The following is a 55,465-nucleotide window of genomic DNA, read 5'->3' on the forward strand; positions in this document are numbered from 1 at the left end:
CCTACCTCCAGCGCCGCAACGAGTCCCTCCATCCGGAGGTTTTCAAATGAGGCAACGAATCACTCTTCCCGGAGGTATTGCAATGAGGCAACAGGGGGCCCGTGCCCCGCCGGGTCACGAAACAGCGCCAGTTTCCCCGCCACGGTTCTTATTAGTTCAACAACACGCGATGATGACCGCATGGATAAGGCGATGGTCTGCGTCGTTGTAATTGCTGCCGCGCTGCTAGGCGGATGCGCCAGCCCGGTGCCACCGTCGATCGAACCGACAACATCCTCTCAACCCACCATGCTCCCGGACGAGCTAACCGGCCGGGCCACGGTCTTACAAAATGGGGACAATTCACCTGTGCTCTGTCTGGGGGCCACTACGACCTCCTATCCGCCCAGGAGCTGCGGAGGTCCGGTCATCCGGAACTGGGACTGGTCCAAGGTGACCGGGTACCAAACCCTAAACGGCGTCACCTGGGGGGCCTACGAAGTAACCGGAACATGGGACAACGGTGAACTTGTCCGGACCCGGGAGGCCGTTCCCCTGTCGTCCACTGACGCTGCTGTCCCCGAGGCCGCAGCGCCCGTCTCCGGGAAACCCGGGAGGGGAAGCGAGTCACAGCTCAGGCAGCTCCGGCAAGAGCTTACGCAGGCGGGTGGGCAGCCTATCCTTATGTCGTGGGTCGAGAACGGCTACCTCGTGGTACTTGTCGCCCACGACAACGGCGCCATCCAGCGAGAATTGGACCGCAAGTACGGCGCCAATGTGGTTCTCGTGCGGTCCGCACTCAAGCGCAGCACCTAGCCGGTCCGCACGCCGGCGGAAACAAAAAGGACCCCGGGGCTAGGCCCTCGGGGTCTTTCTGTAGCGGTGGGGAGGCTCGATCTCCCGACCTCACGATTATGAGTCGTGCGCTCTAACCAACTGAGCTACACCGCCATAAATGAGGAAAACCTGCGCTCAGCCGGTCAAAAACCGCCTTGACACAGGCCCTCATTCAGAGCCCCCCACCGGAATCGATCCGGTGACCTCGTTCTTACCAAGAACGCGCTCTACCACTGAGCTAGGGGGGCAACGAGTAAATACTCTACCGGAAGATTCGCCCACCAACAAATCGGTGGGCGGACGACGGCGGGGCCGCCGAAAACAGCGGAAATACGGGCTTCCGGGGCGGTCCAGGAGCCCGGATCAGGCGCCGCGAGCCGGCTGTTCTACGCGGTGTGACGAAGCGAACACAGCACCCGACCGCTTGAGTTCTTAAACAAGAACGGGCCGGCTCACTCAGGAGCCGGCCCGTTTTCAGATGGAGCTATTGGTTACCACTTGTTGCGCGGCTTGAAGCCGCCTTCGTGGCGGGGCTTGCGGGCGTCGCCGCCGAAGCTCCGCTCGGAACGCTCGCTGTAGGAGCGGCCACCGCGGTCCGCGGACGACCGCTCGCCGTCGTTCTTGCGGAATTCGCGCTTGAAGCCGCCGTTGCCCTTGAAGTTGCCGCTGCCGCCGGAGTAGCCGCCGCGGTCCCCCCGGTCCCCGCCACGGTTGCCCTGGTAGGCGCCGCGGTCCCCGGAAGGCTTGCGGCCGTTGTCGAGCTCGAGGTGGATCAGCTCACCGCCGATCCGGGTGCGCGACAGGGCGCGCAACTGCTCGGGGCTCAGGTCGGCCGGGAGCTCCACGAGGGAGTGGTCCGAGCGGATGTCGATGCCGCCGATCTGGGCCGAGGAGATGCCGCCCTCGTTGGCGATGGCGCCCACGATGGAACCGGGCATGACGCGCTGGCGGCGTCCCACGGCGATCCGGTAGGTGGCGTTGCCCTCGGTGAGCTGGCGGGTCGGGCCGCGGGAGCCGAAGCCGTCCTTGGAGCGCTCGCGCTTCTGGAACTCGGGCGCGGCCGGGAGTTCCTTGACCAGCAGCGGCTGCCCGCCCTGGGCCATGACCGCCAGTGCGGCGGCGATCTCGGCGGCAGGCACCTTGTGCTCTTCCTCGTAGGAGGCGATGAGGTCGCGGAAGGCGGCAACGTCCTCGGACTCGAGCGTCTCCGTGATCTTCTCAGCGAACTTGCCCAGGCGCAGGGTGTTGACGGTTTCGGCGGTGGGCAGGTGCATCTGTTCCACCGGCTGGCGCGTGGCCTTCTCGATGGAACGCAGCAGGTACTTCTCGCGCGGCGTCATGAACAGGATCGCGTCACCGGAACGCCCCGCGCGGCCGGTGCGGCCGATGCGGTGCACGTAGGACTCGGTGTCATGCGGGATGTCGTAGTTGATCACGTGGCTGATCCGCTCGACGTCGAGGCCGCGGGCGGCGACGTCGGTGGCCACCAGGATGTCGATGCGGCCTTCCTTGAGCGCGTCAACAGTGCGTTCGCGCTGCTGCTGCGGGATGTCGCCGTTGATGGCGGCAGCCTGGAATCCGCGGGCCTTCAGCTTGTCGGCGAGGTCCTCGGTGGCCATCTTGGTGCGCACGAACGCGATGACGCCGTCGAATTCTTCAACCTCAAGGATGCGGGTCATGGCATCAAGCTTGTGCGGGCCCATGACCTGCAGGTAACGCTGCTTGGTATTGGCGCCCGTGGTGGTCTTGGACTTGACCTGGACCTCGGCCGGGTTGTTCAGGTACTGCTTGGACATCCGGCGGATCTGGCTCGGCATGGTGGCCGAGAACAGGGCCACCTGGCGGGATTCCGGAGTCTGCTGGAAGATCTGCTCGACATCTTCAGCGAAGCCCATGCGCAGCATCTCGTCGGCCTCGTCCAGCACAAGGTACTGGAGTTCGGACAGGTCCAGGGACCCCTTGGCGATGTGGTCGATGACGCGGCCGGGGGTACCGACAACAACCTGGGCGCCGCGGCGCAGGCCCGCGAGCTGGGGTCCGTAGGCGGAGCCGCCGTAAACCGGGAGGACGGTGAAGTCATCGATGTGCTTGGCGTAGGAGGTGAAGGCCTCGGCAACCTGGAGCGCGAGCTCGCGGGTGGGGGCCAGGACCAGGGCCTGGGTCTTGCGGGACGGGCCGTTGAGGTCGTGGAGCTCGGCCAGGCGGGACAGCGCCGGTACTGCGAATGCTGCAGTCTTACCGGTACCGGTCTGGGCCAGGCCCACGACGTCGCGGCCTTCGAGCAGCAGCGGGATGGTCGCTGCCTGGATCGGGGACGGCTTCTCGTAGCCGACATCCTGCAGGGCAGCCAGGACGCGGCCGTCAATGCCGAGGTCAACGAACTTGACGCCCTCGTCCTCGGCGTCCCCGGCCTTGGAGTCCTCGTTCGTGGACTGGGCCGGCTTCGTGTCAGCCTTGGGGTCGGTGCCAGCGGCCTCGGCGGCAGCCGGAGCCTCGGTGGCGGCGGGAGCCTCGGTGAATTCCGGGGCGGAGCCGGCTGCGGGGGCAGCCGCTTCAGAAGTCTCGACGACGGCGGTGGGCTCGGTCGTTTCGGAGCTGTTCTGGTTTTCGGGCATAGGGGATTTCTTCCTCATCCATAGGGGCCAAGCGGCACAACCCGAGGTGAGCGGAGCCGCAGTACGCGTGACGTGAGTTGCCGGGCGTACGTTGACCGGCGGGTCACATAGAAGTCCGGCGCTTTCGCAATCCCATGGCAGGACTTCCCGCTGCATCTCTTGGCTGCTATCCCAGCAGTCTGTACAGCGTTTTCTTTTGCCGGCTCTCCCTATGAAAATGCCCGCATCACAATTTGCGGGCCCCAACACTTGCCAGTCCTGCCTCAAGAATTGGGCAGGAATAAGGGATTTCCGGAGTGGGGGATGTATCCATCATAAGCCATGGACCAGAATGGCGGTAACTGAGGGCCCGACATCGGCCGGTGAGATTGCGCACACCGGCGTCGTGATCCTCGACCCAACCTAGGCGCCTAGCTGGCGCTGCAGCTTCTCGAAGCGCTGGTGATACTCGGGCTGGAGGCGGATCTCACCGTCGGCGTCGGCGTCACGCAGGGCCTCGATGTCCGCCAACGTGGGGTCGCTGAACCACTTGGCGATGGTCACGCCGTGGGCGGGGACGAAAATCCTGTGAATGTGGTTGCCGGCCTCAATGCTGCCCGTGCGGACCACGCGGAGGTATGTGCCCACCTTCCCGGCCTCGGTGAACCTGCGGACCCAGTGCGGCTCCCCCATCCGCCGCTGGAACGTGGCGCAGGGGACGCGGGGAGACGTTACTTCAACCTCGACATCCAATCCGAGCTTCCAGCGTTCGCCGATCACGGCCTCGGAGGCGTTGATCCCGGTGATCCGCAGGTTTTCGCCGAAGATGCCCGGCGGCAGATCCCGGCCGAGCTCGGCACTCCAGTAATCGGCGTCGTCCTGCGAATACGCGTAGAGAGCCTGGTGCTCGCCGCCGTGGTGGATCCTGCTCGCCTGGATGTCGCCGTGCAGGCCGAGTTTGTGGACCCGCACCGGACCGTCCACGGCACGCTTGTCGATCGCGGTGACCCCGACGCTGCCAGGATCCGCGAGCAGCTGGTGAACCCGGCAGACTGCAAGCACAGATGCGCTTTTCATGGCACCAGTCTAGGCCTGCCGCAGCGCGGCCTGTCTGCCTGGCGCGGGACTCCTCCCGAAGGCCCCCACCGCCGCGCTCCTCCCCGGTTGCTTTGTCGATCAACCCGGAAAACCCTGGCGACGCCTGCGAGTCCTGCCGGATCTGGCAGGCCCACGAGAAGCAACTGGGAGGGACAGCCGCGGCCGGCCTGCCGTGGACGAATAGGATGCTGGCATGAGCAACGCCGCTGCAGCTTCCGATGTTTCCGATGTCCTCGCGATCGATTCGCTCCTGAGCGCCGAGGAACTGGCCGTGCGGGAGCGGGTCCGGGACTTCACGGACCAGCGCATCCGACCGGGGATCGCCAGCTGGTTCGAGGACGCCGTGTTCCCGCTCGAGCTCGCCCCGGAACTGGGTGAACTCGGCGTGCTGGGCATGCATCTGGAGGGCTACGGCTGCCCCGGCCGCTCCGCCGTCGAATACGGCCTCGCGGCAATGGAGCTCGAGGCCGGCGATTCCGGCATCCGCACGTTTGTCTCCGTGCAAGGCTCCCTCGCCATGACGGCCATCCACAAGTGGGGCTCCGAGGACCAGAAGCAGGAGTGGCTCCCCCGGATGGCCGCCGGCGAGCTGATCGGGGCTTTTGCCCTGACCGAACCCACGGCCGGCTCGGACCCTGCCTCGATGCAGACCTTCGCCCGCCGCGACGGCTCCGGCGAGGACGCCGGTTGGGTCCTGGACGGCGCCAAGCGCTGGATCGGGCTGGCGTCGGTGGCAGGAGTCCTGGTGGTCTGGGCCAGAACCGACGACGGCGTGCGCGGCTTCCTTGTCCCCGCCGGCACCCCGGGCGTCACCGCGACGCCGATCGGGCGGAAGCTCTCCATGCGCGCCTCCATCCAGTGCGATATCACGTTCGACGGCGTGCGCCTCGGCCCGGAGGCGCTGCTGCCCGCGGCGCAGGGGCTGCGGGGCCCCTTCACCTGCCTCAATGAGGCCCGGTACGGCATCGCGTGGGGTGCCATGGGCGCGGCCCGGGATTCCTACGAGGCCGCCCTGGCCTATGCCCAGGGCCGGCTGCAGTTCGGCAAGCCGCTGGCCGGATACCAGCTGACGCAGGAGAAACTGGTGAACATGCTCCTGGAAATCCAGAAGGGCACCCTGCTGGCCCTGCACCTGGGCCGGCTCAAGGACGCCGGCACGCTGCGCCCGGAGCAGATCTCGCTCGGCAAACTCAATAACGTGCGGCAGGCGCTCGCCATTGCCCGGGAGGCCCGCACGATCCTTGGCGGCAACGGCATCACCCTGGACTATTCCCCGCTGCGGCACGCGGCCAACCTCGAATCCGTCCGCACCTACGAGGGCACCGACGAGGTCCACACCCTCGTCCTGGGCCAGCACATCACCGGGCTCCCTGCGTTCCGCTAGGCGGGTTCCCGGCCGGCCCTGGGCTCAGGCGGAGAAGCCGCCGTCGGCCTTGACCAGCTGCCCGGAGATCCAGCGGCCCTCGGGCGAAAGCAGGAACGCCGCCGTGCCGGCCACATCCGCCGGTGTGCCCAGCCGCCCGCCGGGCTGCCGCCGGGCCAGGTCCGCCCGGACCGTGTCATCCATCCAGCCCGTGTCCACCGGTCCCGGGTTGAGGACGTTGGAGCTGATGCCCAGCGGGCCGAGCTCCCGCGCCGCCGCGATCACGATCCGGTCCAGGGCGCCCTTCGAAGCCCCGTAGGGCACGTTGTAGGCGGTGTGGTCACTGGTCAGGGCCACGATGGCGCCGCCGTCGGGACCTGCCTGGCGGGCGAAGGCGGCAATCAGCTGCCAGCTGGCGCGGGTGTTGACCGCGAAGTGCCGGTCGAAGCTCTCCAGGGAGGTGTCCAGGATGCCGGAGTCCACGGATTCGGCATGGCTGAGAACCAGGCCCTGCAGCGTTCCGGCCTCCGCCGCGGCCGCGGCAATCAGCCGGTCCACTGCGTTTGGGTCTTCGAAGTCCGCGGTCAGGGCCACGACGGCGGCACCGATCGCCTGCAGCTCGGCGGTGAGGCGTTCGACGTCGTCCGGCTGGACTCCCCACGGCATCCGGGCGTCGTAGTCCTGCCAGTAGGTCAGTACGAGGTCCCAGCCGTCCGCGGCGAGGCGGCGTGCGATGCCGGCACCGATTCCGGCGAGGCGGCCGACGCCGGTAACCAGGGCAGTCTTTCGGGGCGAAGCGGAGCTCATGCCGAACAGCCTAGCCGCGGCGGCGGGGTCAGGCGGGTGACCGGACGTCCCGTTCAGCGGCTGGCCCGTCGGCAAGCTCAAGTTCCGGGGCCACGGAGTTGCGCCGCAGGGCGACGAGCCAGCACCCGAGGAGTGCCACGGCGCAGAAGACCCCGGCGCTGGAGGCCATGATCCACAGCCCGGGCGTCTGGATATCGAGGTTTTCCGCGCCCAGGGCTTTGCCGATGGTCTTCGGCGAGAACAGGAACACCAGAAGTGAAATGCCAAGCGCCCCGCCCATGGTCCAGCGCATCCGGGCGAATCGGCGCGGAGTTTCCCGCAGGGTCCAGGCGAAGGCCGGAAAAACGGCGGCGACCCACACCCAGTGGTGGGACCACGAGACAGGGCTGACCAGCAGCATGGTGAGCGCGGTAGCCGACACCGCGACGACGCGGGCACCCTGGTCGCTGGCGGCCTTGATCACGGCGGCTCCCAAGGCCACGACGAGTAGGCTCAGCACCAGCCACGGCACAGTGACGGAGGCTTCCGGGACGCCGAAATGCAGCAGCGCGCCCTTGAGGGAGAGGTTGTCCACATAGCCCGCTCCGCCCATCCGGGACGTGTCCGGCAGCATCTCGAACCAGAACTGCACGGACTCGACGGGACGCAGCAACCAGCCGAGCACCACCGTGGCGGTGAAGCCTGCGGCCATGTTGAGCAGCCCGCGCCAGTCCTTGCGGACCAGGTAGTACAGGCCGAAAACCAGGGGCGTGAGCTTGATGCCTGCGGCGACGCCCACCAGGAAGCCGCTGCCCGGGAAGCCGCGTGTCCAACGCGGGTTGCGGGCCAGCAGGTCCGCGGCCATGAGGCCCATGAGCAGGGCGTTGATCTGGCCGAACATCAGGGTCTCCCGCCACGGGCCGAGATTCAGCACCGCCAAAACCAGCACGGCGGCGGCCCAGCAGTTGCCCGGGGAACGGAAGGTGGCGCGCCAGTTCCCCTTTCCATTCCAGTAGCGGACCGTGCGGACGGCGGCCAGGACCGCCACGAGCGCGCCAGTGGCGTTGAACAAGGCCAGGGCGGCCGCTTGGGGCAGCCGGGCCAGCTGGCTGAACAGCACGGCGGCGAACGGCGGATAGGTGAACTTCAGTGCCGGGCCGCCGGCCCAGTCCACATTTCCCGCGTACAGGTCCGACGGCGCCGTGCCGGCGTCGTTCAGGATTTTCCCGCCGTACCAGTAGACGCTGAAGTCCAGGCCCTCTTTCGCCCAGACGCCCAGCGACATCCAGATGAAGTAGCCGACGGCAACGACGACCGCCGCGACGGAGAGCCAGGCAAGCGTGCCTGTGGCCAGCCCCGGGACGGGGATCTTCGGATCGGGCTGTTGCGGGACGGGGACGGCCACGGCGGCGTTCGGCCGCGCGTAGCTGTGTTCGGAATCGAGCACTGACATGAATTCCCCGATCGGGCTGCTGGTGTAGACGCTGGCCGGTGGTCGGTTCCGTCCGGGCGGCGGAAACGCGCCCTCGCTGTCGGTCAGTCTACAGAACAGCTAGGCCGGAACCGGGACCGTGTCCGTTTCCCGGGCGTGCTTGCGGATGGTGGCGCTGATGACGGCGGCGATCGTGCACATGGCGGCGGCGGCAAACCAGGCGTAGGTGTACTGCCCGGTGGCGTCCCGGATGGCGCCGGCCGCCAGGGCCGCGGCGGCCGCCCCGAGCTGGTGGGCCGCGAACACCCAGCCGAACACGACGCTGCCGTCGGCGCCGAACACCTGCCGGCAGATGGCGGCGGTCGGCGGCACCGTGGCAACCCAGTCCAGGCCGTAGATGACCACGAACACGATCATGCTGGGCTGGACCGTGGCGCTGAGCAGCAGCGGCAGGACCAGCAGCCCGATTCCGCGGAACTGGTAGTACACGGCCAGCAGGATCCGGGGGTTGAAGCGGTCCGTGAGCCACCCGGAGGCGATGGTTCCGACGATGTCGAAGATGCCGACGACGGCGAGCAGGCCTGCCGCGGTGGTCTCCGGCATGCCGTGGTCATGGGCGGAAGGGATGAAGTGGGTGCCGATCAGCCCGTTGGTGGTTGCGCCGCAGATCGCGAATCCGGCCACGAGGGCCCAGAAGGTACGGACCTTGCTGGCCCGCTTGAGCACCTGCAGGGCGCGGACCGCCGCGTTGCGGCGCGGCCCGGCCGAGTCGCGATCCGCCGGGGCCGCCTCCGCGGTTCCGTCGTCGGCGGCCGGCGTGGCCCCGTAGGGCAACACGCCGACGGCGGCCGGGGAGTTTTTCAGAAACATCAGCACGAGCGGCACCACGGCGAACGCGCCGGCGGCGATGAGGAGCGAGGCCTGCCGCCAGCCCGAGTCCTGGGCCAGAACCGCGATGAAGGGCAGGAACACGAGCTGGCCGGCGGCACTGCCAGCGGTGAGGATGCCGATTACCAGGCCGCGGCTCTTGGCGAACCACGTGTTGGCGATGGTGGCGGCGAAGACCAGGGCCATGGATCCGGTGCCCAGGCCGATCAGCAGCCCCCATGTCAGCAGGATCTGCCAGGACTGGTTCACCAGGACCGTCAGCGCGCTGCCGGCACCGATCAGCACCAGGGCCACGGCCGTGACCGCGCGGACGCCGAAGCGTTCCATGAGGGCCGCCGCGAACGGTGCCGTGAGGCCGAACAGCACGAGGTTGATGCTGACCGCGGCCGAGAGCACGGTGGTGGACCAGCCGAACTCGTTCTGCAGCGGCACCAGCAGCACGCCGGGAGCGGCCCGGAAGCCGGCAGCCCCGACGAGCGCGAGGAAGGCCACGGCGGCCACAATCCACGCGGGGTGGATCCGCCGGCGGAACGGCGTGGGGGTCTGCGTTGTTTCGGGGGCGCTCATGCGGCGGTTCCGTTCTGGTGTGGCCGGGTGGTCTGCTGTGGCTGGGTCCGTTCAGGGGGTGCCGTGCCGGCAGAGGCCAAGGGCACGGGGTCCGCGGTGCGGGTGAGACTGTGCCAGCTCGTGTTCCCGGCAGTCAGCGGCTCGCCGCAGGCCAAGCAGGTGTCAGCGGAAGAGGTCCGCTGCCCGCAGCCGGTGTGAAGGACGAACATGTGCGCCTGCTCGGAAGGAGCGGGGAGGTGCTTTTCGGCCCAGAGAACGACGGCGTTGAGCACCGGCAGGGCGTCCTCGCCCTTGGCGGTGAGTACGTACTCCTGGCGGGTGCGGCCGCCGTCGTCGTAGGGCCTCCGGGCGAGGAGCCCGGCGTCCACCAGCCCGGCGAGCCGCCGGGTGAGCACGGAATCGGCCGCGCCCAGCCGCTGCTTCATGGCCTCGAAGCGGCCGTTGCCGAAGAACACCTCCCGCAGCACAAGCATGCTCCAGGGGTCGCCGAGGATGTCGAGGCCGCGGGCCATGCTGCAGGTCCGCTCGGACCAGTCGGATCGAAGTGCCATGCAGGCAACGCTAGCTGACTCTCTTGAAGAAAGCTAGGGTGGACGGGCCGGACTCGCGGGGGCGGAATCGCGGAGGCGCTGCCTAAGCCAGGGCGGAGAGCGCGGCGTCGAGGTCGGCGATGAGGTCCTCGGCGTCCTCGATGCCGCACGAGAGCCGGATCAGGTTGACCGGCACGGCCAGTTCGGTGCCCTTGACCGAGGCATGCGTCATTTCCGAGGGGTAGTTCATGAGCGATTCGATCCCGCCCAGGGACTCGGCGAGCGTGAACACGGAGGTCGACTCGGCCACCTTGCGCGCGGCGGCCTCGCCGCCCTTGAACTGCACGGAGACCATGCCGCCAAACTTCCTCATCTGCTTTTTGGCCAGCTCGTGGCCGGGGTGGGAGGGCAGGCCCGGGTACAGCACGGCCTCCACTTCGGGCCGCTCCAGCAGCCACTCGGCCACGGCCTGGGCGTTGTCGCTGTGCCGGTCCATGCGCACACCGAGGGTTTTCAGCCCGCGGGTGGTCAGGAACGCGTCCATCGGCCCGGACACGGCGCCGACGGCGAACTGCACGAAGCCGATCTTCTCGGCCAGTTCGGGGTCGTTGACCACAATCGCACCGCCCACGACGTCGGAATGCCCGCCGATGTATTTCGTGGTGGAGTGCACCACGACGTCGGCGCCGAGGGCCAGCGGGGTCTGCAGGTACGGGGACGCGAAGGTGTTGTCCACGACGAGGAGAGCACCGGCGTCGTGCGCCACCTTCGCGAGGGCCTCAATGTCGGTGATCTTCATCATCGGGTTGGACGGGGTTTCCACCCACACGAGGCGGGTCTTGCCGCCGCCTGCGACTCCGGACGCGCCTCCGGCGGCGACTGCCCTGGCGACGGCGTCGAGGTCGGACATGTCCACCGGGGTGTTCCCGATGCCCCACTCCCCCAGGACCCGGCTGATGAGCCGGTACGTTCCGCCATAGGCATCGTTGCCCAGCACGATGTGGTCGCCGGGCCGGGTGAGCGCGCGGATCATCGAGTCCTCGGCGGCCAGGCCGGAGCTGAAGGAGAACGCTGCGGCGCCGCCCTCCAAGGCGGCGAGCTGCTCCTGCAGCGAATCACGCGTGGGGTTGGTGCCCCGGCCGTACTCGTACCCGGCGCGCAGGCCGCCGATGCCGTCCTGGGCGTAGGTTGACGAGAAATGCACGGGCGGCACCACGGCACCGGTGCGCGGCTCGAAGGCCTGGCCGGCGTGCACGGCGCGGGTGTTGAAGCCGGCGTTCTTCTCAGATGAGCTTTCTGGCTGGATCATGGGACTCCTTGAACTGGTCAGTTGCTGAGGTAGGCGAGGAGGTCATGGCGGGTCAGGATGCCCACCGGGGCGCCGACGAACGTCACCATGAGGGTGTCGGCGTCGGAGAGGAGTTCGCGGGCGGTCGAGATCGATTCGAGCGAGCCGATCACGGGCAGCCGGGCCCCCATGTGTTCGGAGATCTTGTCCGAGAGTTTAGCCTCGCCCCGGAAGAGCTTGGCCGTGAGCGTGCGTTCGTCCACGGCGCCCAGCACCTCGCCCATGACGACGGGCGGCTCCTGGGACAGGACGGGGATGTGCGAGACGCCGAACTCGTTCATGATGTTGATGACATCCCGGACGCTCTCGTTCGGGTGGATGTGGACAAGGTCCGGCAGTTCACCGGTCTTGGCCTTGAGGATCTCGCCCACCGAGGCCTCGTCCCCGCTGGCCAGGAAGCCGTAGGAGCGCATCCACTGGTCGCTGAAGATTTTCGCCAGGTAGCCGCGGCCGGAGTCCGGAAGGATGACCACGACGACGGCGTCCGCGGGGAGGTCCTGGGCGACCTGCAGCGCGGCCACCACGGCCATGCCCGAGGAGCCGCCCACCAGCAGGCCTTCCTCGCGGGCCAGCCGGCGGGTCATCGCGAAGGAATCGGCGTCACTGACGGCAATGACGTCATCCGGGACCGACTTGTCGTAGTTGGCCGGCCACATGTCCTCGCCAACGCCCTCGACGAAATAGGGCCGGCCCGTTCCGCCGGAGTACACGGAGCCGGCGGGATCCGCACCGATGATCTTGACGACGCCGCCCTCGGCCGCGGGACGTCCGGCGGAGACCTCTTTGAGGTACCGGCCGGTGCCGGTGATGGTGCCGCCGGTACCGGCGCCGATCACGCAGTGCGTGACCCGGCCGTCGGTGTCGTGCCAGATCTCGGGGCCGGTGGTTTCGTAGTGGCTCGCCGGGGCGGCCGGGTTGGAGAACTGGTCCGGCTTGAACGCGCCGGGGATTTCGGTCACAAGCCGGTCGGAGACGCCGTAGTAGCTTTGCGGGCTGTCAGGCGGGACGGCGGTGGGCGTGACCACCACTTCGGCACCGTAGGCCTCGAGGACGGCGCGCTTGTCTTCGCCGACCTTGTCCGGCACCACGAAGATGCAGCGGTAGCCCTTCTGCTGGGCCACGAGCGCCAGGCCAACGCCGGTGTTCCCCGACGTCGGCTCCACGATGGTGCCGCCGGGCTGCAGTTTGCCCGTGCGTTCGGCCTCGTCGATCATCTTGGCCGCGATGCGGTCTTTGATCGAACCGCCGGGGTTCAGGTATTCCAGTTTCACCAGGACGGTGGCTGCGATGCCGTCGGTCACGTGGTTGAGCTTGACTAGCGGCGTGCGGCCGATGAGGTCCAGAACGGACTGGGCGTACTTCATAGGTACAAAGCTACCGTCTCCGGCGGCCATGCTGCTGGCAGGATGCGTGGCACCGGAGTCCGGCCTCCCCGGGGTGCGACGATGAGGCGGTGAAGAAGATCCCCCGGCTGAAGACCCTCAAGAGCTATGCCCTGCCGGCTGGCATGCTGCTGGCCGGGTGCGCGGCGCTGGCGTCCGGGCTCCTGCCGGTCCCCGCCTTCCAGGAGCTCGCGGCACGTACCGTGCCCGTGCTCACGTTCGTGGTGGCGATGTCCCTGGTCACCGAGCTGGTGGACGGCGCAGGCCTCTTCCGGGTGGTCACCGAACGGCTGGCGGCCCTGGGCCGCGGCCGGATCCTGCTGTTGTGGTTCCTCGTCATCGCCCTCGCCACCGTCTCCACGGTGTTCTTGTCACTGGATACGACGGCGGTGCTCGTGACCCCCGTCGTCGTGCTGCTCGCCGTCCACGCCCGCATTCCGCCGCTGCCATTCGCCCTGACCACGGTCTGGCTGGCGAACACGGCCTCGCTGCTGCTGCCGGTATCCAACCTGACCAACCTGCTGGCGCAGGACCGGCTCCAGCTCAGTCCGGCTGCGTTCGCCGCACTAGTGTGGGCGCCGGCCGTGGTCGGCATCGCTGTACCGCTGCTGCTCCTGTGGCTGGCGTTCCGCAAGGATCTCCGCGGCAGCTACGGGCCGCAGCCGCTGCACAAGGTCCGGGACCGGGTGCTTCTGTACGCGGCGTCCGGTGTGATGGCGGTGCTACTGCCGGCCCTGGTTTCCGGCGTTCCGGTGCAGTACCCGGCGATGGCCGCGGCCGCCGCCCTGCTCCTGCTTTTCCTGTGGCGGCGTCCCTCCGCTTTGCGCTGGTCCATGATCCCGTGGCGCCCGCTCATGCTCACCTCCGGTCTGTTCATGGTGGTGGAGACCCTGCACGCCAACGGGTTGACCCGGTTCCTGTCCGGGATCGCCGGTACCGGCGACGGCCTGCCGGCTCTCCTGCAGCTCGCCGGGCTCGGCGCAGGGGCGGCAAACGCGGTGAACAACCTCCCCGCCTATTTGGCCCTGGAACCGGCGGGCAACTCCTCTGCCCGGCTGGCGGCCCTGCTGATCGGCGTGAACCTCGGACCGCTGGTGACCCCGTGGGCCTCCCTGGCGACACTGCTCTGGCACGAGCGGCTCCGTTCACTGAACGTGGAGATCCGCTGGGGCGGCTTCGCCCTGGCCGGGGTCGTCGCCGTCGTACTCACCGTCCCCTTGGCGGTCCTGGCGCTGTGGCTCACCACGGGGAGGCACTGACCCAGGCGTTGGCGGCCCGCCTTTAGGCGCCGATGTCGTTGGCGGGGTCCGCCGCAGCGGTGCCGCCCTCCGGCACCGCGTTTTGCCACAGCCCCACGATGTTGCCCTCGGTGTCGCGGAAGTAGGCGGCCCACCCCATGGTGCCCACCTCCTGCCGGGCACTGACTGTGGCGCCGCCGAGGGCCTCAATCTTCTCCAGCGCCGCATCGATGTCATCAACGTCGATGGTGATGACAGGGGAGGTGACAGTCCCTTCCCGGCGGAACATCCCGCCGTTAATCGCGCCCGGCACCGAGGGCATGCCAGATTCGTCGGTCTGGGTGGTGGTGATCATGGTGTAGCTCAGCTCCGGCACCGGATTCACCGTCCAGCCGAACGCCGAGCTGTAAAACTTCCCGGCGCGGACCTCGTCGTCGGCGGGGATTTCGAAGTGCACAACTCCTCGGGCCATTACGCTCACCTGTCATTTCCGGGTTGTGGGACCACTGTGCGATCAAAGGGCCGGGCGCGGGCGGTCCACGCTCCAACCGGATTGTAGTCCCGCCGCGGGCTGCGGGTTAAGGGGCGCCGGGCCCGGTCTTGGTGCCGGTCTTTTGAGCTGCAATGCAGCGGCGGTCGCAGGGGCGTGGGAACATGTTCGGGTGACCATCGCAGACGTCCCCGCCGGCCTTGCCGCCGCGGCGGACGCCTCGTTGCGGTGGCATCCCGGCGGCCCCTTCGACCTTCTCCAGACCATAGGCCCGCTGCGGCGGGGCCAAGGGGACCCCGCCATCCGGACAGCCCCCGACGCCGTGTGGCTGGCGTTCACGACGCCCGCCGGTCCCGCGACGCTGCGCTTGGCAACCACGGGACCCAGGGCGGACCCGGCGGTTGACGCGCAGGCCTGGGGCCCCGGAGCCGCCGACGCCGCGGGCTCTGTCCCGCGCCTACTGGGCCGCGATGACGACTGGACGGCTTTCGATGAGCCCGTCTTCCACGCCACGCTGCCCCGGATGGTCATCGAAGCCCGGCGACGGAACCTGGCGGTGCGGCTGCCCGCAACCGGCCGGATGGTCGACGCGCTCGTGCCGACCATCCTGGAGCAGAAGGTCACCGTGATTGAAGCCCGCCGCGGCTACCGCTACCTGGTGTACCGCTTCGGAACGGCCGCCCCCGGCGCCGGGTCGGTGGCTCCGGCCAACCTCATGATCCAGCCCACCCCGGCGCAATGGCTCCGCATCCCGTCCTGGGAATGGCACAAGGCCGGAGTCGGGCCCCAGCGCTCGGCGACCGTCATGCGCGCGCTGCGCTCCGCCGTCGGCCTCGAACGGCTCGCCGTCCTGCCAGCCGCCGAAGCCGGGGCGAAGCTGCAGACCATCCCGGGGATCGGCGTGTGGACGGCCGCCGAGGTGGTGCAGCGCACGCACGGCTGCCCCGACTCGATCGCGGTGGGCGACTACCACCTGGCGGCCTATGTCGGCGCGGCGCTGACAGGCCGCCGCACGGACGACGCCGGCATGCTCAGGCTGCTCGCCCCCTGGGCGGGGCACCGGCAGCGGGTGGTCCGGATGCTCGGCCTCAGCGGTTTCCGCAAACCCACCTTCGGCCCCCGGATGACCATCCAGGACCACCGCGGCCACTGACCACCACCCACACTGCAACGCGGGGTCACTTACGGCCCATTCGAGGCCAACGATTGGGCGCCAAGTGACCCCGCGTTGGAGGGGTGCATCAGGAGTCGGCGGGTCAGGAATCCGCGGGTCAGGCGCGGCGGAGGACCGACTTCATGCGGGCGATCACACCTTCGAAGCCCTCGGCAAGGTCATCGGCATTGAGCTTGAAGTAAGCCCAGCCGGCGCCGCGGAAGGCTTCGTCGCGACGATTGTCCCGGGACTGCTGTTCCCGCGTGAGGTGATGGGCGCCGTCGTACTGAACAGCAATCCGAAATCGCCGGTATCCCAGGTCGGCTGCGGGCGACCGGTCATCATCCGGATCGAGCCTCAGCTGTAGCTCCGGTTCGGGCAGGCGCGCGTCCATCAGCGCGAGCCGCAGGAACGTTTCCGGGAACGAATCCGATCCCACCCGCATCTCGTCGAGGGCCAGCCGGGCCCTCTCCACTCCTTTCATATTGGGGTGCTGGCGGATGAGCAGCCGCAGGCCCTCCTTATGGGCGTAGGGCTCGGACCTGTTCTCAAGTCCCGGCCGCGGGATGCGGATCAATTGGTCGCCCATAGCGATGAGATAGTTGAGCGGCAGCACGGCCGCCAGATCCAGCCAGGTCCGCGGCGGCACCGTCACAGGGATGCCGCCGACGTCGGTCAGCTCGCCCGGGATCAGACGCACGCGGTGGCCGGTGACGCCGGAGCGTCGGACCCGGGGCAGTTCGTGCGGCTTGCTGAGATGGATCGTGAGGCACTCGCCCATCCACGGCGGCAGCCCAAGCGGTGTCAGGACGGCAGCGGTTTCGTGGGACACCCACGCGCCCGGGGTCGCGGCCGCCAAAACCCGGGCCCGCTCGAGGACCTCGAGCTGGCGGCCGGCGGGCAGATAGATGAGCCGGCCGCCGTCGGACAGGTCCTTGGCCCGCAGCCGCTTCGGCGGGACACCGAGCGCACGGGACTCGTAGACGGTGAACGGCGCCCGGCCAAGGCTTTCCGGGAGCGGTGTGATGCGGCCCATGGGCACCATTGTGTCCCTGCGCCTCGGGCCGTGCAGGAGTTACCCACAGGCGCCGGGAATTCCCCCAACGCGGGGTCACTTACAGCCCATTGGAGGGTCATTCTTGGGCGCTAAATGACCCCGCGTTGCTGTCAGGGGGCGATGCTGAGCTCCAAAGCGCTAGAGGCCCAGCCTGGCCGCGGCCTCCCGCCGCATGTCGACTTTGCGGATCTTGCCGGAGACGGTCATCGGAAAACTCTCCCGGACGTCCACGTAGCGCGGAATCTTGTAGTGCGCCAGCTTGCCGCGGCAGAACTCGGCCAGGGTCACGGCATCCAGCGGCCCCGCGCCGGGTTTCAGTATGATGCAGGCCATCAGCTCCTCGCCGTACTTCGCGTCCGGGACGCCGATCACCTGCACGTCCTGGATATCGGGGTGCGTGTACAGGAACTCCTCGATTTCGCGCGGGTAGACGTTCTCGCCGCCACGGATCACCATGTCCTTGATCCGGCCCTCGATCACCAGATACCCGTCCTCGTCCATCCGGGCGAGGTCCCCGGTGTGCATCCAGCCGTCAGCGTCGATCGCCTCGGCGGTCTTGTCCGGCTGGTCCCAGTACCCCCGCATGACGGCGTAGCCGCGGGTGCACAGCTCGCCGATCGCGCCGCGCTCCAGCACCTCTTCCGTGGCCGGGTCCACCACCCTGCTCTCCAGGTTCGGCATGGTCCGGCCAACGGTCTCGGTCCGCTGGACCATGGTGTCCACGCTGCGCGTCATCGTGGAGACCGGGGAGGTCTCGGTCATGCCGTAGCAAATTGCGACGTCGGACATGTTCATTTCGTTGATGACGCGGTTCATCACCTCGATCGGGCACAGAGATCCGGCCATCACGCCCGTGCGCAGTGTCGAGAGGTCATAGGAGGCAAAGTCGGGCAGTGCGAGCTCGGCGATGAACATGGTCGGCACCCCGTACAGCGAGGTTCCGCCAAAGTCCTGCACGGCCTCCAGCGCCGCGGCCGGCGCGAACGTCCGGCCCGGGATGATTGTCGCGGCGCCGTGGCTGAGCGCTGCCAGGTTCCCGATCACCATGCCGAAGCAGTGATAGAAGGGCACCGGGATCACCACCCGGTCGTGTTCCGTGTAGTCCAGCAGCTCGCCGATCGAGTAGCCGTTGTTAAGGATGTTGTGGTGCGTCAGCGTGGCGCCCTTCGGGAAGCCAGTAGTGCCGGAGGTGTACTGCAGGTTGATGGGATCGTGGGCGTCCAGTTCCGCCACGCGCGCCTGCAGGGCGGAATGTCCGACGTCGTCGGCTCGCTTGAGCAGCTCGGCGTAGGTTCGCTCCGCCTCACTTTCCGGCTCTCCGGCGGTCAGCCCGTCCGCGCCGGCGTCCGGGAGGAAGACCAGCTCGCGCAGTGCCGGACAGGACGCCAGGGCCTGCCGGGCCATCCCGGTGTAGTCGCTGTTGCGGTCGGACGGCGCAGTGACCAGCATGCGCATGCCGTTCTGCTTCACCACGAACTCAAGCTCGTGGCTGCGGTAGGCGGGGTTGACGTTGACCAGGATCGCCCCGGCCTTCGCGGTGGCGTACTGCAGAATGGTCCATTCGGCGCAGTTGGGGCTCCAGATGCCCACCCGATCGCCCTTCGCGACGCCCAGGGCGAGGAGCGCACGCGCCAGGCGGTCGACGTCGTCGTTCAACTTGGAGTAGCTCCAGCGCCGCGCCTCATCGCCGGGCACCGCCGCCGCCTCGATCAGGGCATCGTGGTACGGGAACCGGGCCGCGATCCGTTCGAAGTTCGCGCCAATGGTTTCCTTGAGCAGCGGAACGTCAGTGTCCCCGGCTGTGTAAGCAAGCATGATGTGACGCTACCAACTGACCGGAGGCAAAAGAAGGGCAAAGATTGGAGGTCCTACGAAACGTTCCGGTCATCTTCCGGCGCCGGCCCGGACGCCCGGTAGGGTAATTGCCATGAGCGAACCCATTGACCTGCTGGCCACCTTCATCCCCAATGACGGCGAATTCTTCCGCGTGAAGCTCGCCTTGGAGATCGCGATTGACGAGGTGGTCAACGAACCCGGTTGCCTCCGCTACGAACTCACGGAAGCCAGTGAGGACAAGCTGGTGCTGACCGAACGGTGGGCAAGCCAGGAGGATCTGGATAAGCACTCCAAGGGCACCGCCCTCCAGGATCTGAACGAATCCCTCAGCGCGCTGCTGGCCGAGCCGGTTAAGGTCGAAAAGCTCTAGGTGGGAGTTGGCACAGGTCAGGCTTCCGGGATCTGGGTGCCGTCCTGCTTGCCGGCCGCAGCGGCAGCCTCGGCCTGGGAGCGGGCCACGTGGGCGTGGACCTCGTCCATGTCCAGGGCCTTGACGGCGTCGACCACCTGCTCGAGCTGCTGGGCGTTCAGGGCGCCCGGCTGCGAGAACACCAGGACCTTTTCGCGGAAGGCCATCAGCGTGGGGATCGAGGTGATGCCGGCTTCGGCTGCGAGCTGCTGCTCAGCTTCGGTATCCACCTTGGAGAAGACAACGTCCGGGTGCTTCTCTGAGACTGCTGAGTACGTGGGGCCGAACTGCTTGCACGGGCCGCACCATTCAGCCCAGAAATCGACAAGGACGATGTCGTTATCCTCGACGGTCGATGCGAACTGTTCACCTGTGATGTCTACGGTAGCCATGAGTCAACGGTACGGGAGCAGGCGTGGAATGTCTGCGGCATTTCGCTGTTGGCACATCCTGGCGGGCGGGCCCGATCCTCAGGTCCAGGCATGCGGCGCCGGGCGCCGCGCACCGGGCAGGGCGTTGGATTCGCGCCATGCGTGGATCCATTCGGGCAGCTCCAGGTCCGCCGGTGGGGTGCCGAACTCGCGGAGGATTTCCGCCTGGCTGACAGGCTGGCCCTTGCTGAGGAGCCGGGTGGCGATGTGGGCACGCGCGTAAACCTCGCCGTCCACCACCATCCGCTGCTCGAAGTAGATGGCTTTTGAATCCAGGCCGATGATCCTGGATTCGATGGTGTACCGCTGCCAGAGCTGCAGCGAACGGCGGAAGGCGATGGTCTCCCCCGCCGCCACCGGGGTCCAGCCCCGACGGCGCATCTTCCGCCAGGCTCCGCTGCGGGCCATGAGGTCGAAGCGGCCGAGGTCCATGAGCGAGAAGTACATTCCGTTGTTCACGTGCATGGCGATGTCGATATCCGTGGGCAGCACGCGCAGGGGAAGCGAGGAGCTATCCCAGATACTCAGCGGCGGCCGGCGCGAGGACGTGAACAGCAGCAGGAGGGTCCGGAACAGAAGATGCATGAGGCAATGTTACCCACGAGTAACAATCGTGCCAAGTACCAGCCGAGCCAAGGGGCAATGGCCCGGGTGGTGAGCGCGCCGGGTGCCTATCGGTGCGCGGACAGAACCGAAACGGTGGCTTTGGGCCCTGCGCCGCGAACCGTCCAGCAATGCCCCGCGCCGATTACCTCCAGTTCGTCCAGGTCCGTGTGGCGCAGGACCAGGGCGGTGTTCTCATCGACGGCGGCCGCCCGGTCCAGGAGGCCTTGCGCCACTGCCCCGACGACCCTGCTGAGCGTTCCTGCCTGCGCGGTGTGGACGTCGACGGCGAAGGGCACCAGGCCCAGCCCGTCGCGGATCTCGAGTTCGTCGAGGCCCTCCGAACATTCTTCAGAGCACACTTCGGTGCCCTTGATCCGGTACCCGCCCACGATCGCCCGTGCCGGCGCCACCATCGCGCCGGCGGAGAACCCCATGTAGGGCACGCCTTTGGAGACCGCGCGGCGGATGGCTACCGCGGACGCCAGCAGCCCTGCGAGGTAGCCCGGCGTCGGGCCGCCGCCGACGACGATCCCGTCGACGCCCTCGAACGCGTCAGGATCCGCGTCTTTGTAGGGACGGAGCAGGACCGGGAGCACCTCGCAGGCGATGCGGGATTCCAGCGGCCGCACATAGGCTGGCAGGAACAACTCCGAGCTGCCCTCCTGGTCAACGAGAACCACGGCGACGCGGGGAGCCCTGCCGCCCGCCCGTGTCCGGAGCTCCCTGACAAACCGGTCGAAGACAACGGGAGTGGTCACGGTGTCCGGGCCGCCGCCGACAAGGATGATGGTCATGGCTTCAACGTACCGGACCCGGGGCATTCGCAGTGGGCCAGGTGTGGCCACAGCCTGGGTCCGACGCCCAATATACTCGCGGCTGGGGCCGCCCAGCTGGGATATTGACCGCCCCGGAGGGGGAGGAACATAATCGGAATCGGTACTAGCTTCTGACACGACTGCGCCGACCATGAGGCCGACGGCAGAGCATCTAAACGGAAAGCGGTCGGCATTATGAGTACTGTCCATCATCATCCTGTCGCTTCGACTGGCTGGACCGGTTGGGTCCGTTTCGCCGGAGTCATTCTGATCATCAACGGCGTCTTCACTGGTCTTCAGGGTCTCGTGGCGCTCACCGGCCCCGATACCTACTACTTGTCGACGCCGGGAACGCTGTTCCTCTTCGATGCGAAGGGGTGGGGCTGGTGGAACGTGGTGATCGGGGTGATGTTGATCATGACCGGCGTCGGGCTCTTCTCGGGCTTAACGTGGGCCCGGGTCGCTGGTGTCATCGTGGCCGGCGTCAGCGCGGTGGTGCAGCTGATGCTCATCCCCGAGCAGCCGTGGTGGTCCTTCATTGTGATCGCCATGAACGTGCTGATCATCTACGCGATCATCGCCCACGGCGAGGAACTAAAGGCTGAACAGGCGCCGCCGGCAAGCACCCCTTAGAGCGCTAGTACAGCGTCCTTCAGTCCGAAACCTTCCGTCAGTACAGGATCCGCTGAAACAGGATGTGGTCCTGCCATGATCCCGCGATCTTGAGGTAGGCCGCGGCCCGGCCGATTTCCTCAAACCCGGCCCGCTTGAGGATCCGCTGTGACGCGGCGTTGTGCGGCAGGGTGCCAGCCTGGAGCCGGTGCAACCCCAACTCCGTCCGGGCGGCTTCGACGGCGAACCCGACTGCAGCCGAGCCGATCCCCCGCCCCGTCATGTCCTTGTCCACCCAATAGCCCAGGTGCCCGCTCAGGAACGGGCCCCGGACAATCCCGCTAAGGTTCATCACGCCGACCACCCGGGCCCCTTCGACGAGGACCCACGGCACGTCCGATCCCGCGACGAATAAACCGAGCTTGGATTCGATGCTGGCTGCCTGCCCGTCGACGGTGAAGAATTCATCGGACCGCAGAGGCTCCCAGGGCGCCAGGTGCTCGCGGTTCCGCACGTAGGCATCGGCGAGGCGGCCGGCGTCGGACCTGCGCAGCACCCGCACCCGCACGGCACCGGTCAAAGTGACGCTGTTCTCGGTCATCCGCAAATTCTATGCGCCAATGCGGACCTGGCAGCCTTGAGCGTCCTTCTCAGCCGACGACGTCATCGTCGTCCTCGTTCGGGTCCGCGCCGACGAGCGTGACGCTTGTCACCCCCGGCACTTCCAGCAGGGACGGAACAAGTTCCCGCAGCGGGACAGATCCGTGAAAGCGGATGTCCATGAGGACGATCGGCCTTTTTTCATCGCCCGATTTCTTCGTGCTGAGGATTGAGGAGCTGAAACCCATGTTCGTGGCCAGTTCCAGCACCTGGCGCAGCACGCCTTGATTGTCGGCATAGTTCAGATGCAGGACGCGGTGGGTGTCCGGCGTCGGTATCTTCCGGACCGCGGGAGACACCACATACAACGTGATCAAGTGGAAGACGGTCAGGGAGATCGCCAGGGAAAGCATTCCCGCCCCGCACGCCATGCCGACGGCCGCAGACACCCAAATGCTGGCGGCCGTGGTGAGTCCCCTGACAACGTTCCGCCCCTTGAAAATCACCCCGGCGCCGAGAAACCCGATGCCGCTGACGATCTGGGCTGCAATACGGGTCGGGTCCACCGTGCTGCCCGGCACCAGGACGTACTCAAAGCCGTACGCGGAAATCAGGGTGAAAGTGCACGATCCCAGGCCAACCAGGACGTGGGTCCGGTATCCAGCGCTTTTTTGCCGGACCTGCCGCTCGACCCCGATCAGGGAACACAGGACGAATGTGGCCAGCAAAAGCCCGACTTCCACCAGCGTGTTCCTGGTGAACAGCCCAAACGCGTCGCCCATCCCGCCCTCCGACTGGGCCCGAGTGGCGCCCGGTCACCTTTGACGTGCACCAACGATGATGTGCACCCACGGCTCTCGAGGTTGATACTACCGCCGCCCCGTGCCGGGGAGTAGGGGCGGACCCGTTCCGCTCAGGGGCCGGCCCCCGACGGCGGCGACCGGGTGCGCAGGAGGCTTTCCACCGCGTTCGATCGATGCTTGGATGGAGGCGGCAGTCGTCCGGAGGAGGAACCCGTGGAAGATCTCTATGACCTTCAACGCTTTGTCACCGCACAGGACGGGGGCGGAACGTACGTCCAGGCTCTCGCCGAACTCCGGCAGGGCTCCAAGCGCGGCCACTGGATGTGGTTCGTCTTTCCCCAGCTGGCCGGATTGGGTCACAGCGCAACCTCGCGGAAGTACGCCATCGCGACCCTTGCTGAGGCAGTCGCCTACCTGCAGCATCCTGTCCTCGGCCCGCGCCTGTTGGACTGCACAGCCGCCGTGGCCGCCGTCGAGGGCCGGAGCGCCGAGGACATCCTCGGCGGCATCGACGCGCGGAAGCTGCATTCCAGCATGACATTGTTCCGCCGGGCGGCCCCGCACGAGCCCTTGTTCCAGCGCGTGCTGGACCAATACTTCGGCGGATTGCCCGACGCCGTGACCGAGCAACTCCTCGAGCCGGGCTCCTAGGACGGTCCTGGCGCGGGCTTGGCACACTGCCGTGTGCGGTCCGGGGCGTCTCCGGCCTATCCGGCGGCCGCCAGCGCCGTGATCAGGCGTTCCATGCGGGCGACGCCGGCGAACCGGCCGGCGTTGTCCGTCACCAGCAGGGGCTCGAAGCGGCTGGCGGCGGGCCGCGTCATGGACCGGGCCAGGGCGTCACGGATGGGGGTATCCAGATTGACGCGCATCCCGTCGGTGACCACGCCCAGCGCGGCGTCTTCGGCGTTGAGCACGGCAATCGGCCGCAGGTAGTCCCCCATCAGCACTACTGACAGCAGCGCCGGGTTCTCGGTGAACGCCGCGGCCGCGGTTTCGGTGCTCCTCGCGGTTGTCGCAGGCTCCAGGACGTCCCTGACCGTCGCATTGTGCGCCACGGCGGCTTTGGCCGCGAGCCGGTGGGCCACATCCACGTCGATACCAGCCCACGGCGGAGCCGGCCGGGCCAGGCAGTAGCCTTGGACCAGGGGGACGCCGAGCGCGACGAGTGCATCCAGTTCCTCGACGCGTTCGACGCCCTCGGCGAGGATCCAGGCATCGACCCGGCTGGCGAACGCGCCGAGCATGCCGATCAGCGCCCGCTTAGCTTCGTCGCGGTCGAGGTCCTGGATGAGCTCGCGGTCAATCTTGATCAGCGCCGGCCGCAGCGACAGCAGGTGCCGCAATCCCGCATAGCCGGCCCCGGCGTCGTCGACGGCGATCAGGGCGCCGGCGGCGCGGAGCTGGTTCAGGTCCGGCTCAAGGTCCGTGTAGGAGTCGATGGGGGTCTGCTCGGTCAGTTCGATGACCAGCCCGGCCAGGTTCCCTTCGTTGCGCCAAACGTTCCGGATGCTTTCCGTTGGCAGCAATTCAGGGGAGACGTTCAGCGTCAGGAAGCAGTTGGGCGGAAGTGTACCGCGCGCGGCCAGCGCGGTCCGGAGGGCGGCGGACTCCAGGTCTTCTGCCCTCCCATGCTGCCGCGCGGCGGCGAACCACGCCTCGGGGTTCTTTTCGGCGAAGCCGGGGAACCGTGCCAGTGCCTCGTAGCCCACCACGGTGCCGCGGGCCGTGTCGACAATCGGCTGGTACGCCGCGGCCAGTCCTTCACCACGGCAGGCGGCCGCCAGGAGTTCGTTCCAGTCGGGTGCGGCAACTTCGCCGGATCCGGGAGGGCGACCGTCTGCCGCAGGATTCAACTAACCGGCACGATGGCTTTGTGGACTGCCTGGACGACATCGGCCGGCAGTTCGACCAGGCCGTGCGTGTCGGCGGCATGCGCTGCGACGTTGACCAGAATCTCGTCGTCGGTGCTGCACACCCAACGGGCCTCGCAACCGGGGACTACATCACCACAGGCGAACGATTTCACTATGCTCCTCAGAACTGACACAAGACACGGGATTGACGCGAACTGCTCCACCCTACTCCCGCGTAACCCGAATCGTGGCACAAAACACCCTTCGAAATTTTGGGCCGAAATTCTTCGCTAGGACCGGCGCGTACCGGCTGGACTAGGACCGCTCGGCCGAGACGGCTCTGGCCGCAGCTTCAATCCGGCCCCGGTGCGCGGCCCATCCTTCCGCGGTGCGGTCCGAGAGATTCGGATCCCCCGGACGGCTCCCAGCGTTCCCGTCGATAAGCTCGCGCAGGATATCCGCGTGGCCGAGGTGATGGGCGGTCTCCACGCACATGTGCACCAGAATTTGGTGCAGGGTCACGTGCCTGCGCTCCTCCGGCCACCAAGGCACCTCACCTGGCGCGTCCAAGGGGAGCGCCTCGATCGTGGCGTCGGTGTGGGCGGCCGCAAGGTGGTGCAGTTCGACGATCTGCTCCCGCGTCTCGTCGCGGGCCGCCCACATGTCGGCGTCGGGCTCGGCGTCGTCGTCGAACCACGGCAGCCCCAGCTGCGACGGGCGGCCGAAGACTTCCCCGAAATACCCCACTTCCACGCTGGCCACGTGCTTGACCAGGCCCAGCAGGTTGGTTCCGGTCGGCGTGAGGGGCCGACGCGCGTCGTACTCGCTGAGGCCTTCGAGCTTCCCCAACAGGTCCTCCCGCCGGGTGCGCAGGTAGTGGTGCAAGATCGCCTTGTCGTCCATGACAGGCACTATACCCAAGCAAAGGAAAAGCCTCCGGAACCTGATGGTTCCGGAGGCTTTCCAAGGGTGGCAGATGAGGGATTCGAACCCCCGTAGGCGTTGCCAGCTGATTTACAGTCAGCCCCCTTTGGCCGCTCGGGTAATCTGCCGAACTTCAAAAGAAGATCACTCGCGGTTTCCAGTCCCGGACGGCCTGTTTCCAGTCCGTTCCGCTTCCAGCACCCGCGGGCAAGACAACTTTACAGAACTTCTGCCGAAGAATCGAATCGGCGCTTTGGCGGGCCAAAATGCCCGGAAAGTCAGGCGTCCCCGAGAAGGCGGCCGGCCAGTCTGGCCTCGAACCGGGCCGCCTGCTCCGCCGTGACCTGGTTGAGCTGGACGGCGCGGGCCAGATCGGCGTGCACTCCGTCCATGCGGGCCGACGCATCGGCGGCCGGGCTCAGAATAATGGAGGCCGCGAGCGCGGCGGCGGCAATGGACGTCGCCCTCACAGCCAGGCTGCCGGCAGCGGCAGAGGTAGTGCGGGTAACGTAGCGGACGGCCTTGCGGTGCATGTTCCTGCCTTTCAGCATTGGTTCCAACCCTTGCAACCCTTCCCGGCCCAGCTTCGTTCCCGCCGTGATTGAGCTATGAGCGGACTGTGAAACTGCACCGCCCCGGCCGGCCTCCAGATCCGGGGCATACGTACTAGGCTGGAACGCAGACATCCCGGCCTCACCCTAGGCACCCGGCAACCATCAGGAGGACACAGTCATGGCAGGCGAATCCACGTTCGACGTCGTCAGCAAGGTAGACAAGCAGGAAGTCGCCAACGCGCTGAACCAGGCGCAGAAGGAAATCGCCCAGCGCTACGATTTCAAGGGTGTCGGCGCCGAGGTTGATTTCAGCGGCGAGAAGATCCTCATGAAGGCCAACTCCGAAGAGCGGGTGCTGGCGGTGCTCGACGTGCTGCAGTCAAAGCTCATCCGCCGCGGCATCTCGCTGAAGTCCCTCGACACGGGCGAGCCTTTCGCTTCCGGCAAGGAGTTCCGGCTCGAGGCCTCCATCAAGGAAGGGATTGCCCAGGATCTCGCCAAGAAGATCAACAAGCTGATCCGGGACGAGGCCCCCAAGTCCGTCAAGTCGCAGATCCAGGGCGATGAGCTGCGCGTCACGTCCAAGTCCCGCGACGATCTTCAGGAGACCATGGCGCTGCTGAAGAACTTTGAGGAAGCCGACCTGCAGTTCGTCAATTTCCGCAGCTGACCGCACTCTCCCGCGTGACTACAGGGATCCTACCTCCCTAGTCCGCACAGAGTCCGCAGGATCCCCGAGGGCCGCAGCGATCAGCCTTGATCCTGCGGCCTACGGTGCTAGCTGTCCTGCCCAGCAGCTAGGATTCTAGCGACGCCGCCGCTGGGGCGGCACCAATCTGGGGGCCACCATGACCGATCAACCGCAACCGCTAACTGCCGTCCTAGGCGAGCCAGGCCAACGTGACGCGCAAGGCTTCGGCAATGTCACCACGGCCGCGCTGATCACCCGCCCCATCTCCATCACAGACGCTACCGGCGACGTCATCTACACCAAACAGACTACGGACACCCAGAAGGCTGCCGACAACCACATCCGGAACGCCGGCTACCGGCGAGTGGGCCCGTGGGCGGACGGCGTGGCCTCGGTCGAGCTCGTCCCGCTTGGAGCCAAGCTAAAGAAACCCCTTATCGCGCTGGGCGTCATCGTTCTGGTCATTGCCGGAGTTGCGAACTTTGTCGCCCGCTCCTATGCCGCCGCGCCCGAGGCTGCCGAGAAGTCCTGCCACCAGGCCGTGAAAGGCAAACTCCCGGACGCTGCGACACCGGAGTTTAAGTCCACGTCGGTTCTCAAGAACGGCACCCAGGCCCACGGTGGTTACCTGTACGTCGTGAACGGGGACGTGCGCTCTCTTGACGTCGGCGGCGAGGTCAGGGAAATGACGTACCGGTGTGAGGCTTACGTCGACAGCAGCGGGGGCGTTCACCAAGTCTTCGCCAGCACGACTTGGAAATAGTCGCACCTCGAAGGGCGCAACCAGGCCGGGCATAATTGCGGCATGACTGAACAGCTTTGGGGTGTAGGGGGCGTGGTCGTCGGCATCGCCGCCACTACGACCGGTAACTGGTGGATCGAACACTCAAAGTTCAAGCGTGAGCGCACCAGGGTGGCCGGCGACCGCGCCCGCGAGGTCTGCTTGAAGCTGCTTGAGCTCATAGACCACGAGCTAGCGGCCTTGGACGCTTTCCATGATGAGCATGGCGTCTTCCCGGCGGATATGGGCCACGACCCCGTCGACTCGCGTGCGCGGGAAATGCTGACCGAGGTACATTTGAACTGCCGCCCTCGTATCCACAAGTCCGCTGTCGCCCTAGTCGACGCGACCGACGCCTGGGGATGGCGCGGCGGCGGGATAGACACGGTGCAGAAGCGTCGACACGAGTTCATAGAGCTCATCAGGACGCGCCTTAGTTAAGGGCAACCAGTCCGCAGAACGTCCGCAAGAGCTCCGCAACAGCCCATTTTCGGCCTGTCACGGCCAACCCCGAAAAGCCCTGAATCTCGCGGTTTTCAGCATCAGTCAACGCCCGCCAACTAGTAGTTAGCAGTTCGTGAACTTCCGCAGCTGACCGCATTCTCCCGGCGCGGCCGTTTCCCCGCGCCGCGCCGCGCGGCGCCTCTACTGCAGGGGCCGGCCGGCCATCCGCTCTAGCCTGCCGATGCGTTCGGCCATCGGCGGGTGAGTGGAGAACATCTTGGCCACCCCTCCGCCGCGGAACGGGTTGGCGATCATCAGGTGGGACGCGTTGACCAGCCGCTGGTCCTGCGGCAGTGGCGCCACCTGCACGCCCTGTTCGATCTTGCGCAGGGCGGAGGCCAGCGCCAGCGGATCTCCGGTCAGCGAGGAGCCGTCCTCGTCGGCGTCGTACTCCCGCGTGCGGGAGATGGCCATCTGGATCAGGGATGCCGCGAACGGGGCCAGCAGTGCCATGGCGATCGCGGCGATTGGGTTCGCGTTGCGGCGGTCCCCGCCGCCAAACAGCAGCATCATCTGCCCAACCGAGGTAATGACGCCGGCGACGGCGGCAGCCACCGAGGCCGTCAGGATGTCCCGGTTGTACACGTGCATCAGCTCGTGGCCCAGTACGCCGCGCAGTTCGCGGGCGTCCAGCAGCCTCAGGATGCCCTCGGTGCAGCACACTGCCGCGTTCCGCGGGTTCCGGCCGGTGGCGAACGCATTCGGCGCCATGGTGGGCGAGATGTAGATGCGTGGCATCGGCTGGTTGGCCCGGCCGGACAGCTCCCGGACAATCTGGTACAGCTGCGGCGCCTCCGCCTCCGTGACCGGGTAGGCCTGCATGGACCGGATCGCAATCTTGTCGCTGTTCCAGTACCCGTAGGCCGTGGTGCCGACGCCGATGAGCGCCATAATCCAGATCGGCGTCGCACTGCGGGTTCCGGCTGCGATGAACGCCCCCAGGCCAAGCAGAACGGCCCACAGCACTCCGAAAAGGGCCGCCGTCTTCAGTCCGTTGTGATGCTGGTGCACGGGTCCTCCTGATGCCTTTCTTCAACTACCAAGAAAAACGAACCGCTACGGTACCGGGTTCCGCGCGTCGTAGCGCAGGAATCCCGACTGTGCGCGGGCTCCCGGCTGTAGCCGGCCGCCCGACTGCACATGGGCCACGGTCCAGGCCACGGCAATGCACAGCACGCCGCCGAGCACCAGGACCCATCCCTCATTCAAAAGCTTAGTCGCGCCGCCTGCCACCATGTCCCCGATCCGGGGTCCTCCCGCCACCACCACGACGAATACCCCCTGCAGCCGTCCGCGCAGGTGGTCCGGGGTGGAGGCCTGCAGGATGGTGGTCCGGAAGACCGCGCTCACGGAATCCGCTATCCCGGCAAGCGCGCAGCACACGGCAGCGGGCAGCAGCCACACCGTCACCCCGCCGCTGCCGGCGTGACCTGCAAGGACAACCGTCAGGCCGAACGCTGCAATCGAGGCGCCCCAGCCCATCACCGACCACACGACGGCAGCACCCTGCCGGCAGACGCCGCCCAGCGGCCCCGAGAACAGCCCGGCCAGGAACGCCCCCACGGCCGTGGAGGCCAGCAGGATGCCGACCGTCGCCTCGCCGCCGCCGATCATCAACGCGCCGATGGCAGGCAGCAGCGCCCGGGGCTGGGCAAAGATCATGGCCACAAGGTCGATCACGAAGGTCATCCGGAGGTTGGGCCGGGTGCCAAGGAACCGGAAACCCTCCACCACCGAGCGCAATCCGGCCGGCCTGGCATGTTCGCCAGGCGGCATGGACGGCAGCTTCAGGAGCGCCCAGAACGCGAAGGCGAAGCTGACGACGTCGATCGTGTACGTCCAGCCGAAACCGATCCAGGCCACGAGCACACCGGCCAGCAGCGGACCGGCGGTCATGGTCAGTCCGAAGCTCATCATGTTCAGGGCATTGGCGGCCGGCAGCAGCTCCTTGCGCACCAGCACCGGGATGATGGCGCTGCGGGCCGGCTGGTTGATGGCCTGCGCACCGCTCTGCACCGCCACCAGCGCGTACAGCAGCCACACGTTGCCCAGCTGCAGCCAAGCCTGCAGGGCTAGCGCCACGGTGGTCAGCCAGAGGACAGACGAGGCTAGGAGGGCTACCGTGCGGCGGTCGTGGGCGTCGGCGATCGAGCCTCCCAGAAGGCCGCCGAACACGAGCGGCACGAGGGCAAAAATGCTCAGCAGACCGACGTAGAGGCTGTCCTGGGTCAGCCGGTACACTTCCAGGCTGACAGCCACCAGGGTGAGCTGGCTGCCGAGCGCGGAGACGGCGGACCCCAGCCACAGGCGGCGGAAGGCCGGACTTTCGCGCAGCGGCGTGACATCCGCCAAAAATTTCCCCACCCGGCTACTCTAGCGGCGGGGCGCGGGGCCCAGGACACGAGCGGACCTAAAAATGGGCCCAATTAGCCTTACCTTATTGTGAGACAGTCATAATAAGTGCTTGAATGAGACCATGACGAATTCCGCGGGCACCCACGACGCATGGGCGGCCGCCCTGCGTGCCCACGGCCGCCGGGTGACCAAACAGCGCCTGGCGGTGCTCGCCGCCGTCGAACACCACCCGCATTCGCCGGCCGAGAGCATCCTTGCCGCCGCCCGGCAGGAACTGCCGGAGCTGACCGCCCAGTCGGTCTACGTGGTTCTGGGTGACCTCACCGATCTGCACATGCTGCGCCGCTTCGAGCCCCCGCACTCCCCCGCGCTCTATGAGACCCGGGTGGGAGACAACCATCACCATGCCGTATGCATCAGCTGCGGCCGCGTGGAGGACGTCGAATGCGCCGTGGGCCACGCGCCCTGCCTCACCCCGCACTGGGACGCCGACGCGAAGCCGATGACCATCCAGATCGCAGACGTGCTGTACCAGGGCATCTGCCAGGACTGCCAGCGCACCCAACAACTTCCTTCCGAACAAAACTAAGAAACCCAACCAAAAGGAGAAAGATGACTGAGAGCATCTCTGCGCCCGCCGTGTCCACCACACAGTCCGGCGCACCCGTCACTTCCGACGCCCACTCGAAGTCCGTCGGCGCCGACGGAGCCATCATCCTGACCGACCACTACCTGGTCGAGAAGCTTGCCCAGTTCAACCGCGAGCGGGTTCCGGAGCGTGTGGTGCATGCCAAGGGCGGCGGCGCTTTCGGCACCTTCAAGACCTCCGAGGACGTCTCGAAGTACACCAAGGCCGCGTTCCTGCAGCCGGGCGTCGAGACGGACATGCTCATCCGTTTCTCCTCCGTCGCCGGCGAGAACGGCTCACCCGACACGTGGCGCGACCCGCGCGGCTTCGCGGTGAAGTTCTACACCACCGAGGGCAACTACGACCTCGTGGGCAACAACACCCCCGTCTTCTTCATCCGCGACGGCATCAAGTTCCCGGACTTCATCCACTCGCAGAAGCGCCTCCCGGGCACGCACCTGCGCGACGCCGACATGCAGTGGGACTTCTGGACCCTCTCCCCCGAGTCCGCCCACCAGGTCACGTGGCTCATGGGCGACCGCGGCCTGCCCGCGTCCTGGCGCGAAATGCAGGGTTACGGCTCGCACACCTACCAGTGGATCAACGCCGAGGGCGAGCGCTTCTGGGTCAAGTACCACTTCAAGTCCAACCAGGGCGTCAACTCCATCACGAGTGACGAGGCCGAGGCCCTGGCCGGCTCGGACGCGGACTTCTACATCCGCGACCTGCAGGAAAACATCGCCGCCGGCAACTTCCCGTCCTGGGACCTGCACGTCCAGGTCATGCCGTACGAGGACGCCAAGACCTACCGTTTCAACCCGTTCGACCTGACCAAGGTCTGGCCGCACGCGGACTACCCGCTGGTCAAGGTCGGCACCATGGAGCTGAACAAGAACCCGGAGAACTACTTCGCGCAGATCGAGCAGGCCACCTTCGCGCCGTCGAACTTCGTGCCCGGGATCGCCGCATCGCCGGACAAGATGCTGCAGGCGCGCATCTTCTCCTACGCCGACGCGCACCGCTACCGCGTGGGCACCAACCACGCCCAGATCCCGGTAAACCAGCCGAAGAACCAGGTGAACAACTACAGCCAGGACGGCCAGGGCCGGTACCACTTCAACGCCCCCTCTGTTCCGGTGTACGCCCCGAACTCCGTCGGCGGCCCCGCCGCCGTGGAGCCGCAGAACCCGGCCGGCGGCTGGGAGAACGACGGCGCACTCACGCACTCCGCGCACTCGCTGCACGCCGAGGACAGCGACTTCGGCCAGGCCGGCACCCTCTACCGCGAGGTCTACAACGAGGGCGAGAAAGCGCGCCTGCTGGAGACCGTCACTGGCGCCGTCAGCGGTGTGAAGAGCCCGGGCATCAAGGAACGCGCCATCCAGTACTGGACCAACGTCGACGCCGAGTTCGGCGCCAAGCTCCGCGCCAACCTGGGCGCCGGGCAGACCGAGTCCGATGCTGAGGCAGCGACCAAGTACTAACGGCGCAACCGCCTTAGCCGGCAACAAGATCGGCTCATCGCTTCAACCGATGACAGGAACCCCGCCGCGGCACAGCCCGCGGCGGGGTTCCTTTGCGTCTGAGCCGTTCCATGGGCTGCGGCGGCGGAAATGACGAGTGGGCGCCGCTCTGCGTCTAGGATCAGTCGTGTGAGGCAGGCGGGATAAGGCAGGGCCGGCCTCCTGCGGTGACGGCGACGAAACGGGAGCACGGCTGATGGCGGCAAGAGACGAAGCAGGCGTTGACAGGGATCCGGACGCGCAGGGCGGGGGCGTGCAGTCCGTGGACCGTGCCCTGCAGATCATGGAGATCCTCGCCCGGGACGGACACGCGGGCGTGAGTGAGATCGCCGAGGAAATGGGCGTGCACAAGTCCACGGTCTCGCGGCTGCTCGGATCCCTGGCGTCGCGGGAGATCGTGCGGCAAAACAGCGACCGCGGAAAGTACCAGCTGGGCTTCGGCATCCTGCGCCTGGCCAGCTCCATCCCGGGCCGGCTGAGCCTGGTCCACGAGGCACGCCCGGCCCTGGAGCGCCTCGCGGACGACTACAAGGAAACCGTCAACCTCGCCGTGCTGCGGTCCAACTACGCCGTGAACGTGGACCAGGCCATGGGCCCGTCAACCCTGGCCACCTACGACTGGGTCGGCAGCCTCACGCCGCTGCACGCCACCTCCAGCGGCAAGGTGCTGCTGGCGGCCCTGCCGGCCGAGGAACGCGCCGAGATCCTCCAGAAGGTCGGCCTTCCGGCCCGCACCCCGCGGACCATCACGGACCGCGACGCCCTGGAAACCCAGCTCCTCGCCGTGTCCCGCGACGGCTACGCCGTGGTCCACGAGGAATTCGAGCTCGGACTGACCGCCATCGCCGTGCCCGTTTACAACCACCTGGGAACGGTCATCGGGGCCGTCAGCATCTCCGGCCCGGCCTTCCGCTTCGACCCCGAAAACACCCCCGGCCTCATCCAGGGCCTGCGCGAGGCCGGCCTGGGCATCAGCGCCAAAATGGGCTACACGCACCGGTGACCCCGGACCGGTAGCGCGGGACCAGCGGCACCCCGGGTGCCGTTAGCGGAGCATTGGCCGGCGTTTCAGGAGTGCCGCCTTTCCACGCCGTAGGTCGCGATCGTTCTTCTATCTCAGGGGTGTGCCCACAAGTCAGTGGCGGCATCCTCGGGTGGCTGGCATAGTTCGCCGGGCTCCCGGGCACCGAAAAGCGGCCGACGAGGCCTGCCCACGATCGCTACGGCCTGCATATTTCGCTTCCCCCTCGATTGCTTCTTGCGCAACGGCCATCACACTATGCAACAGCGTGCGGCATGCCCCGTCCGCTGTCAAGAGGTGACGCCCCCGGAAAAAACTCTTGACAACCTCTGTGAGCTACAGCACTCTGTTGCTTAGCGCGAAACGTGTTGCTTAGTACGGAACGATCGGCCGCAACGCCTCGCGGCTGCCAATCCGCCCCATCAACGTCACCGGTAGAACTGCGGGCCCGCCTATGCAGGGTCAAGATGTCGACGGCGACATCGTGACCACCGAAACCGAGGACGAGCCCGACCTGCCGCCGGGCCTAACGACCCACGGCCACATCCCAGCAGTCCCAAACCTTCAGCTAAAGGAAACCCTTTATGACGATCAATAGTGATGTCACTATCGATGAAAGCAGCGAAGACGGTCAGAATTCGGGGGTGGAACCGGCGTGGCAACGCGAACCCGAAGCACCCCAGGACGACTTGCAAATCCTTCATGCCCTCCGTGAGACGGAATCAGAGCACGAACAGGCTCGGCGAAGAAGCTTGCTGTTCCGCACGGGAGGCATCGACAAGGTAGTCTTCGGGGTCGCCGGACTCCTCACGCTGGCCTTTGTCATTTGGGGATTTGCCGGCAGGGAGAACCTGGCCGCCACGTCCCAGGTGGTCCTTGACTGGGTCATGGAAAACACCGGCTGGCTGTTCGTTGCCCTCTCGTCCCTGTTCGTGGTTTACGTGCTGTGGCTGGCGATCAGCCGTTTCGGGAACATTCCGCTTGGGAAGGACGGGGAAAAGCCCGAGTACTCAATGGTCTCGTGGATTTCGATGATGTTCGCAGCAGGCATGGGTATCGGCCTGATGTTCTACGGCGTGGCCGAGCCGCTCTACCACTACATCTCGCCGCCACCGGGCACCGTCGACGGCCAGACGCCCGCAGCCGTCCAGACGGCCATGGCTACCTCCATCTTCCACTGGACCCTGCACCCGTGGGCCATGTACGCGGTGGTCGGCGCTGCCATGGCCTATGGAACTTACCGCCTGGGCCGCAAGCAACTCATTTCCACGGTCTTCACATCTATTTTTGGCATCCGCAGGGTGGAAGGTCCCATCGGCAAGCTCATCAATATGCTGGCCATCTTCGCCACGCTCTTCGGAACGGCGGCATCGCTCGGCCTGGGAGCCTTGCAGATCGGTAGCGGCATGGCATCAAACGGCTGGATCGACGGCCAGCTTGCCACACCGGTGCTCGTGGTGATTGTTGCCGTGCTCACTGCCTGCTTCGTGGCCTCCGCTGTCTCCGGCATCAGCCGCGGTATCCAATGGCTGTCCAACATCAACATGGTCCTGGCAGCAGTCCTTGCCCTCATCGTTTTCGTGGCCGGACCCACGCTCTTCATCCTGAACCTGATCCCGGCAGCCGTGGGCGACTACGCCAGGGACCTGGCCGAGATGGCCTCCCGCACCGAGGCCGTCGGCGACGACGCCCTTCGCACGTGGATGTCCAGCTGGACCATCTTTTACTGGGCCTGGTGGGTCTCCTGGACCCCCTTCGTGGGTCTGTTCATCGCCCGCATCAGCCGCGGCCGCACCATCCGCCAGTTTGTCACCGGTGTACTGCTGATGCCCAGCGTGGTCAGCGTGATCTGGTTCGGGATCTTCGGCGGCGCCGCCATCCACATCCAATCCACCGCCGACGCCACACCCGACACCGGCGATGGCCTGGCCAAGATCGTCGACGGAAGTCCCTCCATTTCCTTCGACGGCGCGCTGTTCGATCTGCTGCACCACCTCCCCCTGCCCAATGCCATCGCCGCCGCGGTCTCCATCCTGGCGATGGTCCTGGTCGCCATCTTCTTCGTCACGGGCGCCGACGCGGCATCCATCGTGATGGGGTCGCTCAGTTCCAACGGTGCTGAGGAACCACGCCGGGGAGTCGTTATTTTCTGGGGTGCCCTGACCGGCGCCGTCGCCGCAGTGATGCTCCTCGCCGGCGGCGACCAGCCAGCGGAGGCTCTTGCTGGGCTGCAGCGGATCACAATCGTGTCAGCACTGCCCTTCGTGGTTGTGATGTTCCTGATGTGCTTTGCCCTCACCAAGGATCTGCGCAGGGACCCGCTGTCACTGCGCAGGCGTCTGGTCACGTCCGTCGTCGAACGCTCCATTCGCAGCGGGGTGGAACAGCACGGCGGCGTCCAATTCGACCTGGTGACCAAACACGAATGTGACGAACGGTGTGCCAAAGGCGAGCTTGGTCTGAATGGAGACAAGGCGCATTGAGTACAACGCGGCCAGGTTCCGATGCCACCCGGAACCTGGCCGCGCCAATGCACTCGACGGGCACGGTGTTCCCACCCAAACGGGTAGGCGGGACCGGTCTCTCCACCGGCGCAGCGTGCGACGAGTCATGTTCTTGACAATGACTGTGAGCTGGAGCACTCTGTTGCATAAACCGAACCCCGTTGATTACTGCGGAACACGAAAGGACTCCCACGCTCCGCAGCTCCTGACGAAAAGGTGCTTCACGTACACGCCCTACCCGCTGGTGAGTCCACTCCCCGGGGGCGGCGTTAGGTGCACGCACGGGCCTAGTTTCTACCCGCAGGGTTAGCCGCAGCTCGCCGTGCCGGAAACCCCGCCAACATTCAGTAAGGAACCCCTTTATGTCAATCAATGGTGACGTCACTACCGATCAGAGCAGCACAGACAGACAGTACTCCCGCCGGCTCACGGCATCCGACATTAACGTCGTGGACCAGCGGATGCTGAAGAAAGCCCTCGGTGGCACGATCGTCGGCAACACGATGGAGTGGTACGACGTCGGCGTGTTCGGCTATCTGATCACCACCATGGGGCCTGTATTCCTCCCGGAAGCTGACAGAACCGTCCAGACCTTGTTCCTGCTCGGCACCTTCGCGGCAACCTTCGTCGCCCGCCCCATTGGCGGCGTCGTGTTCGGCCGGCTTGGCGACAAGATTGGCCGACAGAAAGTGCTCGCGGCGACCCTCATGCTGATGGCAGCCAGCACCTTCGCCGTCGGCCTCCTGCCCGGCTACGCACAAATAGGCGCCGGGGCGGCCGTGCTGCTGGTGCTGCTCAAGCTCGTGCAGGGCTTCTCCACGGGCGGTGAGTACGCCGGTGCCACCACATTCGTGTGCGAGTACGCCCCTGACAAGCGGCGCGGCTTCTTCGCCAGCTTCCTGGATATGGGCTCCTACGTCGGGTTCGCCCTGGGTGCTGCCCTGGTGTCCGTCCTGCAGGTCACCCTCGGCCAGGCCGCCATGGAGGAATGGGGCTGGAGGCTGCCGTTTCTGATCGCCGGACCGCTGGGCCTGGTCGCCATATACTTCCGGAACAAGATCGAGGAATCCCCCCAGTTCCAGGCCACCCTGGACGCGCAGGAGTCGGCCGCCGTCAAGGCAGCCGCAGGTGACGAGGCTGGAAGCAGGGGCCCGATGGGCATCATCACCACTTACTGGCGGCCAATCGTGCTGGCCATGATCCTGGCCGCCGCCGCCAACACCGTTGGCTATGTCCTGACGTCCTACATGCCGACATACCTCACCGAATCCAAGGGCTACGATCCAGTGCACGGCACGCTTCTGACCCTTCCGGTACTCGTGGTGATGGCGCTGTGCATCCCACTCACGGGAAAGCTCTCGGACCGCATCGGTCGCCGTCCGGTGCTGTGGATCGGCGCCGGCAGCACCATTTTGTTCGCGGTCCCCGCATTTGTCCTGATTGGGATCGGCGACATCTGGTCGACTTTGGCGGGCCTGTCCCTGGTGGCCTTTCCCGTGACGTTCTACGTGGCCAACCTCGCCTCGGCACTGCCGGCGCTGTTCCCGACTTCAAGCCGCTATAGCAGCATGGGCATTGCCTACAACTTTTCGGTGGCGATTTTCGGCGGAACAACCCCCTTCATCATCCAGGGCCTGATCGACGTCACCGGCGATGACATGGCCCCGGCCTATTACCTCATGGCAACCTCGATCATCGGTGCGACCGCCATCTATTTCCTCCGCGAATCCGCCCGCCTCCCACTACCAGGCTCCATGCCGAGCGTGGAAACCGTGGCCGAGGCCCAGGAGCTAATTGCTTCCCAGGACGACAATGCCTTCATCCATCTGGGGGACATGCCGTTCGAGAAGGTCTGTACCACTTCAGTGCGGTGATTCCGGGGCCAGGAACCGGGCTGGGGGACATAGCGCAGGATATCCAGCTCGCTCGTCAACCCAGGCCAGCACCATCTTCTTCTGCCAATGGCAGGGACCACACGGCCCCTGTGGCCCGCAGCCCTTTTTTCAGTCTCAACCAGCCAGGAATGGACAAATGATCGGTTCAGAAACAATTAATGACTACCTCGGCAGGCTTGCCTCGCGGAAGCCCACCCCCGGTGGCGGCGCGGCCGCGGCGCTCCACGCGGCGCAGGGCGCGGCCTTGGTGGCAATGGTGGCACGATTCAGCACCGGCGGAAAATTCGAGCAGCACGCCGAGACAACATCGAGGATCATTTCAACCGCCGACGGTCTCATCGGTGAGACGCTGGGTCTGGCCGACGCCGATGAAACCGCCTTCAAGGCGGTGATCGCCTCTTACAAGCTGCCAGCCGAGACCGATTCTGACCGTGCAACGCGTGCAGCCGCCATCAACAGCGCGCTAGCCCAGGCTGCACAACCGCCCGCCCGGCTGATCGAGCTGTCAGGCGAGGTCGTGGATCTCGCAGCCGAGCTGCTGGATATTGCGAACCCGAATGTCATTAGCGACATTGCCGCAGCCGCCGACGCGGCCAGGGCAGCGGCGACCACAGCCCGCGTCAACATCGACATCAACGTTGTCGCCATCAAAGATGCCCCGACGCGTGCTGCACTGGCTGAACAAACTGACGGCCTCGAAGAAAAAGTCGTGCTGGCGGCGGACTCACTCTCACGCCAGGTACGCGAAAGGATCCTCCGATGACGGCATCCCTGCTCTCCGGCAAGCCTCTCGCCAAACTGATCCAGCAGCAGGCCCAGACTGAGGCCAAGGCTCTGGCCGAAGAGGGCTCCTGCCCGACCCTCGCCGTCGTGGTTGCGACGGAGGACAGCTCCACGCACTGGTACGTGCGGTCCATAGAACGCGCCGCGGGGAACGCCGGCATCAACTGCCAGATTATCGACGTCGGCCACGACGCGACCGAACAGGCGCTCATTGCCGTGCTGGAGGACCTCAGTTCGCAGCCCTCCGTCCATGGAATCATCCTGCAGACCCCCTTACCCCCCGGGGTCAGAAGCCAGGAACTGGTCAAGTGCATCTCCCCGGCCAAGGACATCGACGGCGCGAACCCCCTGAGCCTGGGACTTCTCGCCGTCGGGGAACGCGCCTTCGCTCCGGCCACGGCACGCGCCGTCGTGGAACTGCTGGACCACTTTGATATTCCCGTAGCCGGCCGCAATGTCGTGGTGGTGGGCCGTTCCACCGTAGTCGGCAAACCGCTGTCCCTGCTGCTTCTGCAAAGAGACGCCACCACAACGGTCTGCCACTCGAAGTCCGGCCCCCTCGGAAGATATACCAGGGCTGCAGACGTCGTGGTGGTTGCGGCGGGCCGCACCGGGCTGCTCACCGGGACGGACGTTTCGGACCATTCAGTGGTCATCGATGTGGGAACGAATGTGCTTTCCGACGGCTCGCTCGTCGGCGACGTCGACGAAGCCAGCGTCCTCACGGTCGCTGCCGCGCTGACGCCGGTTCCGGGTGGCGTGGGTTCGGTTACCACGGCACTGCTTCTTCTCCACACCGCCGAAGCGGCCCGGGAACAGTCGCGCGCTGCCCGGACGCCGGTACTCACACGATGACGGAGACAATAACGTCCCCCGTTGCGCCTGGCGCCACTACGGACATCACCAGCACCAAGGTTGTGACAGATTGGACAGCGCTCATTCCGGGCGATTTCGTCACTGTGTTGGAATCCTACACAGTCCCCCACAGGGGCTGGATTGATGACCTGACTGACGATGGCCGCATCATCTGGCTGCTTCTGGCGTTCGGGCGTGGCCGACGCATGTTCTTCCGGGAGAACGGCGACACCATCACGGTCGAGGTGCCACAACCCAAGCACGCCGCGGCCGCCCGTCGAAAAGTAACAGGAACATCCCATGCTCGCTGAGTACGCCGCACGCCGCCAGCGCTCAAAGGTCCGCTCCGAGCCGGTTGGTGAGGATCCGGTTGGCGTTGACCTGCAGGATGCCCAGTGACTCCTGGATCAGGGGTGAGGCGATGCTGCCCCTGCGCACCGCGGCGACAATGCGGCGTGTGGGTTTCGCCTTGCCGGTGATGCGTAGCCGGACCACGTCTTCGGCGCCATGCAAAGGCGCCAGCCGGGGCAGCAGGCCGACGCCCAGCCCCGCACCCACGAACGCGATGTGGGTTTCCCATTCAACGGCTTCATGGGCAATCCGCGGTGTCACTCCGACTGCCGTGAACGCCGCGGTGAAGAGGGAATGGTAGGTGGAACCGGCGGCCGCCGTGATCCAGGGTTCCGATGCCAGCTCTTCAAGCGTCGCTGTTTCCCGTGATGCCAGCGGATGGTCACCGGGAATGATCACGTCCAGTGGATCGTCGAGCAGGACTCTCTGCTCGAAACGCGGATCGTCCTCACCATAAGTGTCGGACTGCATGGCGACGATAACTGCAAGGTCGATTCGTTCGGCAATCAACAGGTCGAAGCAGCGGGCGGGATCAGCCTCAAGAACCTGCACCTCCAGCAGAGGGTGTGTCGAGCGCAGGGTGGCGGCCAGCGGCGCGAGCAACTGGGCGGCTGCAGAGGAGAATCCGCCGAGGCCAAAGTGGGACTGCACCTGGTCGCCGGCCTCCATGGCCGCGGCGCGCAGGCTCTCCCATTGGGCAATGAGGGGATCCGAGCCCGCCACGAGAAAGCGTCCCGTGGCGGTAAGCCGCAGGCCCCGGCCGTCTTTCGTCAGCAGCTGCATTCCGAGCACGCGCTGGAGCTCCCGCAATTGCGCGGAGACGGCAGAGGGAGAGTAGCCCGTGAGCTCCGCGGTGGCGCCGATGGTGCCGCACCGGGCGAATACGCGGAGTGTGATGAGCCTCGCGTCGATCATGCATCTATTGTGCATGGTTATCTTCAAAAGTTTGCGCTTTTATTGCAGTTAATGTGTCCCTAATCTCATCAGTACAAGCTCTTCGATCACGTCGTTAGCAGGCATGCATCAGCACCCATGCACCCGTGGTCCCACGCAACACCCACTACCCAGGCCTCCCGGGAGGAAACCCATGACTGCTTCAGTGAACGTGCCCCTAAATTCACGCGGAAAACTCGCTGCATCGTTGCCTGCGGAGCAGCTGGCAGAAATTTCCGCGTTGTTTGAGTTCCGGCGCACCGGCTACTCCCTCGACGCCCCCTTCTACACAGATCCCTCGATCTTCAACATCGACATGGAAGCCATTTTCGGCCAGCACTGGATCTTTGCCGCCAGCACCGCCGAACTTCCGGAGCCGGGCGACTACGTCACCGTCGACTACGGGCCCTATTCCCTGATTGTGCTGCGCAACGACGACGGCGGCGTGAACGTCCTGCACAACGTATGCCGCCACCGCGGCGCCCGCGTTCTCACCGAAACCGCCGGGTCAACGGGGAACCTGGTTTGCGGCTACCACTCCTGGACCTACTCCCCAGAGGGCAACCTGATCCATGCCTCGGCACCGGGGGAAACGAAGTTCGACAAGAGCTGCTTCGGCCTCAAGCGCGCCCACGGCCGAGAAGTCGCCGGACTTATCTTCGTCTGCATTGCGGATCAACCGCCGGCGGACTTCGACGAAACCGCAAAGATCTTTGAGCCCTACCTCGCGCCCCACGATCTCTCGAAGACAAAAATCGCCTACCAGCAGAACATCATCGAAGAGGGCAACTGGAAGCTCGTCATGGAGAACAACCGTGAGTGCTACCACTGCGACGGCCACCCTGAGCTCGCCTGCTCCCTCTTTCCCACCTGGGGCCTGACGGAGGGCTTGATCCCGCCCCATCTTGAGGAAGTGTGGAACCGGAACAAGGAGGCCCAGTCCTCGCTCGAGGAGCGGTGCCGCCGCTATGGCCTTCCCTACGAGGTGGTCGAGCAGCTTGACACGCGCATCGCGGGAATTCGCATCTCTCGGGAATCGCTCGACGGAGACGGTGAATCGTTCTCGCCCGACGGGCACAGGCTCTCCAAGAAGCTGCTCGGTGACTTGCCCGACTTTCGCCTTGGCCGCTGCTCGATGCACCTGCAGCCCAACAGCTGGTTCCACTTCCTCGGCGACCACGTCATCACGTTCGGCGTCTTCCCCATCAACGAACACCAGAGCCTCGTACGCACCACCTGGCTAGTGGCTGACGACGCCGTGGAAGGCGTCGACTACGACCTGGAGAAACTCACCTACACCTGGAAGCAGACGAACCTGCAGGACAAGGCGTTTGTGGAGCTGTGCCAGCAGGGCGCCGGCAGTCCCGCCTACGAGCCCGGTCCCTACATGAAGAGCGAATACCAGGTCGAGGCATTCATCAACTGGTACGTGCAGCGCGTGCAGGAGCACTTGGCATGATTGAACTCCTCACCGAAACGGCCACCCAAGAACCACAGCGGATTCGCGGTCTTGAAATGCCGTGGAACAGGGTGATGGGCAGCAACGAGGGACCCGCCCGGGCGGCCCGCGCTCTGGGGCCCTGGCATCCGCAGGAGTTCACGGCCGAATGCGTCGAGACCGTTCCCGAGGCCGGCGGCATGATGACCTTCGTGTTCCGCCGCTGCGACGGTGCGCCCCTGGCGTTCCGTGCGGGCCAGTACGTGAACGTCGCATTTCCCGTCAATGGCGAGGACCAGGAACCGGTGGACCGCAGCTACTCGCTGTCCAGTTCACCCACCGAGCCGTGGACCTTCAGTATTACCGTCAAGTGCGACTCCACGGGACTGGTCTCGCCATGGGTGCACGCGAACGTCAAACCCGGCACCGTTCTTGAGATGCTGGGACCGGTGGGAGCATTCCACCTGCCCGACGCCGACCGCCGCGCCCGGTATCTCTTGCTTGCCGCCGGCGCAGGCATCACTCCCATCATGTCCATGGTGCGGACCATCCGCTCCCTGCCCGGACACGCCGATGTTGTGGTGCTCTACCACGGCTCGGATGCTGGAGGCTTTGCCTTCCACCGGGAACTGGCCTATATCGCCTCCGTGGACTCACGCATCAAGGTCTCCTACTCCCTGGGCGACCGCAGTGTACCGGAGGGGTGGGAAGGACTCAGCGGAAGGCTGACGGCGGCCATGCTCGAGGAGGTGGCCCCGGACGCCAATGGCCGCCAGGTGTACGCATGTGGTCCTGAGGGTTACCTGAACACCGCCACCGAGCTCCTCAAGAAGGTCGGTGTGGACGACACTTCCATCTACATGGAGTTCTTCTCCGGAGACCGCCAGACCCTCCTTGAGTACCAGGCGGAGGTGGCCCTCGCGGCCGACTTCGCGGAAGAGATCGCCGAGGAGATCGCAGAATCCGCCGAGGACTACTTTGAAAGCCAGCCCGCTGCATTCGGCCTCTACGAGCCTGGTTACGACGCCGACGGAACCCTGCAGGCCTCGGGGCTGCCGCTGGAAATCGTCGACCCGGAGGCGCCCGGCTCCGATGCCTCCGCCGAGAGCGCGGGCGGGGAGCCGGAAGCCGGTTCACCTGATGCCTCGAGCTTCGACACCGTGGGTACAGGCACCCTCACCATGTCCTTCATGCGTACCGGCATCAATGTGCGGATCGACCCCAGCGAGCGCATCCTCGAGGTGGCCCAGCGTGCTGGCGTCAAGATTGGCGCGAACTGCAAGGAAGGCATGTGCGGCTCCTGTAAGGTCGTCAAGCTTTCAGGAGAGATCGAGATGAACCATCAGGGCGGGATCCGGGCGCGGGAAATCTCTGCAGGCAAGTTCCTGCCCTGCTGCTCCATCGCGCAGTCGGATCTGGTGATCGACGCCTGACCCCTGTTCCGGCGCACTGTCAAGGCGTAGCCGAAGCCCTGAACCTTTCGCCCGCTGATACCCAAATCCCCGCAAAGAACCAGGAGTAGACCATGACCACAGTCCTCGAGGGCCGCCCCACCGGTAACGCGACGGCGGAAGCCGGCGCGGTCCCCAGCGTCCGCAGTACCGGCACCGCACACTACGTCCTCACCCTTGCGTGCCCGGAGCGCCCCGGAATCGTCCGGGCCATCACCGCATTCCTCGCTGATCGAGGCTTCGACATCGTTGAACACCAGCAGTTCGATGACCACATGAGCGGCAAGCTCTACCTGCGCACGGCCTTCACTCCGGGAGACAAGGAAGTTTCCGCGGAAGGCCTCAGCGCGGAGTTCGCCGCCGTTGCCGATGAATTCGACATGGAGTTCGCCATCCACGACGGCCGCCCGCAGCGGGTGCTGGTCATGGTGTCGAAGTTCGGCCACTGCCTGAATGACCTCATCTTCCGCTGGCGGGCCGGCAGCCTGGGCGCGGAGATCGCCGTCGTGGTTTCCAACCACGAGGACCTGCGGCCCATGGCCGAGGCGGCCGGGCTGCCCTTCATCCACGTTCCGGTGACGGCCGCCACTAAGCCGGAAGCCGAGGCCCGCCTGCTGGAGCTGGTGGCCGAGTACGAGGCCGACCTCGTGGTGCTCGCACGCTACATGCAGGTGCTGTCCAACGACCTGTGCGGCCAACTACGCGGACGGGCGATCAACATCCACCACTCGTTCCTCCCCGGCTTCAAGGGCGCCAAGCCGTACCACCAGGCTTACGACCGCGGCGTAAAGCTCGTCGGCGCCACGGCCCACTACGTCACCGCGGACCTCGACGAGGGTCCCATCATCGAGCAGGAAGTCTTCCGGGTGGACCACGCCCTCGATCCGGACGCGCTGGTGACGGTGGGCCGGGACGCGGAGACCCAGGCGCTCTCCCGCGCGGTGAGGTGGCACTGCCAGCACCGCGTCCTGCTCAACAAAACCCGCACCGTCGTATTCCGCTAATTTTCCGCTAACGCGAACCAGGAGAACCACACCATGAACGCATCACCACGCGTCGTCATCATCGGAGCCGGCATCGCCGGCACCAACCTCGCAGACGAACTGGCCAGCCGGGGCTGGAATGACATCACCGTCGTCGAGCAGGGCCCGCTGGAATTGGCCGGCGGCTCCACGTCGCACGCCCCCGGCTTGGTGTTCCAGAACAACCCGTCCAGGACCATGACCGAATTCGCCACCTATACGGTCAACAAGCTGCTCTCCCTGAGCAAGGACGGCGCGTCTTGCTTCAACCAGGTGGGCGGCCTGGAACTGGCAACCACTCCCGAACGCCTGGCCGACCTCAAGCGCAAGATGGGTGTGATGACCTCCTGGGGCGTCGAAAGCCGGATCGTCGACGCCGATGAATGCGAAAAGATCTATCCGCTGTTGAACACCGGCAAGCTCACCGGCGGCCGCGAGGTCCTGGGCGGCCTGCTCATCCCCACCGACGGGCTGGCCCTCGCTGCCCGTGCCGTACAGCTGCTGATCGAGCGCTCCCGCGAGCGCGGCGTGACCTTCCTCGGCTCCACCACCGTCACCGGCATCTCCCAGTGGGGCGGCAAGGTCACGGGCGTCGAGACGTCCTCCGGCGTGATTCCCGCGGACATCGTGGTCTCCTGTGCCGGTTTCTGGGGCCGCGAACTCGGCAAGCTGGTGGGCCTGGAGGTGCCGCTGCTGCCGCTGGCCCACCAGTACGTCATGTCCACCCCGCTGCCGGAACTCAAGGGGGCGAACGAGCTGCCCAACGGTGCCCAGAAGCCCATCCTCCGCTACCAGGACAAGGACCTGTACTACCGCGAATGGGGCGAGCGCATCGGCATCGGCAGCTATGCCCACCGCCCGATGCCGGTGGACATGTCCGCCCTGCCGAAGGTGTCCGCCGAGGAAATGTCCGACCACCGCATGCCTTCACGCTTGGACTTCACCCTGGAAGACTTCGTGCCCGCGTGGGAAGACAGCCAAGACCTGCTGCCGGCACTGCGCAGCGCCGCGATCGAGGACGGCTTCAACGGAATCTTCTCATTCACCCCCGACGGCGGCCCGCTGATCGGCGAAGCACCGGAACTCTCGGGCTTCTTCGTTGCCGAGGCTGTGTGGGTGACGCACTCCGCAGGTGTGGCCAAGGCCGTGGCAGAGCTGCTTATCGAAGGCCGTTCCCGCACCGACCTGCACGGCACCGAGCTCACCCGCTTTGAGAAGGTGCAGACGTCCGACGCTTACGTCAGCGAGACCTCGCAGCAGAACTTCGTGGAGATCTACGACGTCATGCACCCGCTGCAGCCCAAGGAATCTCCACGCGACCTGCGGGTCAGCCCGTTCAACGTCCGGCAGAAGGAACTGGGAGCGTTCTTCCTGGAGTCCGCCGGCTGGGAGCGGCCGCACTGGTTCGAGGCCAACCGCGGGCTGCTCGAGGATCTGCCGGCCGAGTGGCAGGTGCCGGAGCGGGACTCTTGGTCCGCCATGTTCTCCTCCCCCATCTCGGCAGCCGAAGCGTGGAAGACGCGTACCGCCGTCGGACTTTTCGACATGACGCCGCTGAAGCGGCTCTCCGTGGTGGGCCCCGGCGCGCAGGCGCTGCTGCACCGGCTCAGCACGGGCAACATCGCCAAGAAGCCAGGCGCCGTGACGTACTGCCTGCTCCTCGAGCACGACGGCGGCATCCGCAGTGACGTGACGGTCGCACGGCTGGCGGAGGAAGACTTCCAGTTGGGCGTCAACAGCAACGTGGACTTCGACTACCTCCGCGTGGAAGCCCGGAAGCAGTCCGCTGCCGACCCAAGCCAGTGGGTGCATGTCTCCGACATCACCGGCAGCACCTGCTGCATCGGGCTCTGGGGCCCGCTGGCGCGCGAAGTGATCGGCAAGGTCAGCGCCGACGACCTCACCAACGACGGCCTGAAGTACTTCCGCACCAAGGAAATCTCCGTGGGCGGGATCCCTGTCACAGCCATGCGGCTCTCCTACGTGGGCGAGCTCGGCTGGGAGCTCTACACCACCGCCGACTACGGTCTCAAGCTCTGGGACCTGCTCTTCGAGGCGGGCCGGGAGCACGGCATCATCGCCGCCGGCCGCGGCGCCTTCAACAGCATGCGGCTCGAAAAGGGCTACCGCCTCTGGGGCACGGACATGACCACCGAGCACCACCCCTACCAGTCCGGCCTCGGCTTCTCCGTGGCGAAGGACAAGGAAGGCTACGTGGGGGCGGAGGCCCTGGCTTCCCTCAAGGAACAGCCCGCGGACAAGGTGCTGCGCTGCCTGACGGTCGACGACGGCACGTCCATCGTGCTGGGCAAAGAGCCCGTGTACGTCGGCGGCGAAGCGTCCGGCTACGTCACCAGCGCCGCCTACGGCTATTCGATCCGCAAGCCGATCGCCTACGCCTGGCTGCCAGCGGCGGTCTCAGAAGGCGACGCCGTGGAGATCGAGTACTTCGGCCGCCGCATCCCCGCCACGGTCACAGCCGAGCCGCTCTTCGACCCCGGCATGGAGCGCCTCCGCGGCTGAGGGGCTCCAACCTCCGCGAGATGGCACTTAACGGCAGTCCCGACGTCGGGAACTGCCGTTGAGTGCCATCTCACTGTCCGCACGTGCCGCCCATCCTCCCAAACAGAACGGCCCGCTTCCGAAAGGAAGCGGGCCGTTCTGTTTGGACGCCTCAGCGCGCAGTGGCTGCCTCGGGGGTCGCTGCCTCGCCGGCCGCGGCGGACGCTTCCCCCGCGGCGTGCGGCTCAAAGCGGACGAACATGGCCTTGAAGCCGGGGGTGTTGGATTCCCGGGCCACGTTTTCCTTGTGGACCAGGGCATTGGCCTCGGGGAAGTACGCCGCGGCGCAGCCCCTGGCGGTCGGGAAGGCCACCAGCCGGAACTTCTCCGCCCGCCGGTCCGTCCCCTGGAAGGTGCTGACCACATCCACGAGGTCCCGGTCCCGGAAGCCCTGCTCGGCCAGGTCCTCCGGGTGCACCAGAATGACACGGCGGCCGCCGGAGATCCCGCGGTACCGGTCATCGAGGCCGTAGAACGTGGTGTTGTACTGGTCGTGGCTGCGCATGGTCTGCAGGACCAGGTGCCCGGCCGGCGGGGTCAGATACTCCAGCGGGCTGACCGTGAAGCGGCCGCGTCCGATGTCTGTGGCGAAGGAGCGGGTGTCCCTGGGCGGGTTGGGCAGCACAAAACCGTTCTTCGTCCGGACCCGGGCATTGAAGTCCTCGAACCCCGGAAGGACCCGCGCGATGTGGTCCCGAACGACGTCGTAGTCCTCGGCCATGGCCTTCCAGTCCACCGGGTGGCCGGGGCCGAACGTGGCTTCGGCCATCCGGGCCACGATGACCGGTTCGGCAAGGAGGTGCTCGGACACGGGCAGCAGCCTGCCCTGGGTCGAGTGGACCACGGACATCGAGTCCTCCACGGACAGGAACTGGGCGCCCTTGGGGTGCTTGTCGTCCTTGTCCGTCCGGCCCAGCGTGGGAAGGATCAGCGACGTGCGGCCGTGCACCACGTGGGACCGGTTTGGCTTGGTTGAGATGTGCACGGTCAGGCCGATCCGCTGCATCCCGGCCTCGAGGGTCTCGGTGTCCGAGCACGCGAGCGAGAAGTTCCCGCCCATGGACACGAAGACGTCCACCTCGTCGCGCTCGAACGCCTCCATGGACTCCACTGCGTCGTGGCCGTGGTGCCGGGGCGAGGCGATGCCGAACTCGTTGTCCAGCGCTTCTAGGAGCCATTCCTTGGGCTTTTCCCAGATGCCCATGGTCCGGTCGCCCTGGACGTTGGAGTGTCCGCGCACCGGGCAGGCGCCGGCGCCGGGCTTGCCGAAGTTGCCCTGCAGCAGCAGGACGTTGACCATTTCCTTGATGGTGTCCACCGAGTGCGGCTGCTGGGTGACGCCCAGCGCCCAGCAGAAGATGCTGGCCTTGGACGCCAGCAGCATCGCGGCGACTTTTTCGATCTGCTGACGGGCAAGGCCGGTGGCCCGTTCCGTCTCTTCCCAGTCCAGTTCCCGGCGGGCTTCCCGGTAGGCGGCGAAGCCGTCGGTCTGCGCCTCAATGAAGGAACGGTCGACGACGGTTCCCGGGTTTTGCTCCTCCGCGGCCAGCAGCAGGTGGCCGAGCGCCTGGAACAGCGCCAGGTCGCCGCCCACCTTGATCTGCAGGTACTCGTCGGCCAGCGGCGTGCCGCCGCCCACCACGCCGGAGATCGTTTGGGGATCCCGGAAGTTGAACAGGCCGGCCTCGGGCAGCGGGTTCACCGCCACCACCTTGCCGCCCTTGTCCTTGCACTCCTTCAACGCGGACAGCATCCGGGGGTGGTTGGTGCCGGGGTTCTGCCCCACCACGAAGATCAGTTCCGCGTCGTGGATGTCATCCAGCGACACCGTGCCCTTGCCGATGCCGATGGTCGGGTTCAGCGCGGAACCGGAGGACTCGTGGCACATGTTGGAGCAGTCCGGCAGGTTGTTGGTGCCCAGGGACCGGGCGAACAGCTGGTACATGAACGCGGTCTCGTTGGCCGTGCGGCCCGAGGTGTAGAAGACGCAGCGGTCGGGCGTGCTGGCCCGGATGTGCTCGCCGATGAGGTCGAAGGCGTCCGCCCAGGAGATCGGCGCGTAGTGTGTCTCTCCTTCCCGGATCACCATCGGTTCGCTGAGCCTGCCCTGGTTGCCCAGCCAGTACTCGGTCTTTTCCGACAGCTCCGCGATGGAATGCTTCGCCCAGAATTCCGCCCCGACAGTCCGTAGTGTGTTCTCCTCGGCCACTGCCTTGGCGCCGTTTTCGCAGAACTCCGCGGTCTTGCGTTTCTTGTCCGACTCCGGCCAGGCGCAGCCGGGGCAGTCGAAACCGCCGCGCTGGTTCAACCGCAGGAGCGAGTGCGCCGTGCGGGTCACCCCGGCCTGCGCCACCGCGCGTTCCAGCGCCACCATCACGGCCTTGACCCCGGCCGCCTCGGTCTTCGGCTTGTGGACGGCGAGTTCGTCCTCGTTGATGTCCGCGACGGGGGCGGGCTGTTTCCCGAACTTCATTGTTCCTGCTTCCTTACCGCTAATGTCCGGCTTGTTCGATCGCCAGCAAGGCGCGCCAGGCTTTCCTGGCGCGCCTTACTTGATGTTTGTTACTCGGCAGCCCTGACTACTGGGACACCTTGGCGAGGGTTTCGCGTTCGGCGCCGATGGTGGTGTTCTCGCCGTGCCCGGTGCGGACCGCGGTTTCCGCGGGAAGCGTGAGGAGGCGTTCGCGGATGGAGGCCAGGATGGTCGGGTAGTCGCTGTAGGACCGGCCGGTGGCTCCGGGACCGCCGTTGAACAGGGTGTCCCCGGTGAACACGGTTTCCTCCTGCTCGAGGTGGAAGCAGGTGGAGCCCGGTGAGTGGCCGGGGGTGTGGATCGCTTTCAGCGTAGCGCCGCCGACCCGGAACTCGTCCCCGTCATTGATGGCCCGGTCCGGCGTGGTGCCGGGGTAGACCTGTTCCCAGAGGACCTGGTCCTCCGGGTTCAAGTGGATCGGGGCGCCCACGGCGTTGGCGACCTCACGGGCGGCTCCGATGTGGTCGTTGTGCGCGTGGGTCAGCAGGATGGCCAGGACCTTCCGGCCCCGGACACCGCCGATGATCGCGGCAGCGTCGTGCGGGGAATCGATGATGACGCATTCCTCCTCGTTGCCCACGATCCAGACGTTGTTGTCCACGTCCCAGGTGCCGCCGTCGAGCGAAAACGTGCCCGAGGTGACGAGGTTTTCGATCGTGACGCTCATGCGGAAGCCACTGCGTTCTGGGTTTCAACAACGGAGTTGATTTCAACGACCGAGCGGAGGACCTTGCCCTCGTGCATCTTGTCGAAGGCCTCTTCCACCTGGTCGATGGAGATGCGTTCGGAGACAAACGCGTCGAGGTCCAGGTTGCCCTGCTGGTAGTGCGCCACCAGCATCGGGAAGTCGCGGGAAGGCAGGCAGTCCCCGTACCAGGAAGACTTCAGCGAACCGCCCCGGCCAAAAACGTCGAGCAGCGGAAGCTCGAGCTGCATCTCCGGCGTCGGCACACCCACCAGGACGACGCGGCCGGCGAGGTCGCGGGCGTAGAAGGCCTGCTTGTAGGTCTCTGGTCTCCCGACAGCCTCGATGACGACGTCGGCCCCGTTGCCGCCAGTCAGTTCCCGGATGGCCTCGACCGGGTCGGTGGTGCGGGAGTTGACGCCGTGGGTGGCGCCGAGGGACCTGGCCATCTCGATCTTGTTGTCGTCGATGTCCACCGCAATGATCGTCGTCGCGCCCGCGAGCTTAGCCCCGGCGACCGCCGCGATGCCCACGCCGCCGCAGCCGATCACTGCCACCGACTCCCCGCGCTTGACCTCGCCGGTGTTGATCGCCGCCCCGATGCCGGCCATCACACCGCAGCCCAGCAGCCCGACGGCGGCGGGGTCGGCGTCCTCGTCGACCTTCGTGCACTGCCCGGCCGCGACCAATGTCTTCTCAGCGAACGCGCCGATGCCCAACGCCGGGGAGAGCTCGGTGCCGTCCTCGAGGGTCATCTTCTGCGTGGCATTGTGTGTGTTGAAGCAGTACTGCGGCTGGCCCTTGGCACACGCCCGGCACTCCCCGCAGACCGCACGCCAGTTCAGGATGACCCGGTCACCCGGGGCCACCTCTGTGACACCGTCGCCCACCGCCGACACCACACCGGTTGCCTCATGGCCCAGCAGATAGGGGAACTCATCACCGATGCCGCCGAGCTTGTAATGCAGATCCGTGTGGCACACCCCGCATGTCAGAATGTCCACCAGGGCTTCCCCGGGCCCCGGATCCGGCACCAGGATCGTCTCCAGCGACACCGGAGCGTTCTTCTCCCTGACAACGACTGCCTTGACTTTATGAACCATGAACTGGTGTTCCTTTCCTGAGCCCACAGGCTCGTTGGCGACGGCACCTCTGCCAATCTAGCCGACTTGCTGGGGTCGAAATCCTCATATCGCGAATGGGTCATTCCCTTTCGGTCATGACGGGGGCACTGTCGGGCGGGGCAACCATAGGCGAATTAAGTACTCTAATTGCGTATTACACAACGGGATGCACATAGCGCGTAAAAGAAATATGGCAGTGATCACTTTTTGTGTCAAGGCATATGAAGCCCCCGAATGACCCAGTTCACGGACGGGCCGCTCCGTGGCGGGGCATTTCGCCGTTATCCACATAAGCGGCGGCGCCCCTCCCCGCGGCACGGGCTAGTCCTAAGATTTAGCCATGACCGCATTCGCAGGCATCCCGGATGACGCCTTCCGGTTCTACGCCGATCTTGAGCAGAACAACAACCGGGACTGGTGGCTGGAGCACAAGCCCGTGTATGACGCAGCGGTAAAGGAGCCCCTGACCCGGCTGCTGGCAGAGCTGGAGCCGCGGTTCGGTCCGGCGAAACTCTTTCGCCCCAACCGGGATGTCCGCTTTTCGCCGGACAAGTCACCCTATAAGACAGCGCAAGGGGCGTTCGCCTCGCTGGCGGAGGGCGTCGGGTTCTACGTCCAGCTCAGTGCCGATGGAATGCTCATCGGCGGCGGCTGCCACAACCACACGCCGGCCCAGGTGGCGCGCTTCCGCGGCGCCGTCGATGATCCCCGCTCCGGAGAGGCCCTGCAGGAGATCGTGCGCAAGGTCCAGGAGGCGGGGTTTGCCGTGGAGGGCGAGAGCCTGAAGACCGTCCCGCGGGGCTTTGACAAGGACCATCCCCGGGCGGGGCTGCTGAGGCACAAATCGCTCACGGCCGGGGTCAATGTGGGCCAACCCGACTGGCTTGCCGGCCCCGGCGCGGTGGAGGAAGTGGCGCGGCGCTGGGAGGCACTGCGTCCCCTGGTGGAGTGGGAGGGCCGTTACGCGGCGCCCTGATGCCCGGCCTCAGATGTGCTGGCCGTCCGTGGCGAGCCGCCGGTCGAGGTTGTTGAAGAAGACCAGCATCATCAGCTCAAAGGCCTGGCTGGCTTGCTCGGGCTGGTTATTGACGACGAAGTCGAACTGCAGCCCATAGAACGCGGCGGTAAAGAGCCGGGCGTCAGTGTCGGCGAAGTCCCGCCGGATCCCCTGGATGACGAGCCAGTCCCGGGACTTCTCATGCAGCATCCGGAAGTGCTCCTGTGCGGCGCCGCGCGGCTCCGCCGCCACGACGTCCTGAGCTGTTGCCTCAAATTCCAGCCGGGCCAGGTGCCGGTTGCGCTGCGCCATGGTCCACTGCCAGGACTCGCGGAGGAAGGCTCGCCAGGCGTCCCGGTCAATGTCCCTGACGTCTGTGGCCCGGATGCTGTCCAGCCGGGACTCGATGCCCCGGATGATCTCGTTGATCAACTGATCGCGGTGGCCGAAGTGGTACACCAGAACGTAACTGCTGACCCCCAGCCCGTCGGCGAGACTCCGAAACGTCAGCTCTGCCAGCGTCTTGTCCATGAGGTACTCGAGAATCGCGGACAACAGCTCTGATTTGCGTTCCGGTCTTGCTGGGCGGGCCATTCCCCCATCTTAGGGAGCGCAACCCCTGCCAAAAAGAAAGCGGTCCCGGACACTTGAACCGGGACCACTTCCTTCTGCCCAACTGCAGAACGAACTATGTATTGGGTTGTCTACCCCAAGGGATTAGTGAGGTCAGCGGCCGACGGGCTCGTCGGCGGTTGCTGCGGCGTCACGGCTTTCAGCCGGAGCAGGAGTGCCGTTGACGGATGCCTTGGCCGCGGCGAACTTCTCGTTCAGCCGTGAGTGGCGCTGGCCGTAGGCGAAGTAGATCGCGATGCCGATGACCAGCCAGATGGCGAAGAAAATCCAGGTCTCCACAGCCAGGTTGGTCATGAGGTAGAGGCACAGCACGGCCGAGACGATCGGGAGCACCTTGCCGAACGGGACGCGGAAGCTCGGCTTCAGGTCGGGGCGCTTCTTGCGGAGGACCAGAATGCCCAGACTCACCATCACGAAGGCGGAGAGCGTGCCGATGTTGATCATTTCCTCCAGCAGGTCCACGTTGGTCAGCCCGGCAACGAGGGCCACGCCGGCGCCGCAGATGATCTGGAGGCGGGCCGGCGTCGCACGCGTGGCGCTGGTCTTGGACAAGGAGCGCGGCAGCAGTCCGTCCCGGCTCATGGCCAGCACCACGCGCGAGAGGCCCATGAGGAGCACCATGATGACGGTGGTGAGGCCCACGAGGGAGCCGAAGGCGATGACCTTTGCGGCGTCGGTGTTGCCGACGGCTTCGAAGGCGGTGGTGAGGGTCGGGCTCTTGGCCTCGGCCAGCTTCGTGTAGGACACCATGCCGGTCAGCGCCAAAGACACAAGGATGTAGAGCAATGTGACGATGGCGAGGCCGCCGAAGATGCCGCGGGGCAGCGTCTTCTGCGGGTTCTTGACCTCTTCGGCAGAGGTGGCAACGACGTCGAAGCCGATGAAGGCGAAGAACACCAAGGCCGCACCGGCGAAGATGCCGAGCGTTCCATACTGGGCCGGAGCCGCGCCGGTGAGGAAACCGAAGAAGGACTGCTTGAGGACGTCGGCCGCGCCGGTGCCGCCCGTCGGCTCGGAGGTCGGCACGAACGGTGCATAGTTCTCGAACTTCACGTAAGTGAAGCCGACCACGATCACGAAGAGCACGACGGCGATCTTGATGAGCGTGAAGATGTTGCCGACGCGGGCGGAGAGCTTGGTCCCGAGGACCAGCAGCACGGTGAAGATCGCAACGATCAGGAAGGCGCCCCAGTAGAGGTCAACCCCGGCCAGGGAGATCGACGGCGGGATGTCCACGCCCATGAGCGCGAAGACCTTGCTGAGGTAAATGCCCCAGTACTTGGCGATGACGGCGCCGGCCGTGAAGAGTTCCAGGATCAGGTTCCAGCCGATGATCCAGGCGAGGACTTCTCCCATGGTCGCGTAGGTGAAGACGTACGCGGATCCTGCCACTGGGATGGCCGTGGCAAATTCGGCATAGCACATGATGGCGAGCGCACACGTGACGGCGGCGATCGCAAAGGAGATGGTCACGGCGGGGCCGGCGAAATTCGCTGCAGCCTTGGCGCCGACCGAGAAGATACCGGCGCCGACGGCAACCGCGACGCCCATAATCATGAGGTCCCACGTGCTGAGCGAGCGCTTCAACTTGCGTCCGGGTTCATCGGCGTCGGACAAGGACTGCTCGATGGATTTGGTCCGGAAAAGGTTCATAGGAAAGTCCGCAATCTCGATAACTGGGTTTGGAAACAGACCTATCCATAGTAGTGTCCATCCACTGGACGGCCTGATTTGTCCCACATTGTGAGATGGCGAGCCGGCCAAGGGCTGCCGCGGAGACCGTTCAGAAGCGGATCCCGACGGGCCCGGACGGCGTCTTGGGGTCAGTCAAACGGACCAGTCCATCAGCGTCGAGCGAATCAGGAAGCGCTTGCCTTCCGGCGCTTCCACGGAGAAACCACTCCCCCGCCCGGGCACGACGTCGACCGTCAGGTGGGTGTGGCTCCAGTAGTTGAACTGCTCCCGCGACATCCAGAATTCCAGCGGCTGGGGTCGCAGCCCGTCGGAG

Annotated in this window: 52 protein-coding genes and 3 tRNA genes (1 of these 55 cut by a window edge); 23 read left to right on the plus strand and 32 right to left on the minus strand. The window is 66.2% G+C overall.

What is annotated here, in order from left to right; translation table 11 throughout:
• Positions 1 to 663: 663 nt before the first annotated feature.
• Positions 664 to 795 (plus strand): hypothetical protein, encoded by a 132-nt coding sequence (locus ACFVVK_RS06440; RefSeq protein WP_390265034.1) that lies wholly within the window; start codon positions 664 to 666, stop codon positions 793 to 795.
• Between the two features lie 61 nt (positions 796 to 856).
• Here ACFVVK_RS06440 and ACFVVK_RS06445 read toward each other — a convergent pair.
• The 4 genes from ACFVVK_RS06445 to ACFVVK_RS06460 form a co-directional block, all read right to left on the minus strand.
• Positions 857 to 930 (minus strand) — tRNA-Met (locus ACFVVK_RS06445).
• A 62-nt stretch (positions 931 to 992) separates the two neighbouring features.
• Positions 993 to 1,064 (minus strand) — tRNA-Thr (locus tag ACFVVK_RS06450).
• 243 nt (positions 1,065 to 1,307) lie between these two features.
• Entirely contained in the window at positions 1,308 to 3,431 is a 2,124-nt protein-coding gene (locus ACFVVK_RS06455) for a DEAD/DEAH box helicase (protein ID WP_390265036.1), read from the minus strand.
• A gap of 402 nt (positions 3,432 to 3,833) precedes the next feature.
• Positions 3,834 to 4,487 (minus strand): MOSC domain-containing protein, encoded by a 654-nt coding sequence (locus ACFVVK_RS06460; protein WP_390265039.1) that lies wholly within the window; start codon positions 4,485 to 4,487, stop codon positions 3,834 to 3,836.
• A 214-nt stretch (positions 4,488 to 4,701) separates the two neighbouring features.
• On the opposite strand from ACFVVK_RS06460, the gene ACFVVK_RS06465 reads away from it, so the two are divergent.
• Complete coding sequence (locus ACFVVK_RS06465; protein ID WP_390265042.1) at positions 4,702 to 5,892, plus strand: acyl-CoA dehydrogenase family protein; 1,191 nt, start codon at positions 4,702 to 4,704, stop codon at positions 5,890 to 5,892.
• A gap of 24 nt (positions 5,893 to 5,916) precedes the next feature.
• On the opposite strand, the gene ACFVVK_RS06470 is transcribed toward ACFVVK_RS06465, so the two are convergent.
• The 6 genes from ACFVVK_RS06470 to ACFVVK_RS06495 form a co-directional block, all read right to left on the minus strand.
• A complete protein-coding gene (locus ACFVVK_RS06470) occupies positions 5,917 to 6,678 on the minus strand; it encodes an SDR family oxidoreductase (protein WP_390265044.1) in 762 nt (253 codons plus the stop codon).
• A gap of 28 nt (positions 6,679 to 6,706) precedes the next feature.
• Positions 6,707 to 8,110, minus strand: a complete 1,404-nt coding sequence (locus ACFVVK_RS06475; protein ID WP_390265047.1) for a glycosyltransferase 87 family protein — start codon at positions 8,108 to 8,110, stop codon at positions 6,707 to 6,709.
• A gap of 99 nt (positions 8,111 to 8,209) precedes the next feature.
• Positions 8,210 to 9,544 (minus strand): MFS transporter, encoded by a 1,335-nt coding sequence (locus ACFVVK_RS06480; RefSeq protein WP_390265050.1) that lies wholly within the window; start codon positions 9,542 to 9,544, stop codon positions 8,210 to 8,212.
• A complete protein-coding gene (locus ACFVVK_RS06485) occupies positions 9,541 to 10,095 on the minus strand; it encodes a winged helix-turn-helix transcriptional regulator (protein ID WP_390265053.1) in 555 nt (184 codons plus the stop codon). The genes ACFVVK_RS06480 and ACFVVK_RS06485 overlap by 4 nt, the downstream gene beginning before the upstream one ends.
• A gap of 82 nt (positions 10,096 to 10,177) precedes the next feature.
• Positions 10,178 to 11,383, minus strand: coding sequence for a cystathionine gamma-synthase (locus tag ACFVVK_RS06490; protein WP_390265056.1), 1,206 nt, complete (start codon positions 11,381 to 11,383; stop codon positions 10,178 to 10,180).
• A 17-nt stretch (positions 11,384 to 11,400) separates the two neighbouring features.
• Positions 11,401 to 12,786 carry a cystathionine beta-synthase gene (locus ACFVVK_RS06495; protein ID WP_390265059.1) on the minus strand — a complete coding sequence of 462 codons (1,386 nt, stop codon included), beginning with the start codon at positions 12,784 to 12,786 and terminating at the stop codon, positions 11,401 to 11,403.
• A 143-nt stretch (positions 12,787 to 12,929) separates the two neighbouring features.
• Here ACFVVK_RS06495 and ACFVVK_RS06500 point away from each other — a divergent pair, with 143 nt between their 5' ends.
• Complete coding sequence (locus tag ACFVVK_RS06500) at positions 12,930 to 14,063, plus strand: SLC13 family permease (protein ID WP_390265611.1); 1,134 nt, start codon at positions 12,930 to 12,932, stop codon at positions 14,061 to 14,063.
• 22 nt (positions 14,064 to 14,085) lie between these two features.
• On the opposite strand, the gene ACFVVK_RS06505 is transcribed toward ACFVVK_RS06500, so the two are convergent.
• Positions 14,086 to 14,514: a VOC family protein gene (locus tag ACFVVK_RS06505; protein ID WP_390265062.1), complete on the minus strand. Its 429-nt coding sequence runs from the start codon at positions 14,512 to 14,514 to the stop codon at positions 14,086 to 14,088.
• Between the two features lie 190 nt (positions 14,515 to 14,704).
• Here ACFVVK_RS06505 and ACFVVK_RS06510 point away from each other — a divergent pair, with 190 nt between their 5' ends.
• Positions 14,705 to 15,685, plus strand: coding sequence for a DNA-3-methyladenine glycosylase family protein (locus tag ACFVVK_RS06510; RefSeq protein ID WP_390265065.1), 981 nt, complete (start codon positions 14,705 to 14,707; stop codon positions 15,683 to 15,685).
• Positions 15,686 to 15,803: 118 nt separating this feature from the next.
• Here the strand turns inward: ACFVVK_RS06510 and ACFVVK_RS06515 are convergent, their stop codons facing one another.
• Positions 15,804 to 16,721: a hypothetical protein gene (locus tag ACFVVK_RS06515; protein ID WP_390265067.1), complete on the minus strand. Its 918-nt coding sequence runs from the start codon at positions 16,719 to 16,721 to the stop codon at positions 15,804 to 15,806.
• A 159-nt stretch (positions 16,722 to 16,880) separates the two neighbouring features.
• Positions 16,881 to 18,557: an AMP-binding protein gene (locus ACFVVK_RS06520; protein WP_390265070.1), complete on the minus strand. Its 1,677-nt coding sequence runs from the start codon at positions 18,555 to 18,557 to the stop codon at positions 16,881 to 16,883.
• Between the two features lie 112 nt (positions 18,558 to 18,669).
• Between ACFVVK_RS06520 and ACFVVK_RS06525 the strand changes: the two genes are divergently transcribed.
• A complete protein-coding gene (locus ACFVVK_RS06525; protein WP_390265073.1) occupies positions 18,670 to 18,948 on the plus strand; it encodes a putative quinol monooxygenase in 279 nt (92 codons plus the stop codon).
• Positions 18,949 to 18,965: 17 nt separating this feature from the next.
• Here ACFVVK_RS06525 and trxA read toward each other — a convergent pair whose 3' ends face one another.
• The 3 genes from trxA to ACFVVK_RS06540 all read right to left on the minus strand — a co-directional run bounded on the left by trxA (position 18,966) and on the right by ACFVVK_RS06540 (position 20,818).
• Positions 18,966 to 19,379 (minus strand): thioredoxin, encoded by a 414-nt coding sequence (gene trxA / locus ACFVVK_RS06530; protein ID WP_390265075.1) that lies wholly within the window; start codon positions 19,377 to 19,379, stop codon positions 18,966 to 18,968.
• A 78-nt stretch (positions 19,380 to 19,457) separates the two neighbouring features.
• Positions 19,458 to 20,003, minus strand: a complete 546-nt coding sequence (locus tag ACFVVK_RS06535; protein ID WP_390265078.1) for an acyl-CoA thioesterase — start codon at positions 20,001 to 20,003, stop codon at positions 19,458 to 19,460.
• A gap of 86 nt (positions 20,004 to 20,089) precedes the next feature.
• Entirely contained in the window at positions 20,090 to 20,818 is a 729-nt protein-coding gene (locus tag ACFVVK_RS06540) for a Type 1 glutamine amidotransferase-like domain-containing protein (RefSeq protein WP_390265081.1), read from the minus strand.
• Positions 20,819 to 21,034: 216 nt separating this feature from the next.
• On the opposite strand from ACFVVK_RS06540, the gene ACFVVK_RS06545 reads away from it, so the two are divergent.
• A complete protein-coding gene (locus tag ACFVVK_RS06545) occupies positions 21,035 to 21,472 on the plus strand; it encodes a hypothetical protein (protein ID WP_390265084.1) in 438 nt (145 codons plus the stop codon).
• Positions 21,473 to 21,509: 37 nt separating this feature from the next.
• Here ACFVVK_RS06545 and ACFVVK_RS06550 read toward each other — a convergent pair whose 3' ends face one another.
• On the minus strand, positions 21,510 to 22,052 hold the full coding sequence (locus tag ACFVVK_RS06550; RefSeq protein ID WP_390265086.1) for a GNAT family N-acetyltransferase: 543 nt from the start codon (positions 22,050 to 22,052) through the stop codon (positions 21,510 to 21,512).
• A gap of 49 nt (positions 22,053 to 22,101) precedes the next feature.
• Complete coding sequence (locus ACFVVK_RS06555; protein ID WP_390265089.1) at positions 22,102 to 22,833, minus strand: MgtC/SapB family protein; 732 nt, start codon at positions 22,831 to 22,833, stop codon at positions 22,102 to 22,104.
• A 234-nt stretch (positions 22,834 to 23,067) separates the two neighbouring features.
• On the opposite strand from ACFVVK_RS06555, the gene ACFVVK_RS06560 reads away from it, so the two are divergent.
• Positions 23,068 to 23,505 carry a DUF1810 domain-containing protein gene (locus ACFVVK_RS06560; protein ID WP_390265092.1) on the plus strand — a complete coding sequence of 146 codons (438 nt, stop codon included), beginning with the start codon at positions 23,068 to 23,070 and terminating at the stop codon, positions 23,503 to 23,505.
• Positions 23,506 to 23,561: 56 nt separating this feature from the next.
• Here ACFVVK_RS06560 and ACFVVK_RS06565 read toward each other — a convergent pair whose 3' ends face one another.
• The 5 genes from ACFVVK_RS06565 to ACFVVK_RS06585 all read right to left on the minus strand — a co-directional run bounded on the left by ACFVVK_RS06565 (position 23,562) and on the right by ACFVVK_RS06585 (position 26,167).
• Entirely contained in the window at positions 23,562 to 24,710 is a 1,149-nt protein-coding gene (locus ACFVVK_RS06565; RefSeq protein WP_390265095.1) for an EAL domain-containing protein, read from the minus strand.
• Complete coding sequence (locus ACFVVK_RS06570; protein ID WP_390265098.1) at positions 24,707 to 24,964, minus strand: DUF1059 domain-containing protein; 258 nt, start codon at positions 24,962 to 24,964, stop codon at positions 24,707 to 24,709. The genes ACFVVK_RS06565 and ACFVVK_RS06570 overlap by 4 nt, the downstream gene beginning before the upstream one ends.
• 61 nt (positions 24,965 to 25,025) lie before the next feature.
• Entirely contained in the window at positions 25,026 to 25,613 is a 588-nt protein-coding gene (locus ACFVVK_RS06575; RefSeq protein ID WP_390265101.1) for a DinB family protein, read from the minus strand.
• Between the two features lie 67 nt (positions 25,614 to 25,680).
• Positions 25,681 to 25,762 (minus strand) — tRNA-Tyr (locus ACFVVK_RS06580).
• Between the two features lie 150 nt (positions 25,763 to 25,912).
• Positions 25,913 to 26,167 carry a hypothetical protein gene (locus ACFVVK_RS06585; protein ID WP_390265613.1) on the minus strand — a complete coding sequence of 85 codons (255 nt, stop codon included), beginning with the start codon at positions 26,165 to 26,167 and terminating at the stop codon, positions 25,913 to 25,915.
• Between the two features lie 199 nt (positions 26,168 to 26,366).
• On the opposite strand from ACFVVK_RS06585, the gene ACFVVK_RS06590 reads away from it, so the two are divergent.
• The 3 genes from ACFVVK_RS06590 (at position 26,367) to ACFVVK_RS06600 (ending at position 28,101) form a co-directional block, all read left to right on the plus strand.
• The gene (locus ACFVVK_RS06590; RefSeq protein ID WP_090951202.1) at positions 26,367 to 26,858 is read left to right on the plus strand and encodes a YajQ family cyclic di-GMP-binding protein; all 492 of its coding nucleotides are present in this window, start codon (positions 26,367 to 26,369) and stop codon (positions 26,856 to 26,858) included.
• A 178-nt stretch (positions 26,859 to 27,036) separates the two neighbouring features.
• On the plus strand, positions 27,037 to 27,642 hold the full coding sequence (locus tag ACFVVK_RS06595) for a hypothetical protein (RefSeq protein WP_390265103.1): 606 nt from the start codon (positions 27,037 to 27,039) through the stop codon (positions 27,640 to 27,642).
• A 42-nt stretch (positions 27,643 to 27,684) separates the two neighbouring features.
• On the plus strand, positions 27,685 to 28,101 hold the full coding sequence (locus ACFVVK_RS06600; protein WP_390265106.1) for a hypothetical protein: 417 nt from the start codon (positions 27,685 to 27,687) through the stop codon (positions 28,099 to 28,101).
• Between the two features lie 204 nt (positions 28,102 to 28,305).
• Here ACFVVK_RS06600 and htpX read toward each other — a convergent pair whose 3' ends face one another.
• On the minus strand, positions 28,306 to 29,175 hold the full coding sequence (gene htpX / locus ACFVVK_RS06605) for a zinc metalloprotease HtpX (RefSeq protein ID WP_390265109.1): 870 nt from the start codon (positions 29,173 to 29,175) through the stop codon (positions 28,306 to 28,308).
• Positions 29,176 to 29,220: 45 nt separating this feature from the next.
• Positions 29,221 to 30,528, minus strand: a complete 1,308-nt coding sequence (locus ACFVVK_RS06610; RefSeq protein WP_390265111.1) for an MFS transporter — start codon at positions 30,526 to 30,528, stop codon at positions 29,221 to 29,223.
• Positions 30,529 to 30,640: 112 nt separating this feature from the next.
• Between ACFVVK_RS06610 and ACFVVK_RS06615 the strand changes: the two genes are divergently transcribed.
• The 8 genes from ACFVVK_RS06615 to ACFVVK_RS06650 all read left to right on the plus strand — a co-directional run bounded on the left by ACFVVK_RS06615 (position 30,641) and on the right by ACFVVK_RS06650 (position 40,039).
• Positions 30,641 to 31,108: a Fur family transcriptional regulator gene (locus tag ACFVVK_RS06615; protein ID WP_390265114.1), complete on the plus strand. Its 468-nt coding sequence runs from the start codon at positions 30,641 to 30,643 to the stop codon at positions 31,106 to 31,108.
• A 23-nt stretch (positions 31,109 to 31,131) separates the two neighbouring features.
• Positions 31,132 to 32,631 (plus strand): catalase, encoded by a 1,500-nt coding sequence (locus tag ACFVVK_RS06620; protein WP_390265116.1) that lies wholly within the window; start codon positions 31,132 to 31,134, stop codon positions 32,629 to 32,631.
• 235 nt (positions 32,632 to 32,866) lie between these two features.
• Positions 32,867 to 33,673, plus strand: coding sequence for an IclR family transcriptional regulator (locus ACFVVK_RS06625; RefSeq protein ID WP_390265119.1), 807 nt, complete (start codon positions 32,867 to 32,869; stop codon positions 33,671 to 33,673).
• Positions 33,674 to 34,275: 602 nt separating this feature from the next.
• Entirely contained in the window at positions 34,276 to 36,174 is a 1,899-nt protein-coding gene (locus ACFVVK_RS06630; protein ID WP_390265122.1) for a BCCT family transporter, read from the plus strand.
• Between the two features lie 383 nt (positions 36,175 to 36,557).
• Positions 36,558 to 38,069 (plus strand): MFS transporter, encoded by a 1,512-nt coding sequence (locus tag ACFVVK_RS06635; RefSeq protein ID WP_390265126.1) that lies wholly within the window; start codon positions 36,558 to 36,560, stop codon positions 38,067 to 38,069.
• Positions 38,070 to 38,226: 157 nt separating this feature from the next.
• Positions 38,227 to 38,853: a cyclodeaminase/cyclohydrolase family protein gene (locus ACFVVK_RS06640; RefSeq protein WP_390265129.1), complete on the plus strand. Its 627-nt coding sequence runs from the start codon at positions 38,227 to 38,229 to the stop codon at positions 38,851 to 38,853.
• Positions 38,850 to 39,728 (plus strand): bifunctional 5,10-methylenetetrahydrofolate dehydrogenase/5,10-methenyltetrahydrofolate cyclohydrolase, encoded by an 879-nt coding sequence (locus tag ACFVVK_RS06645; RefSeq protein WP_390265131.1) that lies wholly within the window; start codon positions 38,850 to 38,852, stop codon positions 39,726 to 39,728. Before ACFVVK_RS06640 ends, ACFVVK_RS06645 begins: the two co-directional genes overlap by 4 nt.
• Positions 39,725 to 40,039 carry a hypothetical protein gene (locus ACFVVK_RS06650; protein WP_390265134.1) on the plus strand — a complete coding sequence of 105 codons (315 nt, stop codon included), beginning with the start codon at positions 39,725 to 39,727 and terminating at the stop codon, positions 40,037 to 40,039. Before ACFVVK_RS06645 ends, ACFVVK_RS06650 begins: the two co-directional genes overlap by 4 nt.
• 22 nt (positions 40,040 to 40,061) lie before the next feature.
• Here the strand turns inward: ACFVVK_RS06650 and ACFVVK_RS06655 are convergent, their stop codons facing one another.
• The gene (locus ACFVVK_RS06655) at positions 40,062 to 40,994 is read right to left on the minus strand and encodes a LysR family transcriptional regulator (protein ID WP_390265137.1); all 933 of its coding nucleotides are present in this window, start codon (positions 40,992 to 40,994) and stop codon (positions 40,062 to 40,064) included.
• 172 nt (positions 40,995 to 41,166) lie between these two features.
• On the opposite strand from ACFVVK_RS06655, the gene ACFVVK_RS06660 reads away from it, so the two are divergent.
• The 4 genes from ACFVVK_RS06660 (at position 41,167) to ACFVVK_RS06675 (ending at position 47,446) form a co-directional block, all read left to right on the plus strand.
• On the plus strand, positions 41,167 to 42,471 hold the full coding sequence (locus tag ACFVVK_RS06660; RefSeq protein ID WP_390265140.1) for an SRPBCC family protein: 1,305 nt from the start codon (positions 41,167 to 41,169) through the stop codon (positions 42,469 to 42,471).
• Positions 42,468 to 43,883 (plus strand): ferredoxin reductase, encoded by a 1,416-nt coding sequence (locus tag ACFVVK_RS06665; RefSeq protein ID WP_390265143.1) that lies wholly within the window; start codon positions 42,468 to 42,470, stop codon positions 43,881 to 43,883. The genes ACFVVK_RS06660 and ACFVVK_RS06665 overlap by 4 nt, the downstream gene beginning before the upstream one ends.
• A 92-nt stretch (positions 43,884 to 43,975) precedes the next feature.
• The gene (gene purU, locus ACFVVK_RS06670; RefSeq protein WP_390265146.1) at positions 43,976 to 44,905 is read left to right on the plus strand and encodes a formyltetrahydrofolate deformylase; all 930 of its coding nucleotides are present in this window, start codon (positions 43,976 to 43,978) and stop codon (positions 44,903 to 44,905) included.
• A gap of 33 nt (positions 44,906 to 44,938) precedes the next feature.
• Positions 44,939 to 47,446 (plus strand): FAD-dependent oxidoreductase, encoded by a 2,508-nt coding sequence (locus tag ACFVVK_RS06675; protein ID WP_390265148.1) that lies wholly within the window; start codon positions 44,939 to 44,941, stop codon positions 47,444 to 47,446.
• A gap of 151 nt (positions 47,447 to 47,597) precedes the next feature.
• Here ACFVVK_RS06675 and ACFVVK_RS06680 read toward each other — a convergent pair whose 3' ends face one another.
• The 3 genes from ACFVVK_RS06680 to ACFVVK_RS06690 form a co-directional block, all read right to left on the minus strand.
• Positions 47,598 to 49,958 carry an FdhF/YdeP family oxidoreductase gene (locus ACFVVK_RS06680; protein WP_390265151.1) on the minus strand — a complete coding sequence of 787 codons (2,361 nt, stop codon included), beginning with the start codon at positions 49,956 to 49,958 and terminating at the stop codon, positions 47,598 to 47,600.
• Between the two features lie 106 nt (positions 49,959 to 50,064).
• The gene (locus ACFVVK_RS06685; protein WP_390265154.1) at positions 50,065 to 50,685 is read right to left on the minus strand and encodes an MBL fold metallo-hydrolase; all 621 of its coding nucleotides are present in this window, start codon (positions 50,683 to 50,685) and stop codon (positions 50,065 to 50,067) included.
• Positions 50,682 to 51,806, minus strand: a complete 1,125-nt coding sequence (locus ACFVVK_RS06690; protein ID WP_390265157.1) for an S-(hydroxymethyl)mycothiol dehydrogenase — start codon at positions 51,804 to 51,806, stop codon at positions 50,682 to 50,684. The genes ACFVVK_RS06685 and ACFVVK_RS06690 overlap by 4 nt, the downstream gene beginning before the upstream one ends.
• A 361-nt stretch (positions 51,807 to 52,167) precedes the next feature.
• On the opposite strand from ACFVVK_RS06690, the gene ACFVVK_RS06695 reads away from it, so the two are divergent.
• Entirely contained in the window at positions 52,168 to 52,803 is a 636-nt protein-coding gene (locus ACFVVK_RS06695) for a DUF2461 domain-containing protein (RefSeq protein ID WP_390265160.1), read from the plus strand.
• Between the two features lie 9 nt (positions 52,804 to 52,812).
• Here the strand turns inward: ACFVVK_RS06695 and ACFVVK_RS06700 are convergent, their stop codons facing one another.
• The 3 genes from ACFVVK_RS06700 to ACFVVK_RS06710 form a co-directional block, all read right to left on the minus strand.
• Positions 52,813 to 53,418 carry a TetR/AcrR family transcriptional regulator gene (locus ACFVVK_RS06700; protein ID WP_390265163.1) on the minus strand — a complete coding sequence of 202 codons (606 nt, stop codon included), beginning with the start codon at positions 53,416 to 53,418 and terminating at the stop codon, positions 52,813 to 52,815.
• Positions 53,419 to 53,550: 132 nt separating this feature from the next.
• Entirely contained in the window at positions 53,551 to 55,110 is a 1,560-nt protein-coding gene (locus tag ACFVVK_RS06705; RefSeq protein WP_390265166.1) for an amino acid permease, read from the minus strand.
• Between the two features lie 174 nt (positions 55,111 to 55,284).
• Positions 55,285 to 55,465: the 3' portion of a DUF779 domain-containing protein gene (locus tag ACFVVK_RS06710; protein ID WP_390265169.1), read on the minus strand. The gene runs 227 nt beyond the window's last position; 181 of the gene's 408 nt are visible here — the last part of the coding sequence; the start codon falls outside the window, past its right edge; the stop codon is at positions 55,285 to 55,287.

Origin of the sequence: Arthrobacter sp. NPDC058192 (genome assembly GCF_042883665.1) — a bacterium.
In the GTDB taxonomy this organism is placed as follows: domain Bacteria; phylum Actinomycetota; class Actinomycetes; order Actinomycetales; family Micrococcaceae; genus Arthrobacter.

Excerpts from the sequence above, each read along its gene's own strand:
- ACFVVK_RS06440 (WP_390265034.1), top strand. The coding sequence starts at position 664 with ATGTCGTGGGTCGAGAACGGCTACCTCGTGGTACTTGTCGCCCACGAC.
- ACFVVK_RS06455 (WP_390265036.1), bottom strand. The coding sequence starts at position 3,431 with ATGCCCGAAAACCAGAACAGCTCCGAAACGACCGAGCCCACCGCCGTC.
- ACFVVK_RS06460 (WP_390265039.1), bottom strand. The coding sequence starts at position 4,487 with ATGAAAAGCGCATCTGTGCTTGCAGTCTGCCGGGTTCACCAGCTGCTC.
- ACFVVK_RS06465 (WP_390265042.1), top strand. The coding sequence starts at position 4,702 with ATGAGCAACGCCGCTGCAGCTTCCGATGTTTCCGATGTCCTCGCGATC.
- ACFVVK_RS06470 (WP_390265044.1), bottom strand. The coding sequence starts at position 6,678 with ATGAGCTCCGCTTCGCCCCGAAAGACTGCCCTGGTTACCGGCGTCGGC.
- ACFVVK_RS06475 (WP_390265047.1), bottom strand. The coding sequence starts at position 8,110 with ATGTCAGTGCTCGATTCCGAACACAGCTACGCGCGGCCGAACGCCGCC.
- ACFVVK_RS06480 (WP_390265050.1), bottom strand. The coding sequence starts at position 9,544 with ATGAGCGCCCCCGAAACAACGCAGACCCCCACGCCGTTCCGCCGGCGG.
- ACFVVK_RS06485 (WP_390265053.1), bottom strand. The coding sequence starts at position 10,095 with ATGGCACTTCGATCCGACTGGTCCGAGCGGACCTGCAGCATGGCCCGC.
- ACFVVK_RS06490 (WP_390265056.1), bottom strand. The coding sequence starts at position 11,383 with ATGATCCAGCCAGAAAGCTCATCTGAGAAGAACGCCGGCTTCAACACC.
- ACFVVK_RS06495 (WP_390265059.1), bottom strand. The coding sequence starts at position 12,786 with ATGAAGTACGCCCAGTCCGTTCTGGACCTCATCGGCCGCACGCCGCTA.
- ACFVVK_RS06500 (WP_390265611.1), top strand. The coding sequence starts at position 12,930 with ATGCTGCTGGCCGGGTGCGCGGCGCTGGCGTCCGGGCTCCTGCCGGTC.
- ACFVVK_RS06505 (WP_390265062.1), bottom strand. The coding sequence starts at position 14,514 with ATGGCCCGAGGAGTTGTGCACTTCGAAATCCCCGCCGACGACGAGGTC.
- ACFVVK_RS06515 (WP_390265067.1), bottom strand. The coding sequence starts at position 16,721 with ATGGGCCGCATCACACCGCTCCCGGAAAGCCTTGGCCGGGCGCCGTTC.
- ACFVVK_RS06520 (WP_390265070.1), bottom strand. The coding sequence starts at position 18,557 with ATGCTTGCTTACACAGCCGGGGACACTGACGTTCCGCTGCTCAAGGAA.
- ACFVVK_RS06525 (WP_390265073.1), top strand. The coding sequence starts at position 18,670 with ATGAGCGAACCCATTGACCTGCTGGCCACCTTCATCCCCAATGACGGC.
- trxA (WP_390265075.1), bottom strand. The coding sequence starts at position 19,379 with ATGGCTACCGTAGACATCACAGGTGAACAGTTCGCATCGACCGTCGAG.
- ACFVVK_RS06535 (WP_390265078.1), bottom strand. The coding sequence starts at position 20,003 with ATGCATCTTCTGTTCCGGACCCTCCTGCTGCTGTTCACGTCCTCGCGC.
- ACFVVK_RS06540 (WP_390265081.1), bottom strand. The coding sequence starts at position 20,818 with ATGACCATCATCCTTGTCGGCGGCGGCCCGGACACCGTGACCACTCCC.
- ACFVVK_RS06545 (WP_390265084.1), top strand. The coding sequence starts at position 21,035 with ATGAGTACTGTCCATCATCATCCTGTCGCTTCGACTGGCTGGACCGGT.
- ACFVVK_RS06550 (WP_390265086.1), bottom strand. The coding sequence starts at position 22,052 with ATGACCGAGAACAGCGTCACTTTGACCGGTGCCGTGCGGGTGCGGGTG.
- ACFVVK_RS06555 (WP_390265089.1), bottom strand. The coding sequence starts at position 22,833 with ATGGGCGACGCGTTTGGGCTGTTCACCAGGAACACGCTGGTGGAAGTC.
- ACFVVK_RS06575 (WP_390265101.1), bottom strand. The coding sequence starts at position 25,613 with ATGGACGACAAGGCGATCTTGCACCACTACCTGCGCACCCGGCGGGAG.
- ACFVVK_RS06585 (WP_390265613.1), bottom strand. The coding sequence starts at position 26,167 with ATGCACCGCAAGGCCGTCCGCTACGTTACCCGCACTACCTCTGCCGCT.
- ACFVVK_RS06590 (WP_090951202.1), top strand. The coding sequence starts at position 26,367 with ATGGCAGGCGAATCCACGTTCGACGTCGTCAGCAAGGTAGACAAGCAG.
- ACFVVK_RS06595 (WP_390265103.1), top strand. The coding sequence starts at position 27,037 with ATGACCGATCAACCGCAACCGCTAACTGCCGTCCTAGGCGAGCCAGGC.
- ACFVVK_RS06600 (WP_390265106.1), top strand. The coding sequence starts at position 27,685 with ATGACTGAACAGCTTTGGGGTGTAGGGGGCGTGGTCGTCGGCATCGCC.
- ACFVVK_RS06615 (WP_390265114.1), top strand. The coding sequence starts at position 30,641 with ATGACGAATTCCGCGGGCACCCACGACGCATGGGCGGCCGCCCTGCGT.
- ACFVVK_RS06620 (WP_390265116.1), top strand. The coding sequence starts at position 31,132 with ATGACTGAGAGCATCTCTGCGCCCGCCGTGTCCACCACACAGTCCGGC.
- ACFVVK_RS06625 (WP_390265119.1), top strand. The coding sequence starts at position 32,867 with ATGGCGGCAAGAGACGAAGCAGGCGTTGACAGGGATCCGGACGCGCAG.
- ACFVVK_RS06630 (WP_390265122.1), top strand. The coding sequence starts at position 34,276 with ATGACGATCAATAGTGATGTCACTATCGATGAAAGCAGCGAAGACGGT.
- ACFVVK_RS06635 (WP_390265126.1), top strand. The coding sequence starts at position 36,558 with ATGTCAATCAATGGTGACGTCACTACCGATCAGAGCAGCACAGACAGA.
- ACFVVK_RS06640 (WP_390265129.1), top strand. The coding sequence starts at position 38,227 with ATGATCGGTTCAGAAACAATTAATGACTACCTCGGCAGGCTTGCCTCG.
- ACFVVK_RS06645 (WP_390265131.1), top strand. The coding sequence starts at position 38,850 with ATGACGGCATCCCTGCTCTCCGGCAAGCCTCTCGCCAAACTGATCCAG.
- ACFVVK_RS06650 (WP_390265134.1), top strand. The coding sequence starts at position 39,725 with ATGACGGAGACAATAACGTCCCCCGTTGCGCCTGGCGCCACTACGGAC.
- ACFVVK_RS06655 (WP_390265137.1), bottom strand. The coding sequence starts at position 40,994 with ATGATCGACGCGAGGCTCATCACACTCCGCGTATTCGCCCGGTGCGGC.
- ACFVVK_RS06660 (WP_390265140.1), top strand. The coding sequence starts at position 41,167 with ATGACTGCTTCAGTGAACGTGCCCCTAAATTCACGCGGAAAACTCGCT.
- ACFVVK_RS06665 (WP_390265143.1), top strand. The coding sequence starts at position 42,468 with ATGATTGAACTCCTCACCGAAACGGCCACCCAAGAACCACAGCGGATT.
- purU (WP_390265146.1), top strand. The coding sequence starts at position 43,976 with ATGACCACAGTCCTCGAGGGCCGCCCCACCGGTAACGCGACGGCGGAA.
- ACFVVK_RS06675 (WP_390265148.1), top strand. The coding sequence starts at position 44,939 with ATGAACGCATCACCACGCGTCGTCATCATCGGAGCCGGCATCGCCGGC.
- ACFVVK_RS06680 (WP_390265151.1), bottom strand. The coding sequence starts at position 49,958 with ATGAAGTTCGGGAAACAGCCCGCCCCCGTCGCGGACATCAACGAGGAC.
- ACFVVK_RS06685 (WP_390265154.1), bottom strand. The coding sequence starts at position 50,685 with ATGAGCGTCACGATCGAAAACCTCGTCACCTCGGGCACGTTTTCGCTC.
- ACFVVK_RS06690 (WP_390265157.1), bottom strand. The coding sequence starts at position 51,806 with ATGGTTCATAAAGTCAAGGCAGTCGTTGTCAGGGAGAAGAACGCTCCG.
- ACFVVK_RS06695 (WP_390265160.1), top strand. The coding sequence starts at position 52,168 with ATGACCGCATTCGCAGGCATCCCGGATGACGCCTTCCGGTTCTACGCC.
- ACFVVK_RS06700 (WP_390265163.1), bottom strand. The coding sequence starts at position 53,418 with ATGGCCCGCCCAGCAAGACCGGAACGCAAATCAGAGCTGTTGTCCGCG.
- ACFVVK_RS06705 (WP_390265166.1), bottom strand. The coding sequence starts at position 55,110 with ATGAACCTTTTCCGGACCAAATCCATCGAGCAGTCCTTGTCCGACGCC.